The sequence below is a fragment of the Streptomyces sp. Ru62 genome, assembly GCF_002920615.1.
Classification (GTDB): domain Bacteria; phylum Actinomycetota; class Actinomycetes; order Streptomycetales; family Streptomycetaceae; genus Streptomyces.
Genome location: NZ_PQSU01000022.1, coordinates 57,672 through 115,342, shown reverse-complemented (window position 1 = coordinate 115,342; position 57,671 = coordinate 57,672). Strand labels below are relative to the sequence as shown.

At 71.5% G+C, this 57,671-nt stretch carries 50 protein-coding genes (1 of these 50 only partly in view); 35 read left to right on the top strand and 15 right to left on the bottom strand.

Going from position 1 to position 57,671, the window contains the following annotated elements:
- Positions 1-20: 20 nt before the first annotated feature.
- The 4 genes from C3492_RS28060 to C3492_RS28045 all read right to left on the bottom strand — a co-directional run bounded on the left by C3492_RS28060 (position 21) and on the right by C3492_RS28045 (position 5,664).
- The gene (locus tag C3492_RS28060) at positions 21-2,402 is read right to left on the bottom strand and encodes a DUF3488 and transglutaminase-like domain-containing protein (RefSeq protein WP_103815264.1); all 2,382 of its coding nucleotides are present in this window, start codon (positions 2,400-2,402) and stop codon (positions 21-23) included.
- Positions 2,399-3,760, bottom strand: coding sequence for a DUF58 domain-containing protein (locus C3492_RS28055; protein WP_103815262.1), 1,362 nt, complete (start codon positions 3,758-3,760; stop codon positions 2,399-2,401). Before C3492_RS28055 ends, C3492_RS28060 begins: the two co-directional genes overlap by 4 nt.
- Positions 3,760-4,806, bottom strand: coding sequence for a MoxR family ATPase (locus tag C3492_RS28050; protein ID WP_103815260.1), 1,047 nt, complete (start codon positions 4,804-4,806; stop codon positions 3,760-3,762). The genes C3492_RS28055 and C3492_RS28050 overlap by 1 nt, the downstream gene beginning before the upstream one ends.
- 246 nt (positions 4,807-5,052) lie before the next feature.
- Positions 5,053-5,664, bottom strand: coding sequence for a beta-class carbonic anhydrase (locus C3492_RS28045; protein WP_374938381.1), 612 nt, complete (start codon positions 5,662-5,664; stop codon positions 5,053-5,055).
- Between the two features lie 356 nt (positions 5,665-6,020).
- Between C3492_RS28045 and rsmH the strand changes: the two genes are divergently transcribed.
- From rsmH to C3492_RS27965, 16 genes are all read left to right on the top strand, one after another.
- Entirely contained in the window at positions 6,021-6,977 is a 957-nt protein-coding gene (rsmH, locus tag C3492_RS28040; RefSeq protein WP_103815258.1) for a 16S rRNA (cytosine(1402)-N(4))-methyltransferase RsmH, read from the top strand.
- Between the two features lie 67 nt (positions 6,978-7,044).
- A complete protein-coding gene (locus C3492_RS28035; RefSeq protein ID WP_103815256.1) occupies positions 7,045-7,599 on the top strand; it encodes a septum formation initiator family protein in 555 nt (184 codons plus the stop codon).
- A 5-nt stretch (positions 7,600-7,604) separates the two neighbouring features.
- Positions 7,605-9,569, top strand: coding sequence for a penicillin-binding protein 2 (locus C3492_RS28030; RefSeq protein ID WP_308461159.1), 1,965 nt, complete (start codon positions 7,605-7,607; stop codon positions 9,567-9,569).
- Between the two features lie 31 nt (positions 9,570-9,600).
- A complete protein-coding gene (locus tag C3492_RS28025) occupies positions 9,601-11,256 on the top strand; it encodes a UDP-N-acetylmuramoyl-L-alanyl-D-glutamate--2,6-diaminopimelate ligase (RefSeq protein WP_181140585.1) in 1,656 nt (551 codons plus the stop codon).
- 28 nt (positions 11,257-11,284) lie between these two features.
- Complete coding sequence (gene murF, locus C3492_RS28020; protein WP_103815251.1) at positions 11,285-12,700, top strand: UDP-N-acetylmuramoyl-tripeptide--D-alanyl-D-alanine ligase; 1,416 nt, start codon at positions 11,285-11,287, stop codon at positions 12,698-12,700.
- Positions 12,700-13,770: a phospho-N-acetylmuramoyl-pentapeptide-transferase gene (mraY, locus tag C3492_RS28015; RefSeq protein ID WP_030347870.1), complete on the top strand. Its 1,071-nt coding sequence runs from the start codon at positions 12,700-12,702 to the stop codon at positions 13,768-13,770. The genes murF and mraY overlap by 1 nt, the downstream gene beginning before the upstream one ends.
- Positions 13,752-15,194: a UDP-N-acetylmuramoyl-L-alanine--D-glutamate ligase gene (murD, locus tag C3492_RS28010; RefSeq protein WP_181140584.1), complete on the top strand. Its 1,443-nt coding sequence runs from the start codon at positions 13,752-13,754 to the stop codon at positions 15,192-15,194. Before mraY ends, murD begins: the two co-directional genes overlap by 19 nt.
- Positions 15,195-15,262: 68 nt before the next feature.
- Positions 15,263-16,630, top strand: a complete 1,368-nt coding sequence (ftsW, locus tag C3492_RS28005) for a putative lipid II flippase FtsW (RefSeq protein ID WP_103815246.1) — start codon at positions 15,263-15,265, stop codon at positions 16,628-16,630.
- Positions 16,631-16,636: 6 nt separating this feature from the next.
- Entirely contained in the window at positions 16,637-17,725 is a 1,089-nt protein-coding gene (murG, locus tag C3492_RS28000; RefSeq protein WP_103815244.1) for an undecaprenyldiphospho-muramoylpentapeptide beta-N-acetylglucosaminyltransferase, read from the top strand.
- 29 nt (positions 17,726-17,754) lie between these two features.
- Positions 17,755-18,549: a cell division protein FtsQ/DivIB gene (locus tag C3492_RS27995; RefSeq protein WP_181140594.1), complete on the top strand. Its 795-nt coding sequence runs from the start codon at positions 17,755-17,757 to the stop codon at positions 18,547-18,549.
- Between the two features lie 279 nt (positions 18,550-18,828).
- Positions 18,829-20,040: a cell division protein FtsZ gene (gene ftsZ / locus C3492_RS27990; RefSeq protein WP_103815240.1), complete on the top strand. Its 1,212-nt coding sequence runs from the start codon at positions 18,829-18,831 to the stop codon at positions 20,038-20,040.
- Positions 20,037-20,765 (top strand): peptidoglycan editing factor PgeF, encoded by a 729-nt coding sequence (gene pgeF / locus C3492_RS27985; RefSeq protein ID WP_103815238.1) that lies wholly within the window; start codon positions 20,037-20,039, stop codon positions 20,763-20,765. The genes ftsZ and pgeF overlap by 4 nt, the downstream gene beginning before the upstream one ends.
- Positions 20,766-20,771: 6 nt before the next feature.
- Positions 20,772-21,491 (top strand): YggS family pyridoxal phosphate-dependent enzyme, encoded by a 720-nt coding sequence (locus C3492_RS27980; protein ID WP_103815235.1) that lies wholly within the window; start codon positions 20,772-20,774, stop codon positions 21,489-21,491.
- Positions 21,492-21,619: 128 nt separating this feature from the next.
- Complete coding sequence (locus C3492_RS27975; protein ID WP_030642042.1) at positions 21,620-22,261, top strand: cell division protein SepF; 642 nt, start codon at positions 21,620-21,622, stop codon at positions 22,259-22,261.
- Positions 22,262-22,321: 60 nt separating this feature from the next.
- Positions 22,322-22,612 (top strand): YggT family protein, encoded by a 291-nt coding sequence (locus tag C3492_RS27970; RefSeq protein WP_059248823.1) that lies wholly within the window; start codon positions 22,322-22,324, stop codon positions 22,610-22,612.
- Between the two features lie 54 nt (positions 22,613-22,666).
- Positions 22,667-23,797: a DivIVA domain-containing protein gene (locus C3492_RS27965; protein ID WP_181140583.1), complete on the top strand. Its 1,131-nt coding sequence runs from the start codon at positions 22,667-22,669 to the stop codon at positions 23,795-23,797.
- Positions 23,798-23,963: 166 nt separating this feature from the next.
- On the opposite strand, the gene ileS is transcribed toward C3492_RS27965, so the two are convergent.
- On the bottom strand, positions 23,964-27,107 hold the full coding sequence (gene ileS, locus C3492_RS27960) for an isoleucine--tRNA ligase (RefSeq protein WP_103815233.1): 3,144 nt from the start codon (positions 27,105-27,107) through the stop codon (positions 23,964-23,966).
- Positions 27,108-27,711: 604 nt separating this feature from the next.
- Between ileS and C3492_RS27955 the strand changes: the two genes are divergently transcribed.
- The 5 genes from C3492_RS27955 to C3492_RS27935 all read left to right on the top strand — a co-directional run bounded on the left by C3492_RS27955 (position 27,712) and on the right by C3492_RS27935 (position 32,946).
- Positions 27,712-29,031 (top strand): TraR/DksA family transcriptional regulator, encoded by a 1,320-nt coding sequence (locus tag C3492_RS27955; protein ID WP_103815231.1) that lies wholly within the window; start codon positions 27,712-27,714, stop codon positions 29,029-29,031.
- Between the two features lie 67 nt (positions 29,032-29,098).
- Complete coding sequence (gene lspA / locus C3492_RS27950) at positions 29,099-29,749, top strand: signal peptidase II (RefSeq protein WP_103815229.1); 651 nt, start codon at positions 29,099-29,101, stop codon at positions 29,747-29,749.
- 69 nt (positions 29,750-29,818) lie between these two features.
- Complete coding sequence (locus C3492_RS27945; RefSeq protein WP_103815227.1) at positions 29,819-30,763, top strand: RluA family pseudouridine synthase; 945 nt, start codon at positions 29,819-29,821, stop codon at positions 30,761-30,763.
- Positions 30,754-31,227, top strand: a complete 474-nt coding sequence (locus C3492_RS27940; RefSeq protein ID WP_103815225.1) for a GNAT family N-acetyltransferase — start codon at positions 30,754-30,756, stop codon at positions 31,225-31,227. Before C3492_RS27945 ends, C3492_RS27940 begins: the two co-directional genes overlap by 10 nt.
- 132 nt (positions 31,228-31,359) lie before the next feature.
- Complete coding sequence (locus tag C3492_RS27935; protein WP_103815223.1) at positions 31,360-32,946, top strand: Na+/H+ antiporter; 1,587 nt, start codon at positions 31,360-31,362, stop codon at positions 32,944-32,946.
- 69 nt (positions 32,947-33,015) lie between these two features.
- Here the strand turns inward: C3492_RS27935 and C3492_RS27930 are convergent, their stop codons facing one another.
- Entirely contained in the window at positions 33,016-34,122 is a 1,107-nt protein-coding gene (locus tag C3492_RS27930) for a mechanosensitive ion channel family protein (protein ID WP_103815222.1), read from the bottom strand.
- Between the two features lie 105 nt (positions 34,123-34,227).
- Between C3492_RS27930 and C3492_RS27925 the strand changes: the two genes are divergently transcribed.
- Positions 34,228-34,800 carry a dienelactone hydrolase family protein gene (locus C3492_RS27925; RefSeq protein ID WP_103815220.1) on the top strand — a complete coding sequence of 191 codons (573 nt, stop codon included), beginning with the start codon at positions 34,228-34,230 and terminating at the stop codon, positions 34,798-34,800.
- A gap of 4 nt (positions 34,801-34,804) precedes the next feature.
- On the opposite strand, the gene C3492_RS27920 is transcribed toward C3492_RS27925, so the two are convergent.
- The 4 genes from C3492_RS27920 to C3492_RS27905 form a co-directional block, all read right to left on the bottom strand.
- Positions 34,805-36,475, bottom strand: coding sequence for an alkaline phosphatase (locus C3492_RS27920; RefSeq protein ID WP_103815218.1), 1,671 nt, complete (start codon positions 36,473-36,475; stop codon positions 34,805-34,807).
- An 80-nt stretch (positions 36,476-36,555) separates the two neighbouring features.
- Positions 36,556-37,368 (bottom strand): thioredoxin domain-containing protein, encoded by an 813-nt coding sequence (locus C3492_RS27915; protein WP_103815216.1) that lies wholly within the window; start codon positions 37,366-37,368, stop codon positions 36,556-36,558.
- A 66-nt stretch (positions 37,369-37,434) separates the two neighbouring features.
- Positions 37,435-38,115, bottom strand: coding sequence for a hypothetical protein (locus C3492_RS27910; protein ID WP_103815214.1), 681 nt, complete (start codon positions 38,113-38,115; stop codon positions 37,435-37,437).
- A 68-nt stretch (positions 38,116-38,183) separates the two neighbouring features.
- Positions 38,184-39,509, bottom strand: a complete 1,326-nt coding sequence (locus C3492_RS27905; protein ID WP_103815212.1) for a DUF2252 domain-containing protein — start codon at positions 39,507-39,509, stop codon at positions 38,184-38,186.
- 222 nt (positions 39,510-39,731) lie between these two features.
- Here C3492_RS27905 and dnaE point away from each other — a divergent pair, with 222 nt between their 5' ends.
- Positions 39,732-43,271 carry a DNA polymerase III subunit alpha gene (gene dnaE, locus C3492_RS27900; protein WP_103815210.1) on the top strand — a complete coding sequence of 1,180 codons (3,540 nt, stop codon included), beginning with the start codon at positions 39,732-39,734 and terminating at the stop codon, positions 43,269-43,271.
- Between the two features lie 103 nt (positions 43,272-43,374).
- Here dnaE and C3492_RS44800 read toward each other — a convergent pair whose 3' ends face one another.
- On the bottom strand, positions 43,375-43,542 hold the full coding sequence (locus C3492_RS44800) for a hypothetical protein (protein ID WP_165951540.1): 168 nt from the start codon (positions 43,540-43,542) through the stop codon (positions 43,375-43,377).
- A 225-nt stretch (positions 43,543-43,767) separates the two neighbouring features.
- Between C3492_RS44800 and C3492_RS27895 the strand changes: the two genes are divergently transcribed.
- The 4 genes from C3492_RS27895 to C3492_RS27880 all read left to right on the top strand — a co-directional run bounded on the left by C3492_RS27895 (position 43,768) and on the right by C3492_RS27880 (position 47,653).
- On the top strand, positions 43,768-44,988 hold the full coding sequence (locus C3492_RS27895; RefSeq protein WP_103815209.1) for an NYN domain-containing protein: 1,221 nt from the start codon (positions 43,768-43,770) through the stop codon (positions 44,986-44,988).
- 59 nt (positions 44,989-45,047) lie between these two features.
- Positions 45,048-46,061 (top strand): ABC transporter ATP-binding protein, encoded by a 1,014-nt coding sequence (locus tag C3492_RS27890; protein ID WP_103815207.1) that lies wholly within the window; start codon positions 45,048-45,050, stop codon positions 46,059-46,061.
- 94 nt (positions 46,062-46,155) lie between these two features.
- Positions 46,156-46,977, top strand: coding sequence for an ABC transporter permease (locus C3492_RS27885; protein ID WP_103815205.1), 822 nt, complete (start codon positions 46,156-46,158; stop codon positions 46,975-46,977).
- Positions 46,978-47,011: 34 nt separating this feature from the next.
- Complete coding sequence (locus C3492_RS27880; protein WP_103815204.1) at positions 47,012-47,653, top strand: AAA family ATPase; 642 nt, start codon at positions 47,012-47,014, stop codon at positions 47,651-47,653.
- Between the two features lie 62 nt (positions 47,654-47,715).
- Here C3492_RS27880 and ybaK read toward each other — a convergent pair whose 3' ends face one another.
- The 4 genes from ybaK to C3492_RS27860 form a co-directional block, all read right to left on the bottom strand.
- Complete coding sequence (ybaK, locus tag C3492_RS27875) at positions 47,716-48,216, bottom strand: Cys-tRNA(Pro) deacylase (protein ID WP_103815202.1); 501 nt, start codon at positions 48,214-48,216, stop codon at positions 47,716-47,718.
- Positions 48,217-48,234: 18 nt separating this feature from the next.
- Complete coding sequence (locus tag C3492_RS27870; protein ID WP_103815200.1) at positions 48,235-48,975, bottom strand: LON peptidase substrate-binding domain-containing protein; 741 nt, start codon at positions 48,973-48,975, stop codon at positions 48,235-48,237.
- An 11-nt stretch (positions 48,976-48,986) separates the two neighbouring features.
- Positions 48,987-50,060 carry a hypothetical protein gene (locus C3492_RS27865; RefSeq protein WP_103815198.1) on the bottom strand — a complete coding sequence of 358 codons (1,074 nt, stop codon included), beginning with the start codon at positions 50,058-50,060 and terminating at the stop codon, positions 48,987-48,989.
- Between the two features lie 254 nt (positions 50,061-50,314).
- Positions 50,315-51,892: an oxidoreductase gene (locus C3492_RS27860; protein WP_103815196.1), complete on the bottom strand. Its 1,578-nt coding sequence runs from the start codon at positions 51,890-51,892 to the stop codon at positions 50,315-50,317.
- Positions 51,893-52,112: 220 nt separating this feature from the next.
- Here C3492_RS27860 and hisD point away from each other — a divergent pair, with 220 nt between their 5' ends.
- The 8 genes in view from hisD to hisF are tightly spaced (at most 23 nt apart) and all read left to right on the top strand, a layout consistent with a single transcriptional unit that may run on beyond the window.
- Positions 52,113-53,438 carry a histidinol dehydrogenase gene (hisD, locus tag C3492_RS27855; protein WP_103815195.1) on the top strand — a complete coding sequence of 442 codons (1,326 nt, stop codon included), beginning with the start codon at positions 52,113-52,115 and terminating at the stop codon, positions 53,436-53,438.
- Positions 53,435-54,541, top strand: a complete 1,107-nt coding sequence (locus C3492_RS27850) for a histidinol-phosphate transaminase (RefSeq protein ID WP_103815193.1) — start codon at positions 53,435-53,437, stop codon at positions 54,539-54,541. Before hisD ends, C3492_RS27850 begins: the two co-directional genes overlap by 4 nt.
- Positions 54,542-54,544: 3 nt before the next feature.
- Positions 54,545-55,138 (top strand): imidazoleglycerol-phosphate dehydratase HisB, encoded by a 594-nt coding sequence (hisB, locus tag C3492_RS27845; RefSeq protein WP_030605410.1) that lies wholly within the window; start codon positions 54,545-54,547, stop codon positions 55,136-55,138.
- A gap of 3 nt (positions 55,139-55,141) precedes the next feature.
- Positions 55,142-55,306: a hypothetical protein gene (locus C3492_RS44795; protein ID WP_014672133.1), complete on the top strand. Its 165-nt coding sequence runs from the start codon at positions 55,142-55,144 to the stop codon at positions 55,304-55,306.
- Positions 55,297-55,953 carry an imidazole glycerol phosphate synthase subunit HisH gene (gene hisH / locus C3492_RS27840; protein ID WP_103815191.1) on the top strand — a complete coding sequence of 219 codons (657 nt, stop codon included), beginning with the start codon at positions 55,297-55,299 and terminating at the stop codon, positions 55,951-55,953. Before C3492_RS44795 ends, hisH begins: the two co-directional genes overlap by 10 nt.
- Before the next feature lie 3 nt (positions 55,954-55,956).
- Entirely contained in the window at positions 55,957-56,682 is a 726-nt protein-coding gene (priA, locus tag C3492_RS27835) for a bifunctional 1-(5-phosphoribosyl)-5-((5-phosphoribosylamino)methylideneamino)imidazole-4-carboxamide isomerase/phosphoribosylanthranilate isomerase PriA (RefSeq protein WP_103815189.1), read from the top strand.
- A complete protein-coding gene (locus C3492_RS27830; RefSeq protein WP_103815187.1) occupies positions 56,679-57,068 on the top strand; it encodes a RidA family protein in 390 nt (129 codons plus the stop codon). The genes priA and C3492_RS27830 overlap by 4 nt, the downstream gene beginning before the upstream one ends.
- Before the next feature lie 23 nt (positions 57,069-57,091).
- Positions 57,092-57,671: the 5' portion of an imidazole glycerol phosphate synthase subunit HisF gene (gene hisF, locus C3492_RS27825; protein WP_030990941.1), read on the top strand. The gene runs 176 nt beyond the window's last position; 580 of the gene's 756 nt are visible here — the first part of the coding sequence; its start codon is at positions 57,092-57,094; the stop codon falls past the right edge of the window.

The following is a 57,671-nucleotide window of genomic DNA, read 5'->3' as shown; positions in this document are numbered from 1 at the left end:
CGTCACCGGCGTCGCCGTGGTCAGCCCCGCTGTCCGGACGGTCGGCGTAGCGTCGGGCGGGTTGCCGTGAGGCGGGTCCGCAGGGTCGACCAGCGGGCCGACAGCGCCCACAGCACCCGGACCGAGGAGCGGGGCAGGAACCGCGCCCGCAGCCGGGTCCCGGTGCTCACCGTGGCCCGCAGCCCCTCGATCACCCGGCGCACGTCCTGTGCCGCTCCCGCGGCCGGGCGCGGGGCGGGCGCGTACAGCACCTGCTCCACCGCGTCCGCCACCCGGTGCACAGCGGCCCCGGTCGCCGCGTCGAGATGGCCGAGCCGGACGATCCGGTCGGCGGCCTTGCGCGGAGTCAGCGACTCGTCCGGCGCGATGCCGTGGTCCCAGGCGCTGTCGGTCAGTTCCTGCCAGGCCGCCAGGGTGTGCGCCGCCGCGCCCCCCGCCGTCCGGGCGTGCCCGCCCAGCCGGCGCCCGCGCATCTGCTCCCGCCACAGCAGCGGCGACAGCGGAACCGCCAGGACCAGCAGCGCGCCCAGCCCGATCAGCGGCCACCACCACCAGCCGTCGCCGCCGCCCTCATGGTGCGGGACCGCCGCCGCGGACGGGCTGCCGCAGGCCTGGAGCTTGCGCAGCTCACCGGCGCAGCTCTCGCTCGGCGATGCCGCCGCCGAGGGCGCCGAGGACGCGCCCTTGGACGGCAGCGCCTCGTCCGGCAGCGAGCTGCCGGGCGTGTCCGACTGGGTGTACGACGGCGTGGTGCCCCGGGTGGGGGTCGGCTCGAAGCGGGTCCAGCCCACGCCCTCGAAGTACAGCTCGGGCCACGCGTGCGCGTCCTTCTGGCTCACCGCGACCGTGCCGTCGGCCTGCGGGGTGCCGGGCGCGAAGCCCACCGCGACCCGGGCCGGGATGCCGAGCGTGCGGGCCATCGCGGCCATCGCGAAGGAGAAGTGGACGCAGAAGCCCTGCTTCTTCTTCAGGAAGTTCGCTATGGCGCCGGGACCGCGGCCCACCTCCACCGAGGTGTCGTACTGGAAGCCCCCGTTGACCGCGAACCAGTCCTGCAGCTTGACGGCTTCCGCGTAGTGACTGCTGGTGCCCGCCGTGATCTCCCGCGCGGTGCGGGCCACCACCTTCGGCAGCGAGGACGGCACCTTGGTGTACTCCCGCCTCAGGGCGGCCGGCGGCTGCGGCGCGGCGGCGAGCTGTTCCGCCGTCGGCTGCACGTCCAGGCTGGTCACCCGGTAGGTCTCGCCGCGCGTGGTCTGGCCGCGGTCGCCGACGAGGGTCATCCCGACGGGCTCGTACCGCCACCGGCCGCTGATCTTCACATCGCTCGGCGGGTAGGGCATCGGCAGCCAGTCCTGCGCGTACCAGTCCGCCGCCGTGACGGTCGTCGTCACCTTGCCGCGCTCGATGTCCGAGCCCAGGCCGATGGGCGTGGGGAGCTTGTCCGGCACGCCGACGACGTGCCGCTGGGCCGGCTTCCAGGTGGTGCCGTCGAAGTCGTCCAGGGAGACGATCCGCAGGTACAGGTCGGAGATGTCGTTCGAGTCCGTCCGCAGCGTCAGCACCTGGCGGTCGTCGTTCGTGTTCAGGTTGTCTCGCAGGGACACCAGCGGGTTGACCGCCGAGATCGTGCCCCCGTTGCCGCCTCCCGCCCCCACGCCGGTGCCCGCGGTACCCAGCAGGCCGCCGTTGATCGTGGGCAGGGCGAGCGGCACCACCAGGGCCACGCCGAGCGCGACCGCGCCGATCCGGCGTCCGGTGCGCACCGGCGCCACGGCGCCCTCCGGGCCGCCCGGGGTGCGGGGCGCGCCGCCGAAGACGCGGCCCCACTGGGCGAGCCGGTCCCGGCCCTCCGCGAGCAGCAGCATCAGATAGCCGGCCGCCGCCACCAGGAACCACAGCCAGCCCGCCCCGCCCCCGGACAGGCCCGCGGCCACCGAGTACAGCGCGAGCAACGGCAGACCGGCCGGGGCCGCGCTGCGCAGGGTCACCGCGAGCGTGTCCACCAGCAGGCCGATCAGCAGCGCGCCGCCGATCAGCATCAGTTTGATGCCGTCGGTGACCGGCGCCGGTGTCGCGTACCGGCTGACGTCGTCCGTGCCCTGCTGGAGCAGGTCGGCGAAATAGCGGAAGGTGTCCGGGCCGGGGATCAGCCCGATGAGCGCGTGCCCCCGGGCGAAGACCAGGGTCAGCAGCATCAGGGTGACCAGCGCCTGCGCCGCCACGGTCAGCGTCCGGCCCAGCGGCACCCGCCGGGCCGCCGCGCCCACCTCGGTCTGGATGGCCACCAGCGGGACCAGTTGCAGCAGCCAGGTCGGCTCGGTGACCAGCGGCAGCAGCGAGCAGGAGGCCATCAGGGTGGCCGCCGCCGCGCACAGTGCCAGTCGTGCCCGCCCGCTCATCCCCGCGCCTCCCCGGTCACGGCGGTCAGTCCGGAGCGCTCCCGGTCCGCCTGCCGCCACAGTTCGTCCGCCGAGGCGCCGCGCGGCACGCTCAGCGCCGTCCAGCCCGCCTCGCGCAGCATCCGCAGCCGCTCCTCGTGCCGGTCGCCGGGGCGGGGCACGTCGGTCGCCTCCCGGGTCCAGGTGTCGGGGTCCAGCACGAAGGCGACGGCGCCGCCGCTGCGCCGGCTCATCTTGGCGACCGTCGTGGCCTGCTCCTCGTCCAGGTCGCCGAGGAAGGCGATCAGCAGCCCCTCGTTGCCGCCGCGCAGCACGTCGTACGCCCGGGACAGCCCGGTGCCGTCGGAGTGGTCGATCACCGCGAGGGTGTCCAGCATCAGCCCGGCCGCGTCCGCCGTCTCCTGGCCGGTGCCCGCGAACCCGTCGGCGCCCTCGCCGGGCACCGCGCTGCCGCTGTCGGTCAGCAGCCGTACCGAGAAGCCGCGCTCCAGCATGTGCACCAGCACGGAGGCGGCACCGGAGACGGCCCACTCGAAGGCCGAGTCCGGGCCCGCGCCCTCGTAGGCGCCGCCGCGGGTGTCCAGGAGCACGGTGCACCGGGAGCGCCGGGGCTGCTCCTCGCGGCGCACCATCAGCTCGCCGTAGCGGGCGGTGGACCGCCAGTGCACCCGGCGCAGGTCGTCGCCGTAGCGGTAGCCGCGCGGGATGACGTCGTCCTCGCCGGCGAGGGCCAGCGAGCGCTGCCGTCCGTCGCCGTACCCCTTGGCCTCGCCGCCGAAGCGGACCGGGGAGAGCGGCTCCACGCGCGGGATGACCGTCAGGGTGTCGTACGTCGAGAAGGATCGGGTCAGCTCGCACATGCCGAAGGGGTCGGTGAGCCGCAGCTGGAGCGGGCCGAGCGGATAGCGGCCCCGCAGGTCGGAGCGGACCCGGTAGGACACCTCACGGCGGCCGCCCGGCTCGACCCGGTCCAGCACGAAGCGGGGCCGGGGCCCGAGGACGTACGGCACCCGGTCCTGGAGCATCAGCAGTCCGGTGGGCAGCCGGGAGACGTTGTCCATGCGCAGGTGCACCCGCGCCTCGCTGCCGGCGGGGACGCGCGCGGGGGCGAGGCGGCGGCTCGCGGCCACCCGGTAGCGCGTGCGGTACAGCACGGCCGCGCAGATCAGGGGCAGCACCGCGAGCAGCAGGCCGACCCGCAGCAGCTCGCTCAGGCCCAGCACGAACGAGCAGATCGCGGCGGCGATCCCGGCCGCGAGGAAGGAGCGGCCCCGGGTGGTGAGGCCCGCCAGGGCCGTACGGATCCCGCCCGCCTCCCCGCGGTCGGCCTCCGCCTGACCGGCCCCCCAGGAACTCATCACAGACTCCGCGGGGGCTGCTGGGGATAGGCCGGGACGCTACGGCCCAGGCCACCGAAGCCGTTCTGCGGGACCGGGGCCTGGGCGGTGGGCACCGGGGTGTGCTGGAGGATCTCCAGCACCACCTGCTCGGCCGTGCGGCGGTTCAGCTGGGCCTGCGCCGTGGGCAGCAGACGGTGGGCGAGGACGGCGACGGCGAGCGCCTGGACGTCGTCCGGCAGCGCGTACTCCCGGCCGGCGAGCGCCGCGGACGCCTTGGCCGCGCGCAGCAGGTGCAGCGTCGCGCGCGGGGAGGCGCCGAGTCTGAGGTCGGGGTGGGCACGGGTGGCGGCTACCAGTTCGACCGCGTAGCGCCGGACCGGCTCGGCGACGTGCACCCCGCGCACCGCCTCGATCAGCTTCACGATCTCGTGCGCGTGCGCCACCGGCTGGAGGTCGTCCAGCGGGCTGACCCCGCCGTGGATGTCGAGCATCTGCAGCTCGGCCTCCACGCTCGGGTAGCCGACGGAGACGCGGGCCATGAAGCGGTCGCGCTGGGCCTCGGGCAGCGGGTAGGTGCCCTCCATCTCGACCGGGTTCTGGGTGGCCACCACCATGAAGGGGCTGGGCAGTTCGTACGTCTGCCCGTCGATGGTGACCTGCCGCTCCTCCATCGACTCCAGCAGCGCGGACTGGGTCTTGGGCGAGGCGCGGTTGATCTCGTCGCCGATCACGATCTGCGCGAAGATGGCACCCGGCTTGAACTCGAAGTCCCGGCGCTGCTGGTCCCAGATGGACACGCCGGTGATGTCCGAGGGCAGCAGGTCCGGTGTGAACTGGATGCGCCGCACCGAGCAGTCGATGGACCGCGCCAGCGCCTTGGCGAGCATCGTCTTGCCCACCCCGGGGACGTCCTCGATCAGCAGGTGGCCCTCCGCGAGCAGCACGGTCAGCGCGAGTCGTACGACCTCGGGCTTGCCCTCGATCACGCCCTCCACCGAACCGCGCACCCGCTCCACCGTGGCGGTCAGCTCAGTGAGGCTCGCTCGATCGTCATAGGTCGTCACCCGGCCCTCCTCGGCCCGTTCTTTCCGGGCCGACGCTCTCGTGCGAAACCGGCCCACCCCGAAACACGGACACCACGCGGGAAAAGTTCCGCGTGACGTCACACCCCGCATTCTTGCTGCCGTTACCGATTCGTGTCACTCGCCTGTGGACAACTGCCCGCACGATGCCGGTCTTACGACTTTTCGACCGCATTTTCGATACGGAACGGCGGGATGTGTTCCGGGGCGGCGGTCCGGCACCCCGGTTCAGGCCGGGTCGACCTCGCGCAGCAGACCGGTGCGCACGTCGAAGACGAAGCCGCGGACGTCGTCGGTGTGCAGCAGGAACGGCGAGGTGCGCACCCGCTGCATGGACTGGCGCACGTCCTGGTCCACGTCGTGGAAGGACTCCACCGCCCAGGACGGCCGCTGGCCGACCTCCATCTCCAGCTCGGTGCGGAAGTCCTCGGTGAGGGCCTCCAGGCCGCAGCCGGTGTGGTGAATGAGCACGATGCTGCGGGTGCCGAGCTTGCGCTGGCTGATGGTCAGCGACCGGATGACGTCGTCGGTGACCACACCGCCCGCGTTGCGGATCGTGTGGCAGTCGCCGAGCTGCAGGCCGAGGGCCTTGTGCAGGTCGAGGCGGGCGTCCATGCACGCGACGACGGCGACGTGGAGAACGGGGCTGGCGTCCATGCCGGGGTCCGTGAACGCCTCGGCGTACCGCCGGTTGGCCTCCACGAGGCGGTCGGTCACGGTGTCTCCGGCCGGTATGGCGCCTTCGGATCCAGTGGGCACTGCTGCAGAAGTCGTCATGCTGACGACGTTACTGGTCACGCGAGGTTCCGGCGTGCTGTGAGAGGGGACAAAAATCGCCATCGTGGCGTGTTGTGAGCTAACCCACACGGAGGGCGAAACCGACCGGACGGATGAATCCGTTCGAATGACCGCACCGGTCCGCGCGCGGTGCGCGACGCGCAGGCCGGTTGATTGACCGCGAGACAGGGTGGACTAAAGTGGCGCGAAGCGGGAGGCGTGGCTCTTCCTGCTGGTGAAACCCCCGGAGACCCCGGCATGCGCCCGGACCGTCTCCCCACGCGCGCGGCGCGTACGTACGGCTCGGCCTCCTCCCGCTCCCGGTCGGCTGACGCTTCCGGCGCCGGCAGGCCGCACCTTCACGAGCTGGCGGGGACCCGAGGCGGTGCGTATCCTGCGCCGGATCCTGAGAGGCCCCCTTGAGCCAGAGTCGACACGTCCCGGTGATGCTCCAGCGGTGCCTGGACCTGCTGGCGCCCGCCCTGGAGCAGCCGGGCGCGGTGGTCGTCGACTGCACCCTCGGCCTCGGCGGGCACAGCGAGGCGCTGCTCGGCCGGTTCCCCGAGGCGCGGCTGATCGGCCTCGACCGGGACAAGGAGGCGCTGCGGCTGTCCGGTGAGCGGCTGGTCTCCTACGGGGACCGCGCCACCCTCGTGCACGCCGTGTACGACGAGCTGCCCGAGGTGCTGGACCGGCTCGGCATCGCGCGCGTGCAGGGCGTGCTGTTCGACCTCGGCGTCTCCTCCATGCAGCTCGACGAGGCCGACCGGGGCTTCGCCTACGCGCAGGACGCGCCCCTGGACATGCGCATGGACCAGACGACCGGGATCAGCGCCGCCGAGGTCCTCAACACCTACCCGGCCGGCGAACTCGTGCGGATCCTGCGGGCGTACGGCGAGGAGAAGCAGGCCAAGCGGATCGTCGCCGCCATCGTCCGGGAGCGCGAGAAGGAGCCGTTCAGCAACAGCGCGCGGCTCGTGGAACTCATCCGGGACGCGCTGCCGCAGGCCGCCAAGCGTACCGGCGGCAATCCGGCCAAGCGCACCTTCCAGGCGCTGCGCATCGAGGTCAACGGCGAACTGTCGGTCCTGGAGCGGGCGATCCCGGCCGCCGTGAAGGCCCTGGACGTCGGCGGGCGCATCGCCGTGCTGTCGTACCACTCGCTCGAAGACCGGCTCGTCAAGCAGGTGTTCGCGGCCGGGGCCGCCACCACCGCGCCGCCGGGGCTGCCCGTCGTGCCCGAGCGGTACCAGCCGCGGCTCAAGCTGCTCACCCGTGGTGCCGAACTTCCCACCGAGGAAGAGATCGCCGAGAACCGCCGGGCCGCACCGGCCAGACTGCGGGGTGCCGAGCGCATCCGGGAGGACGTCGAGTGAGCGAGACGGGTCGGAAGGGTTCCCCCGCGCACCGGGGGAGCGGTGTCCCGCACGCACCGGGGGAGCAGTGAGCAGGAAACCCGAGCTGAAGGGGAGGGCCGCCCGGCTCGCCCGGCTCCTCCCGGCCGGCCGCGCCCAGGCGGCCCGCACCCCGTTCGTCCTGCTCGTCGTCGTGCTCCTCGGTGGCGGCCTCATCGGGCTGCTGGTGCTGAACTCCGCGCTCAGCGAAGGCTCGTTCGAACTCGCCGACCTGGAGAAGCAGACGAAGAGCCTCACCGACCAGGAGCAGGCCCTCCAGCGGGACATCGACGCCTACTCGTCCCCGGACGCACTCCAGCGCCGCGCCCGCCAGCTCGGCATGGTCCCCGGCGGCGACCCGGCCTTCCTCGGCCCCGACGGTACCGTCAAGGGCGTCCCCCGCGTCGCCGCCCCCGAGCCCGCCGCCCTCACGGCCCCGGCCGGCCCCGGCCCCCTCACCCCGGCCGGCGCCACCCTCTCCACGGCCCCGCCCGCCGCCCCGGCCCCCACCGTGCCGCCGCAGCCCCCGAGCGACCCGGCGGCCGCGCCCCCCGCGCCGCCCGCCACCCTCCAGCCCATCCCCACCCCGACCCCCGGCAGGTGACGGAAGTGTCCGACAGGGAACCGCCGCGCCGCCGCGTGCCCGGGCCCGCCAAGCCTCCCCGGCCGCGGGGTGCCGTCCGGCGGCAGCCCGGGCCCGGTGCCCGGCCGGTCCGCCGCTCCGGCGGAGCCCGGCCCCCGGTGTCGCGCCCCCTCCGGCTCGGCAGCCCCCGGCCCCGGCTGCGCCTGGTCAGCCTCGCCCTGACCCTGGTGCTGCTCGCCTTCGTGGTGCGGCTGCTCCAGGTCCAGGCCGTCGACGCGAGCTCCTACACGGCGCGGGCCGAGCAGAACCGGTACGTGGTGCACACGCTGGCCGCCGAGCGCGGCGAGATCACCGACCGCAACGGTGTCGCCCTCGCCGTCAGCGAGGACGCGTACGACATCACGGCCGACCCGACGATGTTCAGCCGCGCGCAGCTGAAGATCTCCGACGGTCCCGAGAAGGCCGCCGCGCTGCTCGCCCCGATCCTCGGCCAGGACCAGGCCGCGCTCGTCAGGAAACTGCGCCCCGCGAACAAGAACTCCCGCTACACCCGGCTCGCCGCCCGGCAGACCCCGCAGGTCTGGAAGCAGATCAAGGACCTGAAGACCGCGCTCACCAACAAGTCGGAGACGGATCACACCACCGTCAACGTCCTGGCCGGTGTCTTCGCGGACCCCAGCAGCCAGCGGGTGTACCCCAACGGCGACCTGGCCGCCGGGATACTGGGCTGGGTCAACGCCGACGGCCAGGGCGGCGGCGGCATCGAGCAGGAGCTGGACAAGCAGCTCTCCGGTAAGGACGGCAAGGTCCGCTACGCCCAGGCCGGCGGGCGCCAGGTGCCGACGGCCGGGTCCACCGAGACCCCCGCCGTGCCCGGCTCCGACGTCGAGCTGACCATCGACCGCGACATCCAGTGGGCCGCGCAGGACGCGATCAGCGAACAGGTGAGGAAGTCCAAGGCGGACCGGGGTTACGTCATCGTCCAGGACACCCGCACCGGCCAGATCCTCGCCATGGCCAACTCGCCCGGCTTCGACCCCAACGACCTGTCGAAGGCCGACGGCGACGCCATGGGCAACGCGGCCGTCCAGGACGCCTACGAACCCGGTTCCACGGCGAAGGTGATGTCGATGGCGGCCGTGCTGGAGCGGAACGTCGCCACCCCGCTCACCCATGTCGTCGTACCCAACCGGCTGCACCGCGGCGACCGGCTCTTCCAGGACGACGTCGACCACGCCACCTGGCACCTGACCCTCAACGGCGTGCTCGCCAAGTCCAGCAACATCGGCACCATCCTGGCCACCGGCGAACTCGGCAGGACCCAGCCCGAGGCCAACAAGGTCCTCTACTCGTACCTGCGCAAGTTCGGCATCGGCAGCCCCACCGGTCTGGGCTTCCCCGGCGAGACCGCCGGCATCCTCGCGCCGCCGCAGAAGTGGTCCACCTCGCAGCAGTACACGATCCCCTTCGGTCAGGGCTTCTCCATCAACGCGATGCAGGCCGCCTCCGTGTACTCGACCATCGCCAACGGCGGCGTCCGCGTCCAGCCGACCCTCGTGCGCGGCACCAAGGGCGCCGACGGCCGCTTCGACCCGGCGCCGAAGCCCGAGCGGACACGGGTCGTCAGCGAGAAGACCGCCAAGAGCCTCGCGCAGATGCTGGAGTCCGTCGTAGACGACGGGCAGGGCACCGGCATCAAGGCCCGCATCCCCGGGTACCGGGTCGCGGGCAAGACCGGCACCGCCAACCGCGTGGATCCGGTCACCGGCCGCTACCGCGGTTACACGTCGTCCTTCGCCGGCTTCGCCCCCGCCGACAACCCCCGGATCACCGTCTACTGCGCCATCCAGAACGCCACCTCGGGCAGCTACTTCGGCGGCCAGATCTGCGCCCCCATCTACAAGCAGGTGATGGAGTTCGCCCTGAAGACCCTCCAGGTCCCGCCGACCGGCGCGAAGGCCGCCAACCTGCCCGTCGACTACAAGCCCTGATCAGCACCTCGGAAACACCAGGAACCAGCTCGTGACAACGATCACCCCGGACCCCGGGAACCAAGGCGCCCACAGGCCCTCACTTCGCTCCGGAGCGGGTACGCCCGGTACGCTCACCGCCGTGCCACACGCTGATCAGTCCCCCATCACCCAGAAGGGCCAACCCGTGACGTATCCGGGACTGCCCCGGCCGACGACGCTCCCCGCCACACCCCTCGCGGAGCTCGCCGGCCAGCTGGGTGTCACCGCGCCGGAAGCCGCCGCCGAGGTCACGGGGATCACCCACGACTCGCGCGCGGTCCGCCCCGGTGACCTGTACGCCGCCCTCCCGGGCGCCCGGCTGCACGGCGCCGACTTCGTCACCCAGGCCGCGAGCCTGGGCGCCGTGGCCGTGCTCACCGACCCCACGGGCGCCGAGCGCGCCGCCGCGTCCGGGCTGCCCGTCCTGGTGGTCGAGGACCCGCGCGGGCGGATGGGAGAGCTGGCGGCCACGATCTACCGCCACCCGGGCCGCGACCTGCTCCAGATCGGCATCACCGGCACCTCCGGCAAGACCACCACCGCCTACCTCGTGGAAGGCGGCCTGAAGACCGTCCGTTCGACCGGTCTCATCGGCACCGTCGAGATCCGCATCGGCGACGAGCGCATCAAGTCCGAGCGCACCACGCCCGAGGCCACCGACCTCCAGGCCCTGTTCGCCGTCATGCGCGAAGGGGGCGTCGAGGCAGTCGCCATGGAGGTCTCCAGCCACGCCCTGGTCCTCGGCCGGGTCGACGGCTGCGTCTTCGACATCGCCGTCTTCACCAACCTCAGCCCGGAACACATGGAGTTCCACTCCGACATGGAGGACTACTTCCGGGCCAAGGCACAGCTGTTCACGCCGAAACGCAGCGCATTCGGCGTGGTCAACGCCGACGACGAGTACGGCCGCCGGCTCGCGAAGGAGGCGACCGTGCCGGTCGTCACCTTCTCCGCCGAGGGCCACCCCGACGCCGACTGGCGCGCCCAGGACGTCCAGGTCGGTCCCATGGACTCGACGTTCACCGTCCTCGGCCCGAACGGCGAGCGCGTGCACGCCAAGTCGCCGCTGCCGGGCCCCTTCAACGTGGCGAACACCCTCGCCGCCATCGTCGCCCTCGCCGCGGCCGGCCTCGACCCGCAGACCGCCGCCGACGGCATCGCCGCCGTCCCGGGCGTCCCGGGCCGCCTGGAGCGCGTCGACGCCGGGCAGCCCTACCTGGCGGTGGTCGACTACGCCCACAAGACCGACGCCGTCGAGTCGGTGCTCAAGGCGCTGCGCAAGGTCACCAAGGGCCGGCTGCACGTCGTCCTCGGCTGCGGCGGCGACCGCGACCGGACCAAGCGCGCCCCGATGGGCGCCGCCGTGGCCCGGCTCGCCGACACGGCCGTGCTGACCTCCGACAACCCCCGCTCCGAGGATCCCCTCGCGATCCTCGCGACCATGCTCCAGGGCGCGGCCTCCGTGCCCGCGCACGAGCGCGGCGAGGTCCTCCTCTTCGAGGACCGGGCCGCCGCCGTCGCCGCCGCCGTGGGCCGCGCCCAGGCCGGCGACACCGTGCTGGTCGCGGGCAAGGGCCACGAGCAGGGCCAGGACATCGCCGGCGTGGTCCGTCCCTTCGACGACCGCCAGGTGCTCCGCGAAGCCATCCAGAAGACCCAGGGATGAAAATCCAGAAGACCCAGGGGATGAACTTGTGATCGCCCTCTCCCTCGCCGAGATCGCAGCAGTCGTCGGCGGGCAGACGCACGACATACCGGATCCGTCCGTACAGGTCACGGGGCCGGTCGTCCGGGACTCCCGCGAGGTGGTGCCCGGCAGCCTGTTCGCCGCCTTCGTCGGCGAGCGCGTGGACGGCCACGACTACGCCCGGGCGGTGACCGAGGCCGGCGCGGTCGCCGTGCTGGCCTCCCGCCCGGTCGGCGTCCCCGCGATCGTCGTCGAGGACGTCCAGACGGCCCTCGGCGCCCTCGCCCGGCACGTCGTACGCCGGCTCGGCGCGACCCTCGTCGCCCTGACCGGCTCGGCCGGCAAGACCAGCACCAAGGACCTCATCGCCCAGGTGCTGCGGCGCAAGGCACCGACGGTGTTCACGCCCGGCTCGCTCAACAACGAGATCGGGCTGCCGCTGACCGCCCTGTCCGCCACCGAGGAGACACGGTTCCTCGTGCTGGAGATGGGCGCCCGGGGCATCGGGCACATCCGCTACCTCACCGGCCTCACCCCGCCGAGGATCGGCCTGGTGCTCAACGTCGGCAGCGCCCACATCGGCGAGTTCGGCGGACGTGAGCAGATCGCCCAGGCCAAGGGCGAACTCGTGGAGGCCCTTCCCCCGGCGGAGGAGGGCGGTGTGGCGATCCTCAACGCCGACGACCCGCTGGTGCGGGCCATGGCCTCCCGTACCAAGGCGAAGGTGGTCCTTTTCGGAGAGTCGGCCGAAGCGGACGTACGGGCCGAGAACGTACGACTCACGGACAGCGGACAGCCCTCCTTCAGGCTTCACACACCCTCCGGTGCAAGTGATCTGACGATGCGCCTGTACGGTGAGCATCACGTGTCGAACGCGCTCGCCGCGGCCGCCGTCGCCCATGAGCTGGGCATGTCCGCGGAAGAGATCGCCACCGCGCTCTCCGAGGCGGGCTCCCTCTCCCGCTGGCGCATGGAGGTCACCGAGCGCCCGGACGGCGTGACCATCGTCAACGACGCCTACAACGCCAACCCCGAGTCCATGCGGGCCGCCCTCAGGGCGCTCGCGGCCATGGGCAAGGGGCGCCGCACGTGGGCGGTGCTCGGCAAGATGGCCGAGCTGGGGGACGAGGCGCTCGCCGAGCACGACGCCGTCGGACGGCTCGCCGTCCGGCTCAACGTCAGCAAGCTCGTCGCCGTCGGGGGGATTGAGGCCTCCTGGCTGCAATTGGGCGCATATAACGAGGGTTCGTGGGGTGAGGAGTCGGTGCACGTGTCCGACGCACAGGCGGCGATCGACCTGTTGCGCAGCGAGTTGCGCCCGGGGGACGTCGTGCTCGTGAAGGCGTCCCGTTCGGTGGGTCTGGAGAGCGTCGCCCAGGCGCTCGTCGAGACCGGTGCCGAGGGTGAGGTTGCCGCCCGATGATGAAGCAGATCCTGTTCTCAGGAGTCATTGGCCTCTTCCTGACGCTGGTCGGCACCCCGCTGCTGATCAAGCTCCTCGCCCGCAAGGGCTACGGCCAGTACATCCGTGACGACGGCCCGCGCGAGCACGCCAGCAAGCGCGGTACGCCGACCATGGGCGGCATCGCCTTCATCCTGGCGACGATCGCCGCGTACTTCCTGAGCAAGCTCATCACCGGTTACCCGCCCACCTACTCCGGGCTGCTGGTCCTCGGCCTGATGTTCGGCATGGGCCTGGTCGGCTTCCTCGACGACTACATCAAGATCGTCAAGCGGCGCTCGCTGGGCCTGCGGGCCAAGGCCAAGATGGCCGGACAGCTGATCGTCGGCATCGCCTTCGCCGTGCTGTCGCTGCAGTTCTCCGACGCCCGCGGCAACACCCCGGCCTCCACCAAGCTGTCGTTCATCACCGACTTCGGCTGGTCCATCGGCCCGGTGCTGTTCGTCGTCTGGGCGCTGTTCATGATCCTCGCCATGTCGAACGGCGTGAACCTCACCGACGGTCTGGACGGTCTGGCCACCGGCGCCTCCGTGCTCGTCTTCGGCGCCTACACGTTCATCGGCGTCTGGCAGTTCCAGGAGTCCTGCGCCAACGCGGGCACCCTGACCAACCCCGGCGCCTGCTACGAGGTGCGCGACCCGCTGGACCTGGCCGTGGTCGCCTCCGCGCTGATGGGTGCCTGCCTCGGCTTCCTGTGGTGGAACACCTCGCCGGCCAAGATCTTCATGGGCGACACCGGCTCGCTCGCCCTCGGCGGTGTCCTCACCGGCCTGGCCATCCTCTCCCGCACGGAGCTGCTGGTGGCCATCATGGGCGGCCTGTTCGTCCTCATCACCATGTCGGTCGTCATCCAGGTCGGCTCCTTCCGGCTCACCGGCAAGCGCGTCTTCCGGATGGCACCGCTCCAGCACCACTTCGAACTCAAGGGCTGGTCCGAAGTCCTGGTGGTGGTCCGGTTCTGGATCATCCAGGGCATCTGTGTGATCGTCGGACTGGGCCTCTTCTACGCGGGATGGGCAGCGGACAAGTGACCTCCTCGGTGCCTTCTGGGCCTTCCGACTTCCAGGGCAAGCGCGTCACCGTCGCCGGGCTCGGCGTCTCCGGCGTCCCGGCGGCGAAAGTGCTGCACGCGCGCGGGGCGGTCGTCACGGTCGTCAACGACGGCGACGACGCACGCGCGCGGGAACAGGCCGCGGAGCTGGAGGCGCTCGGCATCACCGTGCGCCTCGGCGACGGCGAGACCCTGCCGGAGGGCACCGAGCTGATCGTCACCGCGCCCGGCTGGAAGCCCGACAAGCCGCTGTTCCTCGCCGCGGAGAAGGCCGGCGTGCCGGTCTGGGGCGACGTGGAGCTGGCCTGGCGGCTGCGCGGCCCCGACGCGGCCCCGTGGCTGGCCGTGACGGGCACCAACGGCAAGACCACGACCGTCCAGATGCTCGCCTCCATCCTGAAGGCGGCGGGCCTGCGCACGGCCGCCGTGGGCAACATCGGCGTCTCCCTGCTGGACGCGGTCCTCGGCGAGGAGCGGTACGACGTGCTCGCCGTCGAGCTGTCCAGCTACCAGCTCCACTGGGCGCCCTCCCTGCGGGCGCACTCCGCGGTGGTGCTCAACCTCGCCCCGGACCACCTCGACTGGCACGGCTCCATGGAGGCGTACGCGCGCGACAAGGGCCGCATCTACGAGGGCAACAAGGTCGCCTGCGTCTACAACGTCGCCGACAAGGCCACCGAGGACCTCGTGCGCGAGGCCGACGTCGAAGAGGGCTGCCGGGCCGTCGGGTTCACCCTCGGCACGCCCGGGCCCTCCCAACTCGGCGTCGTGGACGGCATCCTGGTCGACCGGGCCTTCGTCGAGAACCGGCACGAGAACGCGCAGGAGCTGGCCGAGGTCTCCGACGTCGACCCGCCCGCGCCGCACAACATCGCCAACGCCCTTGCCGCAGCGGCCCTCGCCCGTGCCTTCGGGGTGCCCGCGAGCGCCGTACGGGACGGCCTGCGGGCCTTCCGCCCGGACGCCCACCGCATCGCGCACGTCGCCGACATCGACGGCGTGGCGTACGTGGACGACTCCAAGGCGACCAACACCCACGCCGCGGAAGCGTCATTGGCGTCATATGAACCGATCGTATGGATCGCGGGCGGTCTGGCGAAGGGCGCGACCTTCGACGAGCTGGTCGCCAGGTCGGCGAAGCGGCTGCGCGGTGTCGTCCTGATCGGTGCCGACCGCGCCCTGATCCGGGACGCCCTCGCGCGACACGCGCCGGAAGTACCCGTGGTCGACCTCGACCGGACCGACACTGGGGCGATGCTCCAGGCGGTGACGGAAGCGAAGCGGCTGGCTCAGCCCGGCGACACGGTGCTGCTGGCCCCGGCCTGTGCCTCCATGGACATGTTCACCAACTACAACCAGCGCGGTGACGTGTTCGCGGCGGCGGTCCGCGAACTCGGCGCCTGACCCCGGCCGCCTGCCGGGCGGATCTTGGGAGGGACGCGTGGGACGGTCGACGTTCAGCGGAGGCGCCGATGCCCAGTAGCCGTACCGGCCGGCCACCCGTGCAGCGGGCGTCCCGGCGCCCGCGGTCCACCGTTCCCCGGCCCCCGCGCGAGAACCCCGTACAACGGCTCTACACGCGGGCGCGCAGGGCCTGGGACCGGCCGCTGACCGCCTACTACCTGATCGTCGGCGGCAGTGTGCTGATCACCGTGCTGGGCCTGGTGATGGTCTACTCGGCCTCCCAGATCACCGCGCTCCAGCTCTCGCTGCCCGGGTCGTACTTCTTCCGCAAGCAGTTCCTCGCCGCGCTCATCGGCGGCGCACTGCTGTTCGTCGCCTCACGCATGCCGGTGAAACTGCACCGGGCGCTGGCCTACCCGATCCTCGCCGGCGCCGTCTTCCTGATGGCCCTGGTGCAGGTGCCCGGGATAGGGATGGCGGTCAACGGCAACCAGAACTGGATCTCCCTCGGCGGCTCCTTCCAGATCCAGCCCAGCGAGTTCGGCAAGCTCGCCCTGGTGCTGTGGGGCGCGGACCTGATCGCCCGCAAGCAGGAGAGGAAGCTGCTGACCCAGTGGAAGCACATGCTGGTGCCGCTGGTCCCCGTCGCGTTCCTGCTGCTCGGGTTGATCATGCTCGGCGGCGACATGGGCACCGCGATCATCCTCACGGCGATCCTCTTCGGCCTGCTCTGGCTGGCGGGCGCGCCGACCCGGCTGTTCGCGGGCGTGCTGTCCGTCGCCGGCCTGATCGGTGTGACGCTCATCAAGACGAGCCCCAACCGGATGGCCCGCCTCGCCTGCATCGGTGCCACGGAGCCCAAGGCCGGGGTCGCCGACTGCTGGCAGGCCGTGCACGGCATCTACGCGCTGGCCTCCGGCGGACTCTTCGGCTCCGGACTCGGCGCGAGTGTGGAAAAATGGGGGCAACTCCCGGAAGCCCACACCGACTTCATCTTCGCCGTCACCGGTGAGGAACTGGGCCTGGCGGGGACGCTGTCGGTGCTCGCCCTGTTCGCGGCTCTAGGCTATGCGGGTATCCGCGTGGCCGGACGCACGGAGGACCCCTTCGTGAGGTATGCCGCGGGAGGCGTGACCACCTGGATCACCGCCCAGGCGGTGATCAACATCGGTGCGGTGCTCGGTCTGCTGCCGATCGCCGGTGTCCCCCTCCCGCTGTTCTCCTACGGAGGGTCCGCCCTGCTGCCGACCATGTTCGCCATCGGGCTGCTGATCGCCTTCGCGCGCGACGAGCCCGCTGCGCGGGCAGCGCTTGCGATGCGGCAACCTCGCTTTGGTAGAAAGCGGGCGGGAGGCTCCGGTGCCGAGCGGGGGCCTCGGAGATGGAACACGATGCGACGGCGTGCCTCGGCGGCGCGTTCGTCCGGAGAGCGGTGAATTTCGGTGCATGTCGTACTCGCCGGTGGAGGGACCGCCGGCCACATCGAGCCCGCGCTCGCCCTCGCGGACGCCCTGCGCAGGCAGGACCCGACCGTGGGGATCACGGCCCTGGGCACGGAGCGCGGCCTGGAGACCCGGCTCGTCCCGGAGCGCGGCTACGAGCTGGCGCTGATCCCGGCGGTGCCGCTGCCGCGCAAGCCCACCCCCGAGCTGATCACCGTCCCGGGCCGGCTGCGCGGCACGATCAAGGCCGCCGAGCAGATCCTGGAGCGCACCAAGGCGGACTGCGTGGTCGGCTTCGGCGGCTACGTCGCCCTGCCCGGCTATCTGGCCGCCAAGCGCCTCGGCGTGCCGATCGTGATCCACGAGGCCAACGCCCGTCCGGGCCTGGCCAACAAGATCGGCTCGCGGTACGCGGCCCGGGTCGCCGTCTCCACCCCGGACAGCAAGCTGCGTGACGCCCGCTACATCGGCATCCCGCTGCGCCGCTCCATCGCCACGCTGGACCGCGCCGCCGTACGGCCCGAGGCCCGCCACCGCTTCGGCCTCGACCCCAACCTGCCCACGCTGCTCGTCTCCGGCGGCTCGCAGGGTGCCCGGCGGCTGAACGAGGTGACGCAGGCGGTCGCCCCGTGGCTCCAGCAGGCCGGTATCCAGATCCTGCACGCGGTCGGCCCGAAGAACGAACTGCCGCAGGTGCACCAGATGCCGGGAATGCCCCCCTATATCCCGGTAAGTTACCTGGACCGGATGGACCTCGCGTACGCGGCGGCAGACATGATGCTCTGCCGCGCGGGCGCGATGACCGTCGCCGAACTCTCCGCCGTCGGGCTCCCGGCCGCGTACGTCCCGCTGCCCATCGGCAACGGCGAACAGCGGCTCAACGCCCAGCCGGTGGTCAAGGCCGGCGGTGGGCTCCTGGTCGACGACGCGGACCTGACGCCCGAGTGGGTGCAGCAGAACGTGCTGCCCGTGCTCGCCGACCCGCACCGGCTGTACGAGATGTCCCGCGCGGCGAGCGAGTTCGGCCGCCGGGACGCCGACGACCTGCTCGTCGGCATGGTGTACGAGGCGATCACCTCGCGCCGGTAGGACCGTATGACGAAAGGGCAGTGAGCAGCGTGGCCGGACCCTCCACCGCCGAGCGCGGTGAACGCCAGCAGGAGTCGTCCGGCCCGCCGCCCGCCCGCGGGCTCGATCGGCGGCGCCTTCGTGCGATCGTCGCCCTCGTCGCCCTCCTCGTGCTCCTCGGGGGCGGTTCCGCCTGGGCGCTGTACGGCTCCACATGGCTGCGCGTCGAGCACGTCTCGGTGTCGGGCACGCGTGTGCTGACTCCGGCCGAGGTGCGCGAGGCGGCGGCCGTGCCGGTCGGAAAACCGATGATTTCCGCCGACACGGGTGCCATCGCAGCCCGACTTCGCCGGAAATTGCCCCGAATTGACACCGTAGACGTGGTTCGTTCCTGGCCGCATGGAATCGGCCTGAAAGTGATGGAGCGCACTCCGGTGCTGTTGATCCGAAAGGGCGCGAACTTCGTCGAAGTCGATGACGACGGTGTTCGGTTCGCCACGGTCGCGCAGGCGCCGAACGGTGTTCCGATGCTGGAATTGTCCGCTTCCCGGACGGGTCCGGGTGCCGCCAGCTTCCGGCGCTTCGGCACCGACCGGCTGGTGCGCGAGGCGGTCCGGGTCGCGGGGGACCTGCCGGCCGCCGTGACGAAGACCGCCCGGTCCGTCCACGTGCGCACCTACGACGACATCTCGCTGGAGTTGGCCGACGGCCGCACCGTCGCATGGGGCAGCGGCGAACAGGGCCGCGCCAAGGCGCGGGCCCTCACGGCTCTCATGAAAGCATCTCCCGGCGCGCGGCACTTCGATGTCAGCGTCCCCACCGCCCCTGCGTCATCGGGGAGTTGACGCACATCCGCGCAGGCCAGCACCCTGGTTGGGCACTGCTACGGCTGATCACATAGGGTGAAAAGAAAAACGGGAGGTTCGGCGTGTTCGTTGAACGGGCGCCACTTGTCGACTTAGTGTCCTGTTCAGAAGACTCCAGGGAACAGACACACTGGTAACCCTAAACTTCAGGGTTAGGGTTCGGGTCGGCGCTACGGACCGTCCCATTCGGCATCCGTCGTCCCGGCGCGGGGCACCGCGCGGCGGCGACAACGTAATTCGAGGCGAGAGGCCTTCGACGTGGCAGCACCGCAGAACTACCTCGCAGTCATCAAGGTCATCGGTGTCGGCGGCGGTGGTGTCAATGCCATCAACCGGATGATCGAGGTCGGTCTCAAGGGCGTCGAGTTCATCGCCATCAACACCGACGCACAGGCGCTGTTGATGAGCGACGCCGACGTCAAGCTCGACGTCGGCCGCGAACTCACCCGCGGACTCGGCGCCGGAGCCAACCCGGCCGTCGGCCGCAAGGCCGCCGAGGACCACCGCGAGGAGATCGAGGAGGTCCTCAAGGGGGCCGACATGGTCTTCGTGACGGCCGGTGAAGGCGGCGGCACCGGCACCGGCGGCGCGCCCGTCGTGGCCAACATCGCGCGCTCGCTCGGCGCCCTGACCATCGGCGTGGTCACCCGCCCGTTCACCTTCGAGGGACGGCGCCGCGCGAACCAGGCCGAGGACGGCATCGCCGAACTCCGCGAAGAGGTCGACACCCTCATCGTCATCCCGAACGACCGGCTGCTGTCCATCTCGGACCGCCAGGTCTCGGTCCTGGACGCCTTCAAGTCCGCCGACCAGGTCCTGCTCTCCGGTGTTCAGGGCATCACCGACCTCATCACCACCCCCGGCCTGATCAACCTGGACTTCGCCGACGTCAAGTCGGTCATGTCCGAGGCCGGTTCGGCCCTCATGGGCATCGGCTCGGCCCGCGGCGACGACCGCGCGGTGGCGGCGGCCGAGATGGCGATCTCCTCGCCGCTGCTGGAGGCGTCCATCGACGGCGCGCGCGGCGTGCTGCTCTCCATCTCCGGCGGTTCCGACCTCGGCCTGTTCGAGATCAACGAGGCCGCCCAGCTGGTCAGCGAGGCCGCCCACCCCGAGGCCAACATCATCTTCGGCGCGGTCATCGACGACGCCCTCGGCGACGAGGTCCGGGTCACCGTCATCGCGGCCGGCTTCGACGGCGGCCAGCCCCCGGCCCGCCGGGACAACGTCCTCGGCACGGCCTCCGCCGGCTCCGCCCCCGCCCGCCGCGAGGAGCCCGCTCCGGCCCGGCCGAGCGAGCCGAGCCGTCCGTCCTTCGGCTCGCTGGGCAGCGTCAAGCCGAAGGAGGAGCCGGAGCCGGCGCCCGAGCCGGTGGCCGAGATCCCGGTCGCCCCGCCGGTGACGCCGGCGCCCCGGACCTACTCGGACAGCGCGGCCGAGGAGCTGGACGTCCCGGACTTCCTCAAGTGATAGGACAGCGCGAGAGCGTGAGCGGCGCGCACTTCGCCTTCACCGACCGGTGGGGCGGGGTGAGCGCCGCTCCGTATGAGGAGCTGAACCTCGGCGGCGCGGTCGGCGACGCGCCCGAGGCGGTACGGGGCAACCGGGAGCTGGCGGCCAAGTCGCTGGGCCTGGATCCCGGCCGGGTCGTCTGGATGAACCAGGTGCACGGCGCCGACGTCGCCGTGGTGGACGAACCGTGGGGCGAGAAGCCGGTGCCGGAGGTCGACGCGATCGTCACCGCCCGGCGCGGGCTCGCCCTCGCCGTCCTCACCGCCGACTGCGTGCCGGTGCTGCTGGCCGACCCCGTCGCCGGGATCGTCGCGGCGGCCCACGCCGGCCGGCCCGGCATGGTCAAGGGGGTCGTCCCCGCCGCCGTACGCGCCATGGTGGGACTCGGTGCCGAGGCGCGCCGGATCGTCGCCCGCACCGGCCCGTCCGTGTGCGGCCGGTGCTACGAGGTGCCGGAGGCGATGCGCGCCGAGGTGGCCGCCGTCGAGCCGGCGGCGCGCGCCGAAACGAGCTGGGGCACGCCGGCGCTCGATGTGAGCGCCGGGGTGCACGCGCAGCTCGACCGGCTCGGGGTGTGCGACCGGGCGCAGGCGCCGGTGTGCACGCTGGAGTCGGACGACCACTTCTCGTACCGCCGCGACCGCACCACCGGGCGGCTCGCGGGCTATGTCTGGCTGGACTGATGGGGCATGACGGACCGTAAGACCGAACTCGCCGCGAACCTGGCGAGGGTGGAGGAGCGCATCGCCGCCGCGTGCGCGGCGGCCGGGCGCGCGCGGGAGGAGGTGACCCTGATCGTGGTCACCAAGACCTACCCGGCGAGCGATGTGCGGATCCTGTCGGAACTCGGTGTGCGCCATGTCGCCGAGAACCGCGACCAGGACGCGGCCCCGAAGGCCGCGGCCTGCGCGGATCTGCCCCTGAAGTGGCACTTTGTCGGTCAGTTGCAGACCAACAAGGTGCGTTCCGTGGTCGGTTACGCCGATGTCGTGCAGTCCGTCGACCGTTCCCGGCTCGTCGCCGCGCTGTCGAAGGAGGCGGTGCGGGCGGAGCGCGAGGTGGGCTGTCTCATCCAGGTCGCGTTCGACGCCGGCGCGAGCGGCAGGGGCGACCGCGGTGGCGTGGCCCCGGAAGGAATCGAAGAGTTGGCCGACCTCGTCGCCGAGGCGCCCGGGCTGCGGCTCGACGGACTGATGACCGTCGCTCCGCTCACCGGGGAGTACGCGGGACGCGAACAGGCGGCGTTCGAGCGCCTGGTGGTTTTGTCGACTGACCTGCGCCGAGCCCATCCGGCTGCAACCATGGTGTCGGCAGGGATGAGCGCGGACCTCGAACAGGCCGTGGCCGCCGGGGCGACACATGTGCGCGTCGGCACCGCGGTACTCGGAGTCCGCCCCAGGCTCGGGTAACGTCGCCAGGAAGTCGGACCACAGCAGAAAATATGGTCAGTGCGCGCCAAGGCGGGCACAACGACCACGTGGATCGCGGGCATTTGGCAGTCGTCAGTCGATCCACCACAGAGCGGAGGACTCAGAGCATGGCCGGCGCGATGCGCAAGATGGCGGTCTACCTCGGCCTCGTGGAGGACGATGGGTACGACGGCCGCGGATTCGACCCCGACGACGACTTCGAGCCCGAGTTGGACCCGGAGCCCGAGCGGGACCACCGACGGCACGAGCCGTCGCACCAGTCGCACGGTGCACATCAGTCCCAAAGGGACGAAGAGGTGCGAATCGTACAACCGCCCGCGCCTCGCGAACCGGTGGCCCGTTCGACTTCGCTCGCCGCGGAATCCGGACGTCCGGCGCGGATCGCGCCCGTGGCATCCATCACACAAGAACGTCAGTCCCTGGAGAAGAACGCGCCGGTGATCATGCCCAAGGTCGTGTCGGAACGAGAGCCTTACCGGATCACCACGCTTCACCCGCGGACCTACAACGAGGCCCGTACCATCGGGGAACACTTCCGTGAGGGCACCCCGGTGATCATGAATCTGACTGAGATGGATGACACAGATGCCAAGCGACTTGTCGACTTTGCGGCTGGTTTGGTGTTTGGTCTTCACGGCAGCATCGAGCGGGTGACGCAGAAGGTGTTCCTGTTGTCTCCTGCTAACGTCGATGTCACGGCGGAGGACAAGGCCCGCATCGCAGAGGGCGGGTTCTTCAACCAGAGCTGAGACGTACGACCGGATCGAAGCACGGAAGAGCACGGAACAGGGGAGAGGGAACCACAGGCCATGAGCGTGTTCGCGCAGGTGATCTACATCGCGCTGATGGTGTTCCTCGTCGTGCTCATCTTCCGGCTGGTCATGGACTACGTTTTCCAGTTCGCCCGCTCGTGGCAACCCGGCAAGGCGATGGTGGTCGTACTGGAGGCCACCTACACTGTCACCGATCCACCGCTGAAGCTTCTGCGGCGGTTCATCCCGCCGCTGCGTCTCGGGGGCGTGGCGCTCGACCTGTCCTTCTTCGTACTGATGATCATCGTCTACATTCTCATCTCCATCGCGCAGAGCTTCGTGAGATGAGGGTGGGGACGATCCGGTCTTGCCGACTGCCGATGACTACGTTGAGGTGAAGAGATGCCGTTGACCCCCGAGGACGTGCGGAACAAGCAGTTCACGACCGTCCGCCTCCGAGAAGGCTATGACGAGGACGAGGTCGATGCCTTCCTCGACGAGGTCGAAGCCGAACTGACCCGTCTGCTCCGCGAGAACGAGGACCTGCGCGCCAAGCTGGCCGCGGCCACCCGCGCCGCCGCGCAGAACCAGCAGAACGCGCGCAAGCCTCCGGAGCAGGACCAGCAGCAGCACCAGCAGCAGGGCATGCGAGGTCCCGGCGCTCCGGTGCCCGCCGGGATATCGGGCCCGCCGCAGCAGCAGATGGGTGGCCCCATGGGTGGTCCGCCCCAGCTGCCGAGCGGTGCCCCGCAGCTGCCCGCCGGCCCCGGCGGTCAGGGCGGCCCGCAGGGTCCCGGCCCGATGGGCCAGGGTCCGATGGGTCAGGGCCCGATGGGCGGCCAGCCGCCCATGCAGCAGCAGATGGGCGGCCCGATGGGCGGTCCCATGGGTGGCCCCATGGGCGGTCCGATGGGCGGTCCCGGTCAGGGCCCCGGTGGCGACAGCGCCGCCCGTGTCCTCTCGCTGGCCCAGCAGACCGCCGACCAGGCGATCGCCGAGGCCCGCTCCGAGGCCAACAAGATCGTCGGCGAGGCCCGCAGCCGCGCCGAGGGTCTGGAGCGTGACGCCCGTGCCAAGGCCGACGCCCTGGAGCGGGACGCGCAGGAGAAGCACCGCGTCGCCATGGGCTCCCTGGAGTCCGCCCGCGCGACGCTGGAGCGCAAGGTCGAGGACCTGCGCGGCTTCGAGCGCGAGTACCGCACGCGCCTGAAGTCGTACCTGGAGTCGCAGCTCCGTCAGTTGGAGACCCAGGCCGACGACTCGCTGGCCCCGCCGCGCACCCCGGCCACCGCGTCCCTGCCGCCGTCCCCGGCGCCCTCCATGGCCCCGGCCGGCGCCGGCGCCCCGTCCTACGGCGGCAACCAGACGATGGGTGGCAACCCCTCGCCGTCCGGCCCGTCCTACGGCGGTCAGCAGCAGATGACCCCGGCCATGACCCAGCCCATGGCCCCGGTCCGCCCGCAGGGCCCGTCCCCGATGGGTCAGGCTCCCTCGCCGATGCGTGGGTTCCTGATCGACGAGGACGACAACTGAGCACCGGGCACCAGTACGACAACGGCGTCGGCAGCGTCTGATAGGGCGGGCCCCCGGACTTCGGTCCCGGGGGCCCGCCCTTTTTACGCGGGTTGCGTGCGGACGGAACCGAGGAAGGGCCCGGCCTCCCCGAAGGAGGCCGGGCCCTTCGCGGACCGCCCGGCGCTTACGCCTTGCGCAGCCGGAACGTGAGGGACAGCCCCTCGTCGGTGAACGGCTCGCCGAAGCTGTCGTCGGCCTCGCCCTGCCCGAAGTCGGTCGACAGGACCTCCTCGGCGATCAGCCCCGCGTGCTCGGCGAGGGCCGCCACCACGGCCGGGTCCGTGGAGGTCCAGCGCAGCGCGATCCGGTCGGCGACGTCCAGCCCGCTGTTCTTGCGGGCCTCCTGGATCAGCCGGATCGCGTCACGGGCCAGGCCCGCCTGCCGCAGCTCCTCGGTGATCTCCAGGTCCAGCGCCACCGTGGCACCCGAGTCGGAGGCCACCGACCAGCCCTCGCGCGGGGTCTCCGTGATGATCACCTCATCGGGGGCGAGGGTGACCGTCTCACCGTCGACCTCCACGGAGGCCGTGCCCTCACGCAGGGCGAGGGACAGCGCGGCGGCGTCGGCGGCGGCGATCGCCTTCGCCACGTCCTGCACCCGCTTGCCGAACCGCTTGCCGAGCGCCCGGAAGTTGGCCTTCGCGGTCGTGTCGACCAGGCTGCCGCCGACCTCGCTGAGCGACGCCAGACCCTCGACGTTCAGCTCCTCCGTGATCTGCGCGTGCAGCTCCCGGTCCAGGGCCTCGAACCCGGTCGCCGCGATCAGCGCCCGGGACAGCGGCTGACGCGTCTTGACACCGGACTCCGCGCGCGTGGCGCGGCCCAGCTCCACCAGCCGGCGGACGAGGACCATCTGCTTCGACAGCTCCGGGTCGATCGCCGACAGGTCCGCCTCCGGCCAGGTGGCCAGGTGCACGGACTCCGGCGCGCCCGGGGTCACCGGAACGACCAGGTCCTGCCACACCCGCTCGGTGATGAACGGGGTGATCGGCGCCATCAGCTTGGTGACCGTCTCCAGCACCTCGTGCAGCGTGCGCAGCGCGGCCTTGTCGCCCTGCCAGAAGCGGCGGCGGGAACGGCGGACGTACCAGTTCGACAGGTCGTCGACGAACGCGGACAGCAGCTTGCCGGCGCGCTGGGTGTCGTACGCCTCCAGCGCCTGCGTCACCTGGTCGGTGAGCGCGTGCAGCTCGGAGAGCAGCCAGCGGTCCAGCACCGGACGCTCGGCCGGCGCCGGGTCCGCCGCGGACGGCGCCCAGTTCGACGTACGGGCGTACAGGGCCTGGAAGGCGACCGTGTTCCAGTAGGTCAGCAGCGTCTTGCGGACGACCTCCTGGATGGTGCCGTGGCCCACCCGGCGGGCGGCCCACGGAGAGCCGCCGGCCGCCATGAACCAGCGCACCGCGTCCGCGCCGTGCTGGTCCATGAGCGGGATCGGCTGCAGGATGTTGCCCAGGTGCTTGGACATCTTGCGGCCGTCCTCGGCCAGGATGTGGCCCAGGCAGACGACGTTCTCGTACGACGACTTGTCGAAGACGAGCGTGCCGACGGCCATCAGCGTGTAGAACCAGCCACGGGTCTGGTCGATCGCCTCGGAGATGAACTGCGCCGGGTACCGGCTCTCGAACAGCTCCTTGTTCTTGTACGGGTAGCCCCACTGCGCGAACGGCATCGAGCCCGAGTCGTACCAGGCATCGATGACCTCCGGCACGCGCGTGGCCGTCGCGCCGCAGCCCTCGTGCGGGCAGGCGAAGGTGACCTCGTCGATGTACGGGCGGTGCGGGTCGAGGCCCGACTGGTCGGTGCCGGTCAGCTCGCTCAGCTCGGTGAGGGAGCCGACGCAGGTGAGGTGCTCCTCCTCGCAGCGCCAGATCGGCAGCGGGGTGCCCCAGTAGCGGTTGCGGGACAGCGCCCAGTCGATGTTGTTGTTCAGCCAGTCGCCGTACCGGCCGTGCTTGACCGTCTCCGGGAACCAGTTGGTCTTCTCGTTCTCCTGGATGAGCCGGTCCTTGATGGCCGTGGTGCGGATGTACCAGGAGGGCTGCGCGTAGTAGAGCAGCGCGGTGTGGCAGCGCCAGCAGTGCGGGTAGCTGTGTTCGTACGGCAGGTGCTTGAACAGCAGGCCGCGCTGGTTCAGGTCCTCGGTGAGCTTTTCGTCCGCCTTCTTGAAGAAGACGCCGCCTACCAGCGGGACGCCCTCGTCGAAGGTGCCGTCCGGGCGGACCGGGTTCACGACCGGCAGGCCGTAGGAGCGGCAGACCTTGAGGTCGTCCTCACCGAAGGCCGGGGACTGGTGGACCAGACCCGTACCGTCGTCGGTGGTGACGTACTCGGCGTTCACGACGAAGTGCGCCGGCTCCGGGAACTCCACCAGCTCGAACGGACGTTGATACGTCCAGCGCTCCATCTCGGCGCCGGTGAAGGTCTGGCCCGTGGTCTCCCAGCCCTCGCCGAGCGCCTTGGCGAGGAGCGGCTCGGCGACCACGAGCTTCTCCTCGCCGTCGGTGGCGACCACGTAGGTCACCTCCGGGTGAGCGGCGACCGCCGTGTTGGACACCAGGGTCCAGGGGGTCGTCGTCCACACCAGGAGCGCTGCCTGGCCGGCGAGCGGACCGGAGGTGAGCGGGAAACGGACGTACACCGACGGGTCGACGACCGTCTCGTAGCCCTGCGCCAGCTCGTGGTCGGACAGGCCGGTGCCGCAGCGCGGGCACCAGGGGGCGACCCGGTAGTCCTGGGTGAGCAGACCCTTGTCGAAGATCTGCTTCAGCGACCACCACACCGACTGCACGTAGTCGGGGTCCATGGTCCGATAGGCGTCGTCCAGGTCGACCCAGTAGCCCATGCGGGTCGTCAGCTCGGTGAACGCGTCGGTGTGCCGGGTCACGGACTCGCGGCACTTGGCGTTGAACTCGGCGATGCCGTACGCCTCGATGTCCGGCTTGCCGGAGAAGCCCAGCTCCTTCTCGACGGCCAGCTCGACGGGCAGGCCGTGGCAGTCCCAGCCAGCCTTGCGGGCCACGTGGTAGCCGCGCATGGTGCGGAAGCGGGGGAAGACGTCCTTGAAGACGCGGGCCTCGATGTGGTGGGCGCCGGGCATGCCGTTCGCGGTGGGCGGGCCCTCGTAGAACACCCATTCCGGGCGGCCCTCGGACTGCTCCAGGCTCTTGGCGAAGATCTTCTGCTCGCGCCAGAAGTCGAGCACGGCGTGCTCAAGAGCGGGCAGGTCGACCTGTGCGGGCACCTGGCGGTACGTCGGCGCTGTCATCTGCGAGCATCCTCCAACGGACTTGCTGCCTTCCGTCGGAGGGACGAGAGCCTTCGTTCCTGTCTACGCCGTGTGCGGCGCGCTCCCGCGGTACCACCCTCCTTGGCTCCCCGCCACGTCGTACGCGCCGGTGAGCCCCCTCATTGGGGTCGCGAAGCCGGTTCTACTCGCCGTCGCCCTGCGGCTGCGGCTTTCTTCCGGCGGCTCCGGGGTGATCTTCACGTCGCGCTCGCCCCCGGGCTCACACCGTCCCCGGGTCGCTCTGGGCTGCGTACGCCGCTACTCGTCCCCATCCACGCTTCTCGCTCCGCCCAGTGTACGGCTCCGCGCGGACAGCGGCGGACCGGTTTTCCGCGCGGCGGGGGCGGGGTCCGCCGGCCGGGCCGTATGACCCGAATGGCGAGGGGAGCGGGCGCCGGGGCCGGTGCGGGTCCGGCCCGGCGGATTACCCGGCGGGGAGCTGGGCACAACGGATGCATGCCCGTGGCTCGGGGGTGCGGGCGGGCGAATCGGGCGGTGTGCCCCGTTGCCGCGGGACTCAAGTCGATTTATCGTCCCAGCACGATTCGCGTGCAAGATCACAATATGTGAAGGGGTCGCGGCCATGGTGGCGAAGAAGACCGCCGTACAGCAGCCGGCGACCGGGAAGACCGGCGCGAGGCCTGCCACCACGAAGACGGCCCCGGGCAGGACGGCCGCCACGAAGACGGCTGCCAGGAAGCCGGTGGCCGAGAAGGCGGCGCCCGTCAGGGTGACTGCCACGAAGAGCGCTGCGAAGACGGCTGCCACGAAGACCGCTGCCACGAAGGCGGTGGCTGCCAAGGCGGTGGCCACGAAAGCGGTGGGCACCAAGGCGGTCGTCGGCACGGAATCGGCCGCTCCGGGGAAGATCGCGAAGAAGACGGCTGAGAAGAAGACGGCTGAGAAGAAGACGGCCGAGAAGAAGGTCGCTGCGAAGAAGGCCGCTGCGAAGAAGGCGGCGGTGAAGGAAACTGCCGACAAAACGGCCGCGAAGGAGGTCGTGGGCACCAAGGCGGTCGCCAAGAAGCCGGCCACCAGGGCGACGGCGGCTGACAGGACGGCCGCCGGCAGGACGGTCAACAAGAAGCCGGCCGCGAAGGAGGCCGGGAAGGAGGCGGTCGGGAAGGCGGCCGTGGCGGAGAAGGCCGTGATGAAGAAGACGGCCACGAAGAGGTCGGCCGCCCGGCAGACGGCCGCGGCGGAGAAGTCGGCGATGAGGGAAACGGCCGTCAAGAAGACGGCGGCCGAGGAAACGGCCGTCAAGGGAACGGCCGCCGAAGAAGCGGTCGGGAAGAAGGCCGTCGCCAAGAAGGCCGCCCCCCGGAAGGCCGCCGCCGACAAGGCCGCGGTGAAGGAGACGGCTGACAAGAGCACGACCAAGGACGCGGGCGCGGCGCGGGCCGCGAAGCAGACGGGAGCCACGACGGTGGTTGCGAAGAAGACTCCTGGCACGGCCACGGCGGAGCAGACCGCCGTTCCCAAGGCGCGGCTCGGCGCGGTGGAGCCCGGCGAACTGGCGGTACGCCCCGGCGAGGATCCCTGGACCGCGGAGGAGGTCGACGAGGCCCGCGCGGAGCTGCAGTCCGAGCTGGAGCGGTTGCGGGAGGAGATCAGCTCGTCCGAGGCGTCCCTGGTCGGCCTGATGCGGGACTCCGGGGACGGCGCCGGCGACGACCAGGCCGACACGGGCACCAAGAACATCACGCGCGAGCACGAGCTGGCGCTGGCCGCCAACGCGCGCGAGATGCTCACCCAGACCGAGCGCGCCCTGGAACGGCTCGACGCGGGCACCTACGGCCTGTGCGAGAACTGCGGCAACCCCATCGGGAAGGCCCGGATGCAGGCGTTCCCGAGGGCCACGCTGTGCGTGGAGTGCAAGCAGAAGCAGGAACGCCGCTCCTGAGCGTGAGGGGCCCTCAAGGCGTGCCGTAGTCTCGTCCTCAGTCAGGCACCTAGGTTGAGGGACTCACGTGGCAGAGGCGGAGCGGATCATCGGTACGCCGGACACCCCGGACGACGGCGGCGAGCACACGGCGGCGGCCGGAGCACCCGTCGGCACCGGCGCGGCCGGTGCTTCCGGGCAGGCCGGCGCGTCCGGCGCGGGCGAGCAGGGGACCACGGCGGGGCGGACCGGCCGCGGGCGCCGGATCGCCGTGCTGTTCGCGGTGGCCGCGTTCGCGTACGCCCTCGACCTGATCAGCAAGATGCTCGTCGTGTCCCGCCTGGAGGGGCACGCGCCCATCCAGGTCGTCGGGGACCTGCTGGAGCTGCACGCGATCCGGAACCCGGGTGCCGCCTTCGGGTTCGGCGCGGCCTTCACGGTGATCTTCACTCTGATCGCCGCGGCCGTGATCGTCGTGATCATCCGCCTGGCCCGCAAGCTGTACAGCTTCCCCTGGGCGGTCGCGCTCGGCCTGCTGCTCGGCGGCGCGCTCGGCAACCTCACCGACCGGATCTTCCGGGCGCCGGGCGTCTTCGAGGGCGAGGTGGTGGACTTCATCGCGCCCAAGGGGTTCGCGGTGTTCAACCTCGCCGACTCGGCCATCGTGTGCGGCGGCATCCTGATCGTGCTGCTGTCCTTCCGCGGTCTGGACCCCGACGGCACGGTCCACAAGGACTGATCCCGGGGTCCGTCCGGGTTTTCCACAGGCTCGTGCGGAGCCTTCCGGCCCGTCCGGCATACTCGACGGGTGAGCACGATTCCCGAGATCCGTACCCTGCCCGTGCCCGACGGCCTGGAGGGCGAGCGCGTCGACGCCGCCATCTCCCGGATGTTCGGCTTCTCCCGCACGAAGGCGGCGGAGCTGGCCGCGGCCGGCAAGGTCCAGGTCGACGGCGCGGTGGTCGGCAAGTCCGAGCGGGTGCGCGGCGGCGCCTGGCTGGAGGTCGAGATGCCGCAGGCGCCCGCGCCGGTGCAGGTGGTCGCCGAGCCGGTCGAGGGCATGGAGATCGTGCACGACGACGATGACGTGGTCGTGATCGTCAAGCCGGTCGGCGTGGCCGCGCACCCGTCGCCGGGCTGGTCCGGCCCGACCGTCATCGGCGGTCTCGCCGCCGCCGGGTACCGGATCTCCACCTCCGGCGCCGCGGAGCGCCAGGGCATCGTGCACCGTCTGGACGTCGGTACGTCGGGCCTGATGGTGGTCGCCAAGTCGGAGCGGGCGTACACGTCGCTCAAGCGCCAGTTCAAGGAGCGCACGGTCGACAAGCGCTACCACACCCTGGTCCAGGGCCACCCGGACCCGACGAGCGGGACCATCGACGCCCCGATCGGCCGGCACCCGAACCACGACTACAAGTGGGCGGTCACGGCCGACGGCAAGCCCTCCGTGACCCACTACGACCTGATCGAGGCGTTCCGCGCCGCCTCCCTGCTGGACGTCAAGCTGGAGACGGGCCGCACCCACCAGATCCGTGTCCACATGGCCGCCCACCGCCACCCGTGCGTCGGCGACCTCACGTACGGCGCCGACCCCACCCTCGCCAAGCGGCTGCGCCTGACCCGCCAGTGGCTGCACGCCGTACGCCTCGGCTTCGAGCACCCCGGCGACGGCTCCTGGGTGGAGTTCGAGAGCGACTACCCCGAGGACCTGCAGAAGGCCCTCGACCAGGTCCGGGAGGAGACATGGGCGTGAGCACCGCCTACAGCGTCCGGGTCGCCGAGGACCCCGCCGACCGCGAGGCCTGCTTCGCGGTCCGCAAGGAGGTCTTCGTGGCCGAGCAGGGCGTGGCCGAGGACATCGAGTACGACGCCTACGACGCCGTGGCCGTGCATGTGCTGGCGGTCCGCGAGGACGGGGTGCCGCTGGGCACCGGGCGCCTGCTGCACGGCGAGGCGGCGGCCGCCAAGACCGGCGGGGACCCGGCGGTGGGCTCGCTGGGCCGGCTAGCCGTCTCCCGGGCGGCCCGTGGGCTCGGCGTCGGCGCGGCCCTGGTGCGCGCCATCGAGGACGCGGCCCGCGCGCGTGGCCTCACGGCCGTGGACCTGCACGCGCAGACCCACGCCCTGGGTTTCTACGAGCGGCTCGGCTACGAGGCGTACGGCCCGGAGTTCCCGGACGCGGGCATACCCCACCGGGCGATGCGCCGGGCCCTGTAGCCGGGGAGCCGCCGCCGGTCGCGCGGCTCTCCGCCCGGGTGCGCGGCCGTCAGGGCATCGGTACGCCGGGCCGTGGGCGTCATGGCAGGCTTGAGGTCTGCCGTGTGATCGTCGACTCCCGGAGCGCCGTCCGTGGACCAGCTGGCTCTGTTGTTCGTACTGCTGCTCGGGGCCCTGGTGAGCGTCCCGGTGGGGGACCGGTTCGGGGTGCCGGCGCCGGTGTTGATGACCCTGTTCGGCGGGGTTCTGGCCGTGGCCGAATTCGTGCCCAACGTGGACATCCCACCGGATCTGATCCTGCCCGGGCTGCTGCCACCGCTGCTCTACGCCGCCGTACGCCGGACCTCCTGGCGGCAGTTCGCGGCCAACCTCCGGCCGATCTTCCTGCTGGCCGTGGCCCTGGTGTTCGTCACGACGGTGTGCGTCGCGTTCGTCGCCAACGCCATCGTGCCGGGACTGCCCATCGCCGCCGCCGTCGCGCTGGGCGCCCTGATCGCTCCGCCCGACCCGGTCGCCGCCACCAGCGTCGCCGGACAGCTGGGGCTGCCGCGCCGCCTGGTGTCGATCCTGGAGGGCGAGGGCCTCTTCAACGACGTCACCGCCATCGTGCTGTACCACGTGGCCATCGCCGCGGCCGTGAGCGGTACGTTCTCGCCCTGGCGGGCGGGTCTCGACCTGGTGCTGTCCGCCGTCGTCGCGGTGGCCGTCGGTCTGGCTCTGGGCTGGGGCGCGAACAAGCTGATGGACCTGCTCGGCGATCCCACCCTGCAGATCGGCATGACCCTGCTCGTGCCGTACGCCTCCTATGTGCTCGCCGAGAAGCTGCACGGCTCCGGGGTGCTCGCGGTGCTCACCACGGCGCTGTTCCTCGCCGAGTACGCCACCGACGCCGACGACGTGATGACCCGGCTCGCCGGCCACACCTTCTGGGACATCATCGACACGCTCGTCACCGGCGTCGCCTTCGGACTCATCGGCCTGGAGCTGCACAACGCCATCCGCACGGCCCAGGGGCGGTGGGGCGAGATGCTCGGCTGGGCGGCGGCCGTCGTGGGCGTGGTGGTCGTCGTACGGCTGCTGTGGCTGCTGCCGGCGACCTGGCTGACCAAACGGCTGCACGCCCGCCGGGACTACGACGAGGAGATCCCGGTGAGCTGGCGGGAGACCGTCGTCATGTGGTGGTCCGGGATGCGCGGGGTGGCCTCGGTGGCGCTGGCGCTGGCCGTGCCGCTCAAGACGGACGCCGGGGCGCCGTTCCCCGACCGGGACGAGATCGTCTTCATCGCCTTCGGGGTGATCGTCGCCACGCTGGTCGTGCAGGGGCTGACGCTTCCGTGGCTGGTGAAGCGGCTCGGGGTGCAGGCCGACTCCGAGCGGGAGAAGGAGTTCGAGAAGGAGCTGGCGGTGCGGGCGGCGAAGGCCGCGAAGCGGCGGCTGCGGGAGATCGAGCAGGTGGAGGAGCTGCCCGAGGAGCTCTCCGAGCAGATGCTGCGGCGGGCCTTCGACATCGGGATCCGGATCAGCCCGGACATGGGGGAGGAGGAGCGGCGGGAGGCCCATCACCAGCGGGCCAAGCGGCTGAAGCGGGTGCGGCGCATCCAGAACGAGATGCTGAGCGCGGCGCGCCACGAGGTACTGGCGGCGCGCAGCGAGCCGGGAGCGGACCCGGAGATCGTGGACCGGGTGCTTCGGCATCTCGACGTGCGGAGCCTGCGGTGAGTGCCGCGCATTGAGCGGCGCGGGCGGCGGGTCCCGGCCGGTGACGGGTCGGTCCCGGCCGGTGGCCGGTCAGCCCCGGCCGGTGCGCGGGAACTCGTAGGCCCGGCGCAGGGACGCGCGGTCGGGGGACGGGACACGGGACGGCGGCAGCACCGAATCCGCGGTGTTCACCCGGGGCAGCGCGTAGGGGTGCTCCGCCGACAGCCAGCTGATCATCTGCTCGCGGACCGCGACCCGCACCGTCCAGATGTCGTCGGCGTCCTTCGCCGTCACCAGCGCGCGCACCTGGATGGTGTTCGGCGTGGTGTCCGTCACCTGGAGGTTGCACGCACGGCCGTCCCAGGCCGGGCACGCGCGCAGGATGTCCCGCAGCTTCTCGCGCATCGCCTCGATCGGCGCGCTGTGGTCGAGATGCCAGTAGACGATCCCGGTCATCTGCGGTGTGCCACGGGACCAGTTCTCGAAGGGTTTGGAGGTGAAGTACGACACCGGCATGGTGATCCGGCGCTCGTCCCAGGTCCGTACGGTCAGGAAGGTGAGGGTGATCTCCTCGACCGTGCCCCACTCGCCGTCGACCACGACGGTGTCGCCGATGCGCACCATGTCGCCGAAGGCGATCTGCAGCCCGGCGAACATGTTGGAAAGCGTCGACTGGGCGGCGACACCGGCGATGGCGGCGATGATGCCCGCCGACGCCAGCAGGGAGGCGCCCGCCGCGCGCATCGCCGGGAACGTCAGCAGCATCGACGAGACGGCCACGACGATGACGATCGCGGACACCACCCGCATGATCAACTCCACCTGTGTGCGCACCCGGCGCACCCGTGCCGCGTCGCGATGGACGCGGGCGTAGCGGGAGTAGGTGGTCTCGACGATCGCCGCGGCGATCCGGATCAGCAGCCAGGCGACCGATCCGATCAGCACAAGCGTCAGTGTCCGTCCGATGCCGACCAGGTGTCGCTCCAGCAGCTTCGCCTGGTCGTACGAGCCGCGCAGCAGAGCGGTGCACAGGACGAGCTGGTAGGGGATGCGGGCACGGCGCAGCAGCCCCCACAGAGGGGTGTCGTGGTCGCGTTCGTCGGCCTTGCACAGCAGCCGGTCGGTGCCCCAGCCGATGGCCAGGGTCAGCAGCACCGTGCCGCCGAGCACGATCAGGGGGCGGAGTACGTTCTCCATGCCTCCGCTCCTAACCGGCGGGCGCAGGGCATGAACATGTGAGTTCGGCGCGTTCCTGGGTACGGCGGCACCGGCACTGCCGTAGCCGGCTGGCACCATGGCCTCATGAACATCATGCTCTTTCACTCGACCTACGGGCTCAGGCCCGCGGTGCGCGAGGCCGCGGACCGGCTGCGCGCGGCGGGCCACGAGGTGTGGACGCCGGACCTCTTCGAGGGGCGTACGTTCGACACCGTCGAGGACGGCATGGAGTTCAAGGAGCGGATCGGCAAGGAGGAACTGCTCAAGCGGGCCGTGCTGGCGGCGGCGCCGTACTCGGACCGCGGGCTGGTGTACGCGGGGTTCTCGCTCGGCGCCTCCGTCGCCCAGACCCTGGCCCTCGGCGACGACAAGGCGCGCGGGCTGCTGCTCCTGCACGGCACGTCGGACATCGCGCCGAACGCGCACGTGGACGAGCTGCCCGTGCAGCTGCACGTGGCCGAACCGGACCCGTTCGAGACGGACGACTGGCTGAGCGCCTGGTACCTGCAGATGGGCCGGGCGGGCGCCGATGTGGAGGTCTACCGGTACGCCGGGGCCGGGCACCTCTACACCGACCCCGAGCTGCCGGACTACGACGCGGAGGCCGCCGAGGCCACCTGGCGGGTGGCGCTCGGCTTCCTCGAATCGCTGGGCTGAGCGGTCACACCGGGTCGTAGGTCCGCTCGACCTTCTGTGTGCCGCTGCGGGTGCGGTAGGAACGCACCCAGGTGGAGGTGGCGTTCGCGTCGGTGCGGTCGGACAGCACGTAGTAGTCCATCTGCGCGCGGTCGGCTGTGATGTCGAGCACGCCGTAGCCGTGCCGGTCGGTGTCCACCCAGTGGACGTGCCGGTTGGCGGCCTTGATGACCGGCGCGGCGATCGCCGAGACCGTGCCCTCGGGGACCTTCACGATGTCGTCCAGGTTGTCGGAGGTCACCGAGGTCACCACGAACTCGGTGGCCGCCGACGCGGACAGCGGGTAGGTGCCCGCGTCCACCGGGACGTCGTTGGCCCACGCCATGTGGATGTCACCGGTCAGGAAGACGGTGTTGCCGATGGCGTTGGAGCGCAGGTGGGCCAGCAGTTCACGGCGGTCGTCGGTGTAGCCGTCCCACTGGTCCGTGTTGGCGGCGATGCCCTCCTGCGGCAGTCCGAGCAGCTTGGCGAGCGGCTTGAACAGGTCGGCGGAGAGGGAGCCGAAGGAGAACGGCGAGATCATCACCGAGTTGCCGACCAGCCGCCACCTGGTGTCGGAGGCCTTCAGACCGGCCTTCAGCCAGTCGAGCTGGGCGCGCCCGGTGAGCGTGCGGTCCGGGTCGTCCACCGAGCCGCTGGCCGTGGACGCCTGCTGGGAGCGGAAGGAGCGCAGGTCCAGCAGGGAGAGGTCGGCGAGCTTGCCGAAGCGCAGCCGGCGGTAGGTGGTGCCCGCGACGGCCGGGCGGACCGGCATCCACTCGAAGTACGCCTGCTTCGCGGCGGCCTGACGGGCCGCCCAGGTGCCCTCGGCGCCCTCGGTGTGGTTGACGGCGCCGCCCGACCAGGCGTTGTCGGCGAACTCGTGGTCGTCCCAGATCGCGACGACCGGCGCCTTCAGGTGCAGGGCCTGGAGGTCGGGGTCGGTCTTGTACCTGGCGTGCCGGATCCGGTAGTCGGCGAGGGTGAGGATCTCGTTGGCCGGCGCGTGCGGGCGTACGACCTCGCCCCGGGTCCCGTACTCCCCGGACTTGTACTCGTAGATGTAGTCGCCGAGATGGAGCCAGGCGTCGAGGTCGTTGCGGGCCGCGAGGTGGCGGTAGGCGGAGAAGTAGCCGGCCTCCCAGTTGGCGCAGGAGACCACGCCGAAGCGCAGGGAGGAGACGTCAGCGTCCGCCGCCGGCGCGGTGCGGGTGCGCGCCACCGGGGAGTCGGTGCCGCCGGCCGAGAAGCGGAACCAGTAGTCGGTGGCCGGCTCCAGGCCGCGGATGTCGGCCTTCACGGTGTGGTCGGAGGCGGCCGTCGCGGTGGTGGAGCCCTTGGCGACGACGCTGGTGAACGCCTTGTCCCTGGCGACGATCCAGCTGACCTCGGTGTCCGGGCCGAGCCCCGAACCCGGTATCGCCTCCGGGACCGGGGTCACCCGGGTCCACAGCAGCACACCGTCGGGCAGCGGGTCGCCGGAGGCGACACCGTGCAGGAAGGCGGGGGCGTCCGTGGCGGCGCGGGCCGACGCCGCGGCGGCCAGCGGGCCGGCCAGGACAGCGGTCGCCGCCGCGGCCTTGACGACCGAACGGCGGCGGGGCGAAAGCGAACCGAGGTTCTGGGATGCCTCGGATGATCTGTATCGACTGGTCACGGACGATCAGGTTACTGATCGGTACGCGCGAGAGCGGGCGAACTCGCAAAAGTTCGCCCGCTCTTTGACTGCCGGTCGGCTCAGCCCTTGAGGGCCGCCTCCAGCGCGGTGTTGAACTCGGCGACCGACATGGGCGCGTTCTTGCCGTCGGAGCCCGTCAGGGTCTTGCCGTCCATCTTCAGGGTCGGGGTGCCCGAGATGCCGTCCCTGTCGAAGAGCTTGGACTCCTCCAGCGCCCACCTGTCGTAGGTGCCGTCCTTCACGGCCTTCTGGAACGCCGCGTTGCCCTTCAGCGCGGGGACCGTGTCAGCGATCTCGATCAGGTAGCTGTCGTCCTTGAACTTGTCGGTGGTCTCCTCGGGGTGCCACTTCTTGGAGTACATCGCGGTCTTGTACTCCAGGAAGGCCTCGGGGCTGACGTTGAGCGCGGCGCCCAGAGCGCTGAGCGCGTTCTTGGAGCCCTCACCGGTCAGGTTCTTGTCGAGGAAGGTCGCACCGACGTACTGGATCTTGAACTTGCCCGCGTCGAGGTCCTTCTTGACGGTCGGGCCGACCACCTGCTCGAACTCGGCGCAGACCGGGCAGCGCGGGTCCTCGTACATCACCAGGGTCTTCTTGGCGCTGCTCTTGCCGAGGACGATCGTCGTGCCGTCCGTGCCCGAGGTGTTGGCCGGCTCGACGAGCTTGTCGTCCTTCGCGGCCTCCCAGTAGGCGGGCTTGTTGTTCTGCACGACGGCGTAGCCGATGCCGCCGGCCGCGGCCAGGACGGCCACGACCGAGGCGGCCACGATGAGCTGCCGCCTGGCCTTGTCGCGCTTGGCCTGCCGCTCGCGCTCCTGGCGCAGCCGCTCCCGGGCCGCCGTCTTCGCCGCCTGGCTGTTCCGCTTGCTCATATTGGTGATCTCCATGTGGGACGCGCACACGCTGTACGCGGAATACGTGTGGGGGACTGGTCGTGCTCAGGCGAATGCCGGGGAGCACGGCGGTCCACGCCGTCCCAGGGAGTGCGTGAGGAGCCGGTCGCGGGCGGCGGCGCGGCGCGGGGCCGGGCGGGGCAGCCGGCGGGCCGGCAGCGGCCGTGCGGCGACCGCGGCCACCGCCAGCAGCAGCGGCCGGAACGTGGTGGCGGCGACCGCCCGCAGCAACTGGGTCAGCGCCCGCTCGCCCCGGCGCAGCCAGGCGGCGGCGAGCAGCCCCACACCGATGTGCGCAGCGAGCAGCAGCCAGGCGGTGGCCGGACCGGCGTGGGCGAGCAGCGCCCCGGAATGGCCGGGACCACCGGCCATCTGGGTCAGCGGGGTGCCCACCCGGCCCTCGCACAGCACGTCCAGGCCGACCGCGCGCAGCGGACCGGCGACCGGACCGCCCGCGCGGCCGTAGCAGGCGTGCTGGCCGGTGGTGAACACCGTGTCGGCGGTCAGCTCCAGCGGGATCAGCAGGGCCGCGATCCGGCCGAAGCCGCGCTCACGGCCCGCCAGCGCGTACGCGGTGACGAACACCCCGGCGGCGACCGCGCCCACCGTCGCGGGCGGCAGCGGAACACGGGACAGCAGCACGTGCGACGCGGTGCTGAGCGTCACGACGAAGGCCGTGAACAGCGCCGCGCGCACGGCTCTGAGCTGGGTCCCGGATATGTCCATAGCAAAAGGAGAGTCTGTCACGTACGCCGGTAAGGGACCCCTAAAGGGTGCCTGTGAATCCGTGAAGGTTACAGCCCCGGAATCCGGCCGTTGCGGAACAGGTCGACGAAGATCTGGTGGTCGGCACGCGCGCGTGCGCCGTAGCTGTGCGCGAAGTCCACCAGCAGGGGCGCGAAGCCCTCCTCGTCGGCCGCGAGCGCCGCGTCGATGGCCCGCTCGGTGGAGAACGGCACCAGGGACTCGCCGGAGGTGTCGTCCGCCGCCGCGTGCATGGTCGCGGTGGCCCGGCCCAGGTCGGCGACGACGGCCGCGATCTCCTCCGGGTCGTCGATGTCGTCCCAGTCCAGGTCCACGGCGTACGGCGAGACCTCGGCGACCAGCTGGCCGGCGCCGTCCAGCTCGGTCCAGCCGAGCCACGGGTCGGCGTGCGCCTGGAGGGCGCGCTGGGAGATCACCGTGCGGTGGCCCTCGTGCCGGAAGTAGTCCGCGATGGCCGGATCCGTGATGTGCCGGGAGACGGCCGGGGTCTGGGCCTGCTTGATGTAGATCACGACATCGTTCTCCAGGGCGTCGCTGTGGCCCTCCAGGAGGATGTTGTACGACGGCAGGCCGGCGGAGCCGATGCCGATGCCCCGGCGGCCCACGACGTCCTTCACCCGGTACGAGTCCGGGCGGGCCAGGGAGGAGTCCGGCAGCGTCTCCAGATAGCCGTCGAAGGCCGCCAGGACCTTGTAGCGGGTCGCCGCGTCCAGCTCGATGGAGCCGCCGCCCGGTGCGAAGCGGCGCTCGAAGTCGCGGATCTCGGTCATCGAGTCCAGCAGGCCGAAGCGGGTCAGCGAGCGGGCGTCACGCAGCGCGTCCAGCAGCGGGCCCTGCGCGGTGTCCAGCGTGAACGGCGGCACCTCGTCCCGCTTGGCCCCCGTGGCCAGGGCGTGGATGCGCTCGCGGTAGGCGGCGGCGTAGACCGTCACCAGCTCGGTGATCTGCGCGTCGCTGAGGGCCTTCGCGTACCCGATGAGGGCGACCGACGCCGAGAAGCGCTTCAGGTCCCAGGTGAACGGGCCGACGTAGGCCTCGTCGAAGTCGTTGACGTTGAAGACCAGGCGGCCGTTGGAGTCCATGTACGTGCCGAAGTTCTCGGCGTGCAGATCGCCGTGGATCCACACGCGCGAGGTGCGCTCGTCCAGGTACGGGCCGCCGCGCTTCTCGGCGTCGAGGTCGTGGTAGAAGAGGGCCGCCGTGCCCCGGTAGAAGGCGAAGGCCGAGGCCGCCATCTTCCGGAACTTCACCCGGAACGCGGCCGGGTCGGCGGCCAGGAGCCGGCCGAAGGCGGTGTCGAAGACGGCGAGGATCTCCTCGCCGCGCTGCTCCTCGTCGAGCTGGGGGACCGACATCGCGGGGTGCCTCCTGGTGCGTGACCTGTACGACAGCGTTTCTGCCGTACCCAACGCACGAAGGTACGCGGGAGTGCCCGCCGTCACCCGGCCACCACCCGACATCGGGGCCGCTTCGCGCCAAGTCTTCATCTCGTTGTCAGTGCCGCGGCATAGACTTCGACGCTGACCCCAGAAGTGTCCGCCAGCCCGTCGCCGAGTGTTTCCCCCGGAGGCCTCACCGTGTCAAAGCCGCCCTTCACGCACCTGCACGTCCACACCCAGTACTCGCTGCTGGACGGTGCCGCGCGGCTGAAGGACATGTTCAACGCGTGCAACGAGATGGGCATGACGCACATCGCCATGTCCGACCACGGCAACCTCCACGGGGCGTACGACTTCTTCCATAGCGCGAAGAAGGCCGGAATCACCCCGATCATCGGGATTGAGGCGTATGTCGCCCCCGAGTCCCGGCGGAACAAGCGCAAGATCCTCTGGGGCCAGCCGCACCAGAAGCGGGACGACATCTCCGGTTCGGGTGGTTACACCCACAAGACGATGTGGGCCGTGGACAAGACCGGCCTGCACAACCTCTTCCGGCTCTCCTCCGACGCCTACGCCGAGGGCTGGCTGCAGAAGTGGCCCCGGATGGACAAGGAGACCATCGCCCAGTGGTCCGAGGGCATCGTCGCCTCCACCGGCTGCCCCTCCGGCGAGGTGCAGACCCGGCTGCGCCTCGGCCACTTCGACGAGGCCCTCAAGGCCGCCGCCGACTACCAGGACATCTTCGGCAAGGACAGGTACTTCCTGGAGCTGATGGACCACGGCATCGAGATCGAGCGCCGGGTCCGCGACGGCCTGCTGGAGATCGGCAAGAAGCTCGGCATCCCGCCGCTGGTCACCAACGACTCGCACTACACGTACGCGCACGAGGCGGGCGCCCACGACGCCCTGCTGTGCATCCAGACCGGCAAGAACCTCTCCGACCCCGACCGCTTCAAGTTCGACGGCACCGGCTACTACCTGAAGTCCACGGACGAGATGTACGCCATCGACTCCTCGGACGCCTGGCAGGAGGGCTGCGCCAACACGCTCCTCGTCGCCGAGATGGTGGACACCACCGGCATGTTCGAGAAGCGCGACCTCATGCCCAAGTTCGACATCCCCGAGGGCTACACCGAGGTCACCTGGTTCCAGGAGGAGGTCCGCCGCGGCATGGAGCGCCGCTTCCCGGGCGGTGTCCCCGAGGACCGCCAGAAGCAGGCCGAGTACGAGATGGACGTCATCATCCAGATGGGGTTCCCGGGCTACTTCCTCGTGGTCGCCGACTTCATCATGTGGGCCAAGCGCCAGGGCATCGCGGTCGGCCCGGGCCGGGGCTCCGCGGCCGGCTCGATCGTCGCCTACGCGCTCGGCATCACCGACCTCGACCCGATCCCGCACGGCCTGATCTTCGAGCGGTTCCTCAACCCCGAGCGCATCTCCATGCCGGATGTCGACATCGACTTCGACGAGCGCCGGCGCGTCGAGGTGATCCGGTACGTGACGGAGAAGTACGGCGCCGACAAGGTCGCCATGATCGGCACCTACGGCACCATCAAGGCCAAGAACGCGATCAAGGACTCCGCGCGCGTGCTCGGTTACCCGTACGCGATGGGCGACCGGATCACCAAGGCCATGCCCGCCGACGTCCTCGGCAAGGGCATCCCGCTGTCCGGCATCACGGACCCCAGCCACCCGCGCTACTCGGAGGCGGGCGAGGTCCGGGGGATGTACGAGAACGAACCGGACGTGAAGAAGGTCATCGACACCGCGCGCGGTGTGGAGGGCCTGGTCCGGCAGATGGGCGTGCACGCCGCCGGCGTGATCATGTCCAGCGAGACCATCACCGAGCACGTCCCGGTCTGGGTGAGGCACACCGACGGCGTGACCATCACCCAGTGGGACTACCCGAGCTGTGAGTCGCTCGGCCTGCTGAAGATGGACTTCCTGGGCCTGCGCAACCTCACGATCATGGACGACGCCGTCAAGATGGTGAAGGCCAACAAGGGGATCGACATCGACCTCCTGAGCCTCCCGCTCGACGACCCCACGACCTTCGAGCTGCTCCAGCGCGGCGACACCCTCGGCGTCTTCCAGTTCGACGGCGGCCCCATGCGGTCCCTGCTGCGGCTGATGAAGCCGGACAACTTCGAAGACATCTCCGCCGTGTCGGCCCTGTACCGCCCGGGCCCGATGGGCATGAACTCCCACACGAACTACGCGCTGCGCAAGAACGGGCAGCAGGAGATCACGCCGATCCACCCCGAGCTGGAGGCGCCGCTCAAGGAGGTCCTGGACGTCACCTACGGCCTGATCGTCTACCAGGAGCAGGTGCAGAAGGCCGCCCAGATCATCGCGGGCTACTCGCTCGGCGAGGCCGACATCCTCCGCCGCGTGATGGGCAAGAAGAAGCCGGAGGAGCTGGAGAAGAACTTCGTCATCTTCCAGGCCGGCGCCCGCAAGAACGGCTACAGCGACGAAGCCATCCAGGCGCTCTGGGACGTGCTGGTCCCGTTCGCCGGCTACGCGTTCAACAAGGCGCACTCCGCGGCGTACGGCCTGGTGTCGTACTGGACGGCGTACCTGAAGGCGAACCACCCCGCCGAGTACATGGCGGCCCTGCTCACCTCGGTCAAGGACGACAAGGACAAGTCCGCGGTCTACCTCAACGAGTGCCGGCGCATGGGCATCCGGGTGCTCCCGCCGAACGTCAACGAGTCCGAGGCCAACTTCGCCGCCCAGGGCGACGACGTGATCCTCTTCGGCCTGTCCGCCGTCCGCAACGTCGGCACCAACGTGGTCGAGTCGATCATCAAGTGCCGCAAGGCGAAGGGGAAGTACGCCTCCTTCCCCGACTACCTCGACAAGGTCGACGCGGTGGTCTGCAACAAGCGCACCACCGAATCGCTGATCAAGGCCGGCGCCTTCGACTCGATGGGCCACACCCGCAAGGGCCTCATGGCCCAGTACGAGCCGATGATCGACAACGTGGTCGCGGTCAAGCGCAAGGAGGCCGAGGGCCAGTTCGACCTCTTCGGCGGGATGGGTGAGGAGACCAGCGACCAGCCCGGCTTCGGCCTCGACGTGGAGTTCACCGACGACGAGTGGGACAAGACCTACCTGCTCGCCCAGGAGCGGGAGATGCTCGGTCTGTACGTCTCCGACCACCCGCTCTTCGGCCTGGAGCACGTGCTCTCCGACAAGGCGGACGCGGGCATCGCCCAGCTCACCGGCGGTGACTACGGGGACGGCTCGGTGGTGACCATCGGCGGCATCATCTCCGGCCTGCAGCGCAAGATGACCAAGCAGGGCAACGCCTGGGCCATCGCCACCGTCGAGGACCTGGCGGGCTCCATCGAGTGCATGTTCTTCCCGGCCACCTACCAGCTGGTGTCCACCCAACTCGTCGAGGACGCCGTGGTGTTCGTCAAGGGCCGCCTCGACAAGCGCGAGGACGTGCCCCGGCTCGTCGCCATGGAGCTGATGGTCCCGGACCTGTCCAACGCGGGCACCAACGCGCCCGTCGTGCTCACCATCCCGGCCGTGAAGGTGACGCCGCCGATGGTCAGCCGCCTCGGCGAGATCCTCAGCCACCACAAGGGCGACAGCGAGGTCCGGATCAAGCTCCAGGGCCCGCGCAAGACCACCGTGCTCCGCCTGGACCGGCACCGGGTCAAGCCCGACCCGGCGCTGTTCGGCGATCTGAAGGTGCTGCTCGGCCCGTCCTGCCTGGCCGGCTGAGGCCCGGCGGAGGGCATCGGGAAGGGCATCGAGGAGGCATGAACGCGAAGGGGCGCACCCTTACGGGTGCGCCCCTCACCTGTGCCCGGGCTTCAACTGCCCTTTAGTTGTGGCCGAAGCTCTTCTGCTTCTTGCGCGCGGCCTCCGAAGGGCTGCCCGGGGCGTGCGCCATGGGCGGCTCGTGCTCCTCCGCCTGCGGACGCTGCGCGTGCTCGGACTGCGGAGCGCGGTTCTGCGGGCCGGACTGCTTGCGGTTCTTGTTCTTGGCCATGGTGATCTGCCTCCTGTGGGGGATCTAGGGGCCAGGGCCGGGACCAGATTCACATACGCTGACATCAAGCGCATGTCGGATAATTACCGTGTGTGACAGGGGTGGTGGGCGTACCGGAACCGCAAACGCCACGCCGAAGATCGAGTTCGGGCCGTTAACCCCCGCGTGGTCGGGCAGACTCGAAGGAAGTCCGAAGCAAAACCTCCCGGGAAGAGGGTGAGTCGCGTGGACCGCTGCATCGTCCTGGTGGACGCCGGGTATCTGCTGGGAGCCGCCGCCAGCCTCCTCGCCGGTGAGCCCTCGCGGTCCCGGATCACCGTCGACCACGCCGCGCTGATCCAGGCGCTGCGGGAACGCGCGGAGTCCGACACCGAGCGCCCCCTGTTGCGCATCTACTGGTTCGACGGCGCCCCCGACCGGGTCCCCCAGCCGGAGCATCGCCGGCTGCGCGTGATGCCCCGGGTCACCGTCCGCCTCGGCGCGCTCACCCGCAGTGACGGACGCTGGGCCCAGAAGGGCGTCGACGCCGCCATGCACGCGGAACTGACCGAGCTGGCCCGCAACCGCGCCTGCTCCGACGTCGTCCTCGTCACCGGCGACGGCGATCTGCTGCCCGGCATGATGGCCGCCAAGGAGCACGGCGTCGCCGTCCACCTGTGGGCCGTCCAGGCCGCCGACGGCGACTACAACCAGTCCGAGGACCTGGTCGCCGAGGCCGACGAACGGCGCGTGCTGGACCGTGCCTGGATCACCCAGGCCGTCCGCGCCAAGGAGCTGACCGGCGTCTGCGCCCCGCCGCCCGCGCCCCGCCCCGAGATCGCCGCGATCCTCTCCGCGCCGCTTCCCGAGTCCGCCCTCGGCACCGCGGCCGAGCGGCCCGCCGAACAGCCCGCCCACCCGCCGGCCGCCGCCGCCGAGAACGGCTCCCAGGAGCGGGTGACCGCCTCCAAGGGCGTCCCGACCCCCAAGGACCTGGCCGCGCTGCGCGCACCCGGCACCCAGCCCGTCCAGCACCCGGCGACCGCGACCCTGCGCTGGTCCTCCGACAAGGGCTGGGTCGACCGGCCGGGCGTGGTCGCCGAGCCCCCCGAGGTCGCCTCCATGCCGACGCTGGCCCAGCTCACCACCGCCGAGCAGCGGTGGGCCGACCGGGAGGAGGACATCACCACCGTCGGCGGCGACCCGTACGAGGTCGGGCAGGTCTTCGCCCGCCGCTGGATGTCCCGGCTCGGCGACCAGGGTCATCTGCAGCGGCTGTCGCAGATGTACCCGCGCATCCCGCACCGGATCGACGGGGAGCTGCTGCGGTACGCGGCCCGGTTCGGGCTGCTCGCCCACAAGGACGACCAGATCGACGAGCACGACCGTTACGCCATTCGGGCGGGGTTCTGGCGGGAGATCGACGTCCCGGCGGCGGCCGAACAGCACGCGCCCGCCGCCGACTGAACGCCCGGATCCGCCCCCAAGGGCGAGTAAAGGGCCCCGACCCCGTAGGCTCGTCCCTTGTGAGTACGCGCGCGGGACAGGCACTTCGGTACGACGAGGTCGTACGCGTGCGCGGGCTCGGCAAGACCTACCCGGCCGTCAAGGGCCGGCGGGGCGCCCCGGGCACCCCCGAGGTGCGGGCCACCGACGGGGTCGAACTGGACGTGCGGCGCGGCGAGGTCTTCGGGCTGCTCGGCCCCAACGGCGCCGGCAAGTCCACCCTCGTACGGCAGCTCACCGGGCTGCTGCGCCCGGACACCGGCAGCGTCGAGATACTCGGCCACGACATCGTGCGCCATCCCGAGCGGGCCGCCCGGCTCCTCGCCTACCTGGGCCAGGAGTCCACCGCACTGGACGAGCTGACCGTCTCCCTCGCCGCCGAGACCACCGGGCGCCTGCGCGGCCTGGACGTCCGGCGGGCGCGGGCCGAGCGGGACGCCGTCCTGGAGGAACTGGGGCTGACCCCGATCGCCGGACGGGCGCTGAAGAAGCTGTCCGGCGGCCAGCGGCGGCTCGCCTGCTTCGCCACCGCGCTCGTCGGGGAACGGCCGCTGCTCGTGCTGGACGAGCCGACCACCGGCATGGACCCGGTGGCCCGGCGCGCGGTCTGGGCCGCCGTGGACCGGCGGCGGGCCGAGCGCGGTACGACCGTGCTGCTGGTCACCCACAACGTCATCGAGGCCGAGACGGTCCTGGACCGGGTCGCCGTGCTCGACCAGGGCCGGGTCATCGCCTGCGACACCCCCGCCGGACTCAAGGCACGGGTCGCCGGCGAGGTGCGGGTGGAGCTGGTGTGGCGGGAGCGGGCGCCGCTGGAGGTGCCCGAGGTCGCCGTGCTGTACGAGCGGGCCGTGGAGTCCGGCCGGCGCTGGACGCTCCGGCTCGCGCCCGAGGAGGCCCGCGCCGTCGTCGCCACGGTGACCGGCGGCGCCGCCTTCGCCGCCCTGGACGACTTCACGCTCGCCACGCCCAGCCTGGAGGACGTCTACCTGGCGCTGGGCGGCGCGGCCCGGCAGGGGCTGGTGAAGACGTGAGCGCACCGGCCATGGAATGCGTGGAGGTCTGCGCGACCGCCGGGGTGGACAGGCCCGCCGTGGCGACTGCCGCAGGGAAGAGGAGCAGCCCGTCGTGAGTGTCGTACCCGCCGAGGTTCTGCCGGGCGGTGCCCGGGCCGTACCGGACACGGCGGCCGGCGCGGCCGAGCTCGGGCCGTCCGCGCGGCTGTGGCCGTCGTTGGTGGCCGTCTACCGGGCGCAGCTCTCCCGGGCCCGGGTGGCGCGGATCCCGCTGCTGTTCGTGGCCACGTTCCAGTCCATCGGCATCGCCGTGATGATGCGCGGTGTCGTCGACAGCGGCCACGAGGCCCAGTCCGTGGTGGCCGGGTCCTCCGTGCTGGTCGTCGCGTACGTCGCGCTGAACCTGCTGTCGCAGTACTTCGGGCAGCTGCGGGCCAGCGGCGGGCTCGACCACTACGCCACACTGCCGGTGCCGCCGGCGGCCGTGGTGCTGGGCGCGGCGGCGGCGTACGCCTCCTTCACCGTGCCGGGGACCCTGGTGACGGCCGTCTTCGGCTGTGTGCTGTTCGGGCTGCCGCTGTCCAACCTGTGGATCCTGGTGGCCGTCATCCCGCTCGCCGGGGCCGCGCTGGCCGGCCTGGGCGCCGCCTGCGGGCTGCTCGCGCCCCGGCCGGAGCTGGCCACGCTGCTCGGCCAGCTCGGCATGTCGGCCGCGCTGCTGCTGGGCGTGCTGCCGGCCGACCGGATGCCGGAGATCGTACGGCTGGCCCGTGATCTGCTGCCATCGACCTATGGCGTGGAGGCGTACGCGCGGACCTTCGGGGCGGACCCCGACTGGGCCGTCGTCCTCGCTGACCTGGGTGTGTGCGCGGGTGTCGGTGTGGTCTCGCTGGCCGTGGCGGCCTGGGCGTACCGCAGGGCCGCCGTCCGGTGACGCGGCCCACAGCGCGAGCTGGCACGATAGTCGGGTGACCGCACCGCTGACTCCGCCTCCTCCGCCGCACGAGAACTCCCCGCACCAGGTCTGGCAGGCGCCGCCGCCCGCCGGTGCGCCGGGTGCGGGCGCGTACGAACAGGACGGCCCCGGGATGAAGACGGAACTGCGGGAGGCCGCCGTGATCACGGTGGCGCTGGCGCTCGGCGGGGTGCTGCTGGGGCTGCTGTGGTGGTGGCTGGCGCCGCACGTGCCGCTGATCGGTGACGAGGTCGACAAGAACTGGGTCGTCTACGTGAAGGACACCGAGGGCGAGCAGGCGGTCGGGGTGGACGGAACGTTCATCCTGCTGGGGCTTGCCTTCGGTCTGGTCAGCGCCGTGGTGGTGTTCCTGCTGCGGCGGCGCGGGGGTGTGCCGCTCGCGGTGGCCCTCGGCCTCGGCGGGCTGCTCGGGTCGCTGCTGGCCTGGCGGCTCGGGGTGTGGCTGGGGCCCGAGTCGGACGTGCTCGCGCACGCGCAGGCCGTGGGCAAGGGCGTGACGTTCTCCGCGCCGCTGGAGCTGTCGGCGAAGGGGGCGTTGCTGGCGTGGCCGTTGGCGGGGTTGCTGGTGCATCTCGGACTGACCGCGCTGTTCGGGCCCCGCGACCCCGAGCTGCCGTACGGCGAGAGGCCGTGACGGACGCCGTGGAGTGAGGCGCTGTGGCGGACGCCGTGGAGTGAGCGGGGCGGGCGAGCCCGTCAGCCGCGTCCGATCGGCGCCGGCACCGCCTCCGTCAGCTTCGCCAGGTCCCCCGGCGCCAGCTCGACCTCCAGGCCCCGGCGGCCCGCCGAGACGCAGATCGTCGCGTGGGACTGTGCCGAGTCGTCGATCACCGTCGGGAGCTTCTTGCGCTGGCCGAGCGGGGAGATGCCGCCGCGGACGTAGCCCGTGGTGCGTTCGGCGAGGGCCGGGTCGGCCATGCTCGCCCGCTTGCCGCCCACCGCCGCCGCCAGGGCCTTCAGATCCAGCGAGCCGGCCACCGGGACCACACCGACCACCAGGGAGCCGTCGACGTCGGCCACCAGGGTCTTGAAGACACGGTCGGGGGAGACTCCCATCGCCTCCGCCGCCTCCTCGCCGTAGGAGGGGTGGGACGGGTCGTGGTCGTAGGCGTGGACCGTGAAGTCCACGCCCGCCGCCGTCAGGGCCACCGTCGCGGGCGTTCCCCCGGACTGCTGCTTCTTCGACTTCTTCGCCATCTGGGTGTCGTGCTTCCCTCAGTTCAGACTCGTCGGCGTCCGCGTCAGCTCGAACGCGGGCAACGACGGCAGACTACGGATGATGGACGTCTCCGCGCGAAGGAGTTTCAGCTCGTCCCGGAGCCGGGAGGCGGTGTCCGGGGCCTGGAGCAGCCGCTGCTTGGTCGGCGTGTCGTGCACCATCGCGGCGGCCACCAGGTACGACACCACGCCCGGGTCGTCGGGCAGGTCGGCACCGGTGGACAGCGAGCGCTCGCGGGCCCCCGCCAGACGCTTCTGGTACTGGCGGAAGGAGCGCAGGACGCCCTCCGCCAGCGCGCCGGCCTCGTCCCCGGGCTCCTCGGGCAGCTCCTCCAGCTCGGCGGTCAGGAACGGCCCGGACGCGTCCACGGACAGCAGGCGGACACGCGTCGTGCCCGTCGCCAGGACCTCGAAGGTGCCGTCGGACCGCTCCCGGATGGTCGCCGCGTCCGCCACACAGCCCACCCCGTGGAAGGCCTTGAGCGGGTCGGGGCCGAAGCCGGCGGCCGGGCCCCGGTCGGGCTGGGCCGTGGGGTCCGGCATGCCCGGGGCGCTCGGCGCGACCTCGTGGCCGTCGCGGATGGCGACGACCGCGAAGCGGCGCGGCTCCTCCTCGGGGGTCTTCAACAGCGCGCGCATCATGGCGCGATAACGCTCCTCGAAGACGTTCAGCGGCAGCACGAGCCCCGGGAACAGCACCGAGTTCAGCGGAAAGAGCGGGAGACGGACGGTGGTCACGGCGCCCCAGCCTAGTGGTCGGCGGCGCGGGCGTGTCCGCCGTGCTCGCCGAGGGGGTCCCGGGACGCCGTCAGCAGCCCGGCCGGGGCGGGCCGCGGGAGCGCCGTCTCCAGGTGTTCGCGCACGCGCAGGAAGTGGCCGAGCGGGTCGTCCGAGATCCGGTCCCAGGGGAAGGAGGTGGCGTAGGGGCCGATCAGGCGCAGCTGGGTGCGGGCGTCCTCCCAGCGGTCCAGTCGCAGCAGGACGTACAGCAGTTTGTTGCGGACCTCGGCGGGCCACGGGTCGGCCGCCGGAAAACGCCCGGAGAGCTCGATGGCGCGGTCGGCCGCCGCGTCCAGCCGGGCGCGCGGCACCTCGGGGTCGCAGTCGTCGGTCAGGCAGCCGAAGGCCGCCCGGGCGGGCAGCGCCTGGACGAGCGAGTCGGCCGGGGCGTCCTGCGCGGCGCGCTCGGCGAAGTCGAAGCACGCCCGGTGCGAGCCATGGGGGCTGTGGGGCGTGTCTCCCCACTGGGCGCAACAGAAGGCGGCCAGGTAGCGCAGGGCGGCCACATGGCAGCCGTAGTGGTGCGGGGCGCGCCGGACGGCCGCCTCCCACAGCTCCTCGAAGTAGCGGTGCCCGGCCCGCGAGCCGCGCGCGTGGTCGAGCGCGATCCGCCAGGGCACCGGGTCGCGGTCGTCGGCGCGGGCGGCGGCGGTGATGAGCGGGCTCACCTCGCGCAGCAGCTCGGCCCGGGCGGGCGAGGGCCAGGCGCGGTCCACCGCCAGCTGGGCCCCGAGCAGCAGCACGCCGGGGTCGTCCGGGGCGGCGGCGCGCCACTCCTCGTACCACTCGGGGCGCGAGCGGGCGAAGGCGGTCAGGCGCCGTACGTACCGGTCCCGGTTCTCCCACTCGGTCGCGGTGCGGGTGGCGGCGAGCAGGCCGGCCGCGGCGGCGTACTCGCCCCGGCCGGCCGCGACCAGCGCGGGTGAGAGGCGGTCGTCGGGCGCGTCGAGCACGGCCTCGTCCCCGGCCGGCGGGCGGTCGGCCGGGCGCGCGGAGCGTTTGGTCATCCGGGTGGGGCGGATGAACGAGGGCAGCAGAGCCATGGTCCGACCATTGAAAGTCCGCAGGTCGGGGCGGCGCCAGAGGGCCCGGGCAAGTCATGGAAAGTTGTACGTGCGAGAGTCAAGGAGCGGTAAAGGGTGAATGTGCATGTTGTGCGGGGTGTGTGCGTGAAGGGCAGATTCCGTCAGCGTTGATGGATTGCGCCTGATGGCTCGCGTCGGCCGCGCGCCGTGTTCCGTCGGTGCCGCCGTGTTCCGTCGGCTCCGCCGTGTTCCGTCCGCTCCGCCGTGTTCCGTCAGCTCCGCCGCAGCAGCCGGGTCGCGCCCGCCGCCACCGTCGTCGCCAGGACCCAGCCGATCAGGATCAGCCCCGCCGCCAGCCACTGCCAGCCGCCGCGCAGCTGCCACTGGCCCGCCTGGCCCAGGTCGATCACCGGCAGCAGCAGGTCCAGCGTGAACAGCGCCGGGCTCCACACCGGGTGGCCGCCGGAGCTGACCGGCGGATGGTCCGCGCGGGCGAAGGCGAGCGTGCCCGCCGCCCACAGCACCGCCATCCACACCGCGGCCCGGCCCGGGCGGTAGCCGTAGGCGACCGTCCAGTCCTGGAGGTAACCCCAGAACTTGCCGGCCAGCGGCAGCGTCTCGCGCCGCCGGCGCTGCTTGGCGAGCAGCACCTCGCGCGCGTCCTCGTCCTCCCCGGCCGCGCGCAGCACCGCCGCCAGCCGCTCGTACGGCTCCGGGGCGTACTCGGCGGTGGCCGCCGCCACCCAGTCCAGGCGCTGGGTCAGCGGGAACGGGCCCTGCGGCACCAGGCTCTCGTAGGCGAACCCGCCCATGTGCAGATTGCCCGCGTCCGGCCAGCTGCTCGCCCGGTCCACCAGGTTCACCACCCGCGCGCCGGACAGCACCACCTTGCCGCGCTCCGGCTTGTCCCCGAGGAAGCGCAGCTCCGGCGTCTGCACCCGGCGCAGCGACAGTTCCTGGTCGTCGGTGAGGGCGAACCGGGCCCGCTCCAGGTCGACGGCGTCCCCGAACCGCCCGTCGTCCAGACGCACCCCGCCCCGGGACTCGAACCGCTGGATGCGTGTCCCGCGCGCGGGTGTCGTGCCGCTCAGCAGCGGGTTGCCCACACCGGCCGGGGTCAGGTACAGGGTCCGCTCGACCGTCAGCTGGGGGGCGTTCAGGGCGAAACGGGCGTAGGGGTTGGCGAGCCTGGCGCCGCGCAGGCTGAGCGAGACGCCGATCTGGGCGCCGCGCAGGCTGAACTCGCCGTGCGACTCCAGCATCTCCGCCTGGAGGTCCTGGCCGACGGTCAGCCCGTCGGCCGCGATCGACCGCCCGCTGCGGTCCCGGTAGGCGACCGCCTGGTTGAGCAGCAGATCGGTGCCGATGTGCGCGTCCGTCAGCCGGACCCCGTTCTGGAAGCGGCAGCGCGGCAGATGCAGATCGCCCTCCGTGTGCACGCGGGCGGCCTCCAGGCGGGGCACCGCGCAGTCCACCAGGCGCAGGGTCGTGAACCGGGCCTCCGGCAGCCGGATCTCCTCGTCGAAACGGCAGCCGCGCAGTTCCACGTACGGCGTGACCTGGCCGCCCGCCAGGTCCAGCGGGTCGGTGACGCGCACGCCGACGAGCTTGAGCGCGGACACCCGGCCGGCGAGCGCCGGCGGGCCGTCGAGGAGCAGCCAGCAGACGATACGGGCCCGTACGGTCCGCTCCGGACCCCAGGGATGCCCGCCGTGCGGATCGTCCACCGCGAAGTCGCCGCTGCTCAGGTCGTACACGCTGCCGTTGCGGAAGGCCTGCCACATGCCCGCCTCGGTCGCGGTCAGGTCGTCCGGCAGGTCCCCCGTGCGGATGCCGGCCCCCTCGCTCACCGTTCTCCTCTTCTCGCCTCTTCCGGTTCGCTGGTTTTCGTACAGCCGTTCATGCCCTCTGTGACCGCCGGGACACCACCCGTGAAGGTGATCTTCCGGGTTCCGGCCACCCTCTGTACCAGTCATTGACCCACGTCTGTACCGGCCATTGACCCACGGTCTGTATCAGCCATTGATACGCGCGGACGGCTGCCGACGGCGGTCTGAGAGAATTGGGACTGTGATTTCCCGAATCGATCTGCGCGGCGACGCCCTTCCCGAGGGCCCCGCCCTGCGCGACCTGCTGCCCCGAGCCGACTTCGACGTTCAGGCCGCCCTGGAGAAGGTGCGCCCGATCTGCGAGGCCGTGCATCATCGTGGCGACGCGGCGCTGATCGACTTCGCCGAGAAGTTCGACGGAGTGCGGCTGGAATCCGTCCGTGTCCCGGCCCAGGCACTCACCGACGCGCTCGCCGGACTCGACCCGGCCGTGCGCGCCGCCCTGGAGGAGTCCATCCGGCGGGCCCGGCTGGTCCACCGCGAGCAGCGCCGTACGACCCACACCACGCAGGTCGTGCCCGGCGGCTCGGTGACCGAGAAATGGGTTCCGGTCGAGCGCGTCGGGCTGTACGCGCCCGGCGGCCGCTCGGTCTACCCGTCCTCCGTGGTGATGAACGTGGTGCCCGCCCAGGAGGCCGGCGTCGAGTCCATCGCGCTCGCCTCGCCGGCCCAGGCCGAGTTCGGCGGACTGCCGCACCCGACGATCCTCGCCGCCTGCGCCCTGCTCGGTGTGGACGAGGTGTACGCGGCCGGCGGCGCCACCGCCGTCGCGATGTTCGCGTACGGCACGGAGTCCTGCCCGCCCGCCAACATGGTCACCGGACCCGGCAACATCTGGGTCGCCGCCGCCAAGCGCTACTTCACCGGCAAGATCGGCATCGACGCCGAGGCCGGCCCGACCGAGATCGCGATCCTCGCCGACGCCGGCGCCGACCCGGTGCACGTCGCCTCCGACCTGATCAGCCAGGCCGAGCACGACCCGCTGGCGGCGGCCGTCCTGGTCACCGACTCCGTCGAGCTGGCGGACGCGGTCGAGAAGGAGCTGGAGCCGCAGGTCGCGGCCACCAAGCACGTCGAGGACCGGATCGTGCCCGCGCTGAAGGGCAAGCAGTCCGCCATCGTGCTGGTCGACGGCATCGACGAGGGCCTGCGGGTCGTCGACGCGTACGGCGCCGAGCACCTGGAGATCCAGACCGCCGACGCGGCGGCGGTCGCCGACCGGGTCCGCAACGCCGGCGCGATCTTCATCGGCCCCTGGGCCCCCGTCTCGCTCGGCGACTACGCCGCCGGCTCCAACCACGTGCTGCCCACCGGCGGCTGCGCCTGCCACTCCTCGGGGCTGTCCGTCCAGTCCTTCCTGCGCGGCATCCACATCGTGGACTACACGAGGGACGCGCTCGCCGAGGTCGCCCACCACGTGGTGACGCTGGCGGAGGCGGAGGACCTGCCCGCGCACGGCGCGGCGGTCAAGGCGAGGTTCGGCTGGAAGGTACCCGAGAGCAAGTGAGCGACGTGCGGATCGACGATCTCCCCGTACGGGACGAGCTGCGTGGCAAGTCCCCCTACGGCGCGCCCCAGCTGGACGTCCCCGTACGGCTGAACACCAACGAGAACCCCTACCCGCTGCCCGAGCCGCTGGTCGAGCGGATCGCGGAGCGGGTGCGGGAGGCCGCCCGCGGCCTGAACCGCTACCCGGACCGGGACGCGGTCCAGCTGCGCACCGAACTGGCCAAGTACCTGACGAAGACCGGGAAGTACCCGCTCGGCATCGAGAACGTGTGGGCCGCCAACGGCTCCAACGAGGTCATCCAGCAGCTGCTGCAGACCTTCGGCGGGCCGGGCCGCACGGCGATCGGCTTCGAGCCGTCGTACTCGATGCACGCGCTCATCGCGCGCGGTACCGGCACCGGCTGGATCTCCGGGCCGCGGCGCGAGGACTTCACGATCGACCGGGCCGCAGCCGAGCAGGCGATCGCCGAGCACAAGCCGGACGTCGTCTTCATCACCACCCCCAACAACCCCACCGGCAACGCGGTCCCGCCGGAGACCGTCCTCGCGCTGTACGAGGCGGCCCAGGCGGCCAAGCCGTCCATGGTGGTCGTGGACGAGGCGTACATCGAGTTCAGCCACGGCGACTCGCTGCTGCCGCTGCTCCAGGGCCGCCCGCACCTGGTGATCTCCCGGACGATGTCCAAGGCGTTCGGCGCGGCCGGCCTGCGCCTCGGCTACCTGGCCGCGCACCCGGCGGTCGTGGACGCCGTCCAGCTCGTCCGGCTGCCGTACCACCTGTCGGCGATCACCCAGGCGACCGCCCTGGCCGCGCTGGAGCACACCGACACGCTGCTCGGGTACGTCGAGCAGCTCAAGGCGGAGCGGGACCGGCTGGTCGCCGAGCTGCGTGCGATCGGCTACGAGGTGACCGAGTCCGACGCGAACTTCGTGCAGTTCGGCCGGTTCGCCAGCGCCCACGAGGCCTGGCGGAAGATCCTCGACCGGGGCGTCCTGGTCCGGGACAACGGGGTTCCGGGATGGCTGCGGGTGTCAGCCGGCACCCCGGAGGAGAACGACGCGTTCCTCGACGCGGTCCGTGAGTTGAAGAAGGAGCTGTGACGCATGAGCCGCACAGGACGCGTGGAGCGCACCACCAAGGAGACGTCGGTGCTGGTCGAGATAGACCTCGACGGCACCGGCCGGACCGACATCGCCACCGGCGTCGGCTTCTACGACCACATGCTCGACCAGCTCGGCCGGCACGGTCTGTTCGACCTGACCGTCAAGACCGACGGCGACCTGCACATCGACTCCCACCACACCATCGAGGACACCGCCCTCGCGCTCGGCGCCGCCTTCAAGCAGGCACTCGGCGACAAGGTGGGCATCTACCGCTTCGGCAACTGCACGGTCCCGCTGGACGAGTCCCTCGCCCAGGTCACCGTCGACCTGTCCGGCCGCCCGTACCTCGTGCACACCGAGCCCGAGAACATGGCGCCGATGATCGGCGAGTACGACACGACGATGACCCGGCACATCCTGGAGTCCTTCGTCGCCCAGGCGCAGATCGCGCTGCACGTGCACGTACCGTACGGGCGCAACGCGCACCACATCGTGGAGTGCCAGTTCAAGGCGCTGGCCCGGGCGCTGCGTTACGCCTCCGAGCGCGACCCGCGCGCGGCCGGCATCCTCCCGTCGACGAAGGGCGCGCTGTAACCCATGACCGGTCTGTCGACCCTCCTGATCGTCGTCGGCCTCTTCCTGGTCGGCGGCATCATCTCCTTCGTCAAGCAGAAGATGCCCACCAGCCTGATCGTGCTGCTCTCGATCGGCGCGGGCCTGTGCCTGGTGGCGGGCGTCATGCGGCTGGAGGTGTGGAATTGAGCACCAGGTCCACGAACAAGAAGGTCGTCGTCTTCGACTACGGCTTCGGCAACGTCCGCTCCGCCGAGCGGGCCCTCGCGCGCGTGGGCGCCGACGTCGAGATCACGCGCGACTTCGACAAGGCGATGAACGCCGACGGCCTGCTCGTGCCGGGCGTCGGCGCCTTCGCCGCCTGCATGACGGGCCTGCGTGCCGCCCGGGGCGACTGGGTCGTGGACCGCCGGCTGTCCGGCGGGCGCCCGGTCATGGGCATCTGCGTCGGCATGCAGATCCTCTTCGCACGCGGCATCGAGCACGGCGTGGAGGCCGAGGGCCTGGACGAGTGGCCCGGCACGGTCGCGCCGCTCCAGGCCGACGTCGTGCCCCACATGGGCTGGAACACCGTGGACGCCCCGGCCGACTCACAGCTGTTCGCCGGCCTGGACGCCGACGCGCGGTTCTACTTCGTGCACTCCTACGCCGTCCACGACTGGGCCCTGGAGTCCCACAACCCGGTGATCGAGGCCCCCAAGGTCACCTGGTCGACGCACGGCAAGCCGTTCGTGGCCGCCGTGGAGAACGGCGCCCTGTGGGCCACCCAGTTCCACCCCGAGAAGTCCGGCGACGCCGGCGCCCAGCTCCTCACCAACTGGATCGGAACCCTGTAGACCATGGCCAAGCTCGAACTCCTCCCCGCCGTCGACGTCCGCGACGGCCAGGCCGTCCGCCTCGTGCACGGCGAGTCCGGGACCGAGACCTCCTACGGCTCCCCGCTGGAGGCCGCCCTCGCCTGGCAGCGGTCCGGCGCCGAGTGGCTGCACCTGGTCGACCTGGACGCCGCGTTCGGCACCGGCGACAACCGCGCCCTGATCGCCGAGGTCGCGGGGGCCATGGACATCAAGGTGGAGCTGTCCGGCGGCATCCGCGACGACGACACCCTCGCCGCCGCCCTCGCCACCGGCTGCACCCGGGTGAACCTCGGCACGGCCGCCCTGGAGACCCCCGAGTGGGTCGCCAAGGTCATCGCCGAGCACGGCGACAAGATCGCCGTCGGCCTGGACGTGCGCGGCACCACCCTGCGCGGCCGGGGCTGGACCCGCGACGGCGGCGACCTCTACGAGACGCTGGAGCGCCTGAACAAGGAGGGCTGCGCCCGCTACGTCGTCACCGACATCGCCAAGGACGGCACCCTCCAGGGCCCCAACCTGGAGCTGCTGAAGAACGTGTGCGCCGCCACCGACCGGCCGGTCGTGGCCTCCGGCGGCGTGTCGTCCCTGGACGACCTCCGTGCCATCGCCCAACTGGTGCCCCTCGGTGTCGAGGGCGCCATCGTAGGGAAGGCGCTGTACGCGAAGGCGTTCACCCTGGAAGAGGCCTTGGAGGCTGTGTCGTCATGAGCGGAGCCGTGCGGCGCGTGCAGAGCGGAAGTCCCTGGGAAGAGAGTTTCGGGTTCGCGCGCGCCGTCGCGGCGGGTGACCGGGTGCTGGTGGGCGGCACGACGTCCTTCAAGGGCACCGTGCTGTACGGGGAGGGCGACCCGTACGAACAGGCCAAGGTGGCCTTCACCAGCGCCCTGGAAGCGATCGGGGAGTTCGGGCTCGGCATCGAGTCCGTGATCCGCACGCGGATGTACCTGACCCATGTGCGGGACGTGGACGCCGTCGGGCGGGCCCACCAGGAGCTGTTCGACGCCGTCCGCCCGGTCTCGACCCTGCTGGTCGTGGAGGGCTTCGTCGACCCGCGCATCCTGGTCGAAGTAGAACTAGAAGCATTCAGAGGCTGAAGGCCTTAAGGAGCCGTGGATTCATGACCCTGGCGGTCCGAGTCATCCCCTGCCTGGACGTGGACAACGGCCGGGTCGTCAAGGGCGTCAACTTCCAGAACCTGCGCGACGCCGGCGACCCCGTCGAAATGGCCAAGGTGTACGACGCCGAGGGCGCCGACGAGCTGACGTTCCTGGACATCACCGCGTCCTCCGGCAACCGTGAGACGACGTACGACGTGGTGCGCCGCACCGCCGAGCAGGTGTTCATCCCGCTGACCGTCGGCGGCGGCGTCCGCACGGCCGAGGACGTGGACAAGCTGCTGCGGGCGGGCGCCGACAAGGTGGGCGTCAACACGGCGGCCATCGCGCGCCCCGACCTGATCCGCGAGATCGCCGAGCGGTTCGGCCGGCAGGTGCTGGTCCTCTCGGTGGACGCGCGCCGCACCCCCGAGGGCACCTTCGAGGTCACCACCCACGGCGGCCGGCGCGGCACCGGCATCGACGCGGTGGAGTGGGCGCACCGGGCGGCCGAGCTGGGCGCGGGGGAGATCCTGCTGAACTCCATGGACGCGGACGGCACGAAGGACGGCTACGACCTGGAGATGATCGCGGCAGTGCGCA

Coding starts and splice junctions, on each gene's coding strand:
- C3492_RS27940 (WP_103815225.1), top strand. CDS start 30,754: ATGGGCGTGAGCACCGCCTACAGCGTCCGGGTCGCCGAGGACCCCGCC.
- C3492_RS27975 (WP_030642042.1), top strand. CDS start 21,620: ATGGCCGGCGCGATGCGCAAGATGGCGGTCTACCTCGGCCTCGTGGAG.
- C3492_RS27980 (WP_103815235.1), top strand. CDS start 20,772: ATGACGGACCGTAAGACCGAACTCGCCGCGAACCTGGCGAGGGTGGAG.
- priA (WP_103815189.1), top strand. CDS start 55,957: ATGGCCAAGCTCGAACTCCTCCCCGCCGTCGACGTCCGCGACGGCCAG.
- C3492_RS27970 (WP_059248823.1), top strand. CDS start 22,322: ATGAGCGTGTTCGCGCAGGTGATCTACATCGCGCTGATGGTGTTCCTC.
- C3492_RS28045 (WP_374938381.1), bottom strand. CDS start 5,664: ATGGCGATTTTTGTCCCCTCTCACAGCACGCCGGAACCTCGCGTGACC.
- hisB (WP_030605410.1), top strand. CDS start 54,545: ATGAGCCGCACAGGACGCGTGGAGCGCACCACCAAGGAGACGTCGGTG.
- C3492_RS28055 (WP_103815262.1), bottom strand. CDS start 3,760: ATGAGTTCCTGGGGGGCCGGTCAGGCGGAGGCCGACCGCGGGGAGGCG.
- C3492_RS27865 (WP_103815198.1), bottom strand. CDS start 50,060: ATGGCTCTGCTGCCCTCGTTCATCCGCCCCACCCGGATGACCAAACGC.
- C3492_RS27955 (WP_103815231.1), top strand. CDS start 27,712: ATGGTGGCGAAGAAGACCGCCGTACAGCAGCCGGCGACCGGGAAGACC.
- C3492_RS27915 (WP_103815216.1), bottom strand. CDS start 37,368: ATGAGCAAGCGGAACAGCCAGGCGGCGAAGACGGCGGCCCGGGAGCGG.
- C3492_RS27910 (WP_103815214.1), bottom strand. CDS start 38,115: ATGGACATATCCGGGACCCAGCTCAGAGCCGTGCGCGCGGCGCTGTTC.
- C3492_RS44800 (WP_165951540.1), bottom strand. CDS start 43,542: ATGGCCAAGAACAAGAACCGCAAGCAGTCCGGCCCGCAGAACCGCGCT.
- C3492_RS27905 (WP_103815212.1), bottom strand. CDS start 39,509: ATGTCGGTCCCCCAGCTCGACGAGGAGCAGCGCGGCGAGGAGATCCTC.
- C3492_RS44795 (WP_014672133.1), top strand. CDS start 55,142: ATGACCGGTCTGTCGACCCTCCTGATCGTCGTCGGCCTCTTCCTGGTC.
- murD (WP_181140584.1), top strand. CDS start 13,752: ATGGGCAGCGGACAAGTGACCTCCTCGGTGCCTTCTGGGCCTTCCGAC.
- C3492_RS27830 (WP_103815187.1), top strand. CDS start 56,679: ATGAGCGGAGCCGTGCGGCGCGTGCAGAGCGGAAGTCCCTGGGAAGAG.
- ybaK (WP_103815202.1), bottom strand. CDS start 48,216: ATGGCGAAGAAGTCGAAGAAGCAGCAGTCCGGGGGAACGCCCGCGACG.
- C3492_RS27930 (WP_103815222.1), bottom strand. CDS start 34,122: ATGGAGAACGTACTCCGCCCCCTGATCGTGCTCGGCGGCACGGTGCTG.
- ftsW (WP_103815246.1), top strand. CDS start 15,263: ATGCCCAGTAGCCGTACCGGCCGGCCACCCGTGCAGCGGGCGTCCCGG.
- C3492_RS27925 (WP_103815220.1), top strand. CDS start 34,228: ATGAACATCATGCTCTTTCACTCGACCTACGGGCTCAGGCCCGCGGTG.
- mraY (WP_030347870.1), top strand. CDS start 12,700: ATGAAGCAGATCCTGTTCTCAGGAGTCATTGGCCTCTTCCTGACGCTG.
- C3492_RS28060 (WP_103815264.1), bottom strand. CDS start 2,402: ATGAGCGGGCGGGCACGACTGGCACTGTGCGCGGCGGCGGCCACCCTG.
- ileS (WP_103815233.1), bottom strand. CDS start 27,107: ATGACAGCGCCGACGTACCGCCAGGTGCCCGCACAGGTCGACCTGCCC.
- C3492_RS27965 (WP_181140583.1), top strand. CDS start 22,667: ATGCCGTTGACCCCCGAGGACGTGCGGAACAAGCAGTTCACGACCGTC.